This window comes from Rhizobacter sp. Root1238, assembly GCF_001425825.1.
Lineage (GTDB): Bacteria > Pseudomonadota > Gammaproteobacteria > Burkholderiales > Burkholderiaceae_C > Rhizobacter.
Map to the genome: position 1 here is coordinate 1 of NZ_LMDM01000028.1, position 49472 is coordinate 49472.

At 68.7% G+C, this 49472-nt stretch carries 46 protein-coding genes and 1 tRNA gene; 34 read left to right on the forward strand and 13 right to left on the reverse strand.

The window, feature by feature from the left end; translation table 11 throughout:
• Window positions 1-450: 450 nt before the first annotated feature.
• From ASC98_RS20240 to ASC98_RS20250, 5 genes are all read right to left on the reverse strand, one after another.
• Complete coding sequence (locus ASC98_RS20240) at window positions 451-885, reverse strand: hypothetical protein (RefSeq protein ID WP_056804874.1); 435 nt, start codon at window positions 883-885, stop codon at window positions 451-453.
• On the reverse strand, window positions 866-1366 hold the full coding sequence (locus ASC98_RS20245) for a hypothetical protein (RefSeq protein WP_157598037.1): 501 nt from the start codon (window positions 1364-1366) through the stop codon (window positions 866-868). The genes ASC98_RS20240 and ASC98_RS20245 overlap by 20 nt, the downstream gene beginning before the upstream one ends.
• A gap of 402 nt (window positions 1367-1768) precedes the next feature.
• Window positions 1769-2326, reverse strand: a complete 558-nt coding sequence (locus tag ASC98_RS29710) for a GNAT family N-acetyltransferase (protein ID WP_082542038.1) — start codon at window positions 2324-2326, stop codon at window positions 1769-1771.
• A 140-nt stretch (window positions 2327-2466) separates the two neighbouring features.
• Window positions 2467-2922: an NUDIX domain-containing protein gene (locus ASC98_RS29715; protein ID WP_082542037.1), complete on the reverse strand. Its 456-nt coding sequence runs from the start codon at window positions 2920-2922 to the stop codon at window positions 2467-2469.
• Window positions 2923-3880: 958 nt separating this feature from the next.
• Entirely contained in the window at window positions 3881-4177 is a 297-nt protein-coding gene (locus ASC98_RS20250) for a hypothetical protein (RefSeq protein WP_056812176.1), read from the reverse strand.
• 388 nt (window positions 4178-4565) lie between these two features.
• On the opposite strand from ASC98_RS20250, the gene ASC98_RS20255 reads away from it, so the two are divergent.
• The 19 genes from ASC98_RS20255 (at window position 4566) to ASC98_RS20350 (ending at window position 22724) form a co-directional block, all read left to right on the forward strand.
• Complete coding sequence (locus ASC98_RS20255; protein WP_157598036.1) at window positions 4566-4865, forward strand: hypothetical protein; 300 nt, start codon at window positions 4566-4568, stop codon at window positions 4863-4865.
• Window positions 4866-5238: 373 nt separating this feature from the next.
• The gene (locus tag ASC98_RS20260; protein ID WP_056812182.1) at window positions 5239-5649 is read left to right on the forward strand and encodes a hypothetical protein; all 411 of its coding nucleotides are present in this window, start codon (window positions 5239-5241) and stop codon (window positions 5647-5649) included.
• Between the two features lie 200 nt (window positions 5650-5849).
• Window positions 5850-6077 (forward strand): hypothetical protein, encoded by a 228-nt coding sequence (locus ASC98_RS20265; RefSeq protein WP_157598035.1) that lies wholly within the window; start codon window positions 5850-5852, stop codon window positions 6075-6077.
• Window positions 6078-6179: 102 nt separating this feature from the next.
• Window positions 6180-6905, forward strand: coding sequence for a hypothetical protein (locus ASC98_RS20270; protein ID WP_157598034.1), 726 nt, complete (start codon window positions 6180-6182; stop codon window positions 6903-6905).
• A 102-nt stretch (window positions 6906-7007) separates the two neighbouring features.
• On the forward strand, window positions 7008-7595 hold the full coding sequence (locus ASC98_RS20275; RefSeq protein ID WP_157598033.1) for a hypothetical protein: 588 nt from the start codon (window positions 7008-7010) through the stop codon (window positions 7593-7595).
• A 104-nt stretch (window positions 7596-7699) separates the two neighbouring features.
• Entirely contained in the window at window positions 7700-8011 is a 312-nt protein-coding gene (locus ASC98_RS20280; protein ID WP_056812195.1) for a hypothetical protein, read from the forward strand.
• A 133-nt stretch (window positions 8012-8144) separates the two neighbouring features.
• Window positions 8145-11234, forward strand: coding sequence for a formate dehydrogenase-N subunit alpha (gene fdnG, locus ASC98_RS20290; RefSeq protein ID WP_157598032.1), 3090 nt, complete (start codon window positions 8145-8147; stop codon window positions 11232-11234).
• 3 nt (window positions 11235-11237) lie between these two features.
• Window positions 11238-12149: a formate dehydrogenase subunit beta gene (fdxH, locus tag ASC98_RS20295; RefSeq protein ID WP_056812206.1), complete on the forward strand. Its 912-nt coding sequence runs from the start codon at window positions 11238-11240 to the stop codon at window positions 12147-12149.
• Window positions 12146-12769 (forward strand): formate dehydrogenase subunit gamma, encoded by a 624-nt coding sequence (locus ASC98_RS20300; RefSeq protein ID WP_056812209.1) that lies wholly within the window; start codon window positions 12146-12148, stop codon window positions 12767-12769. Before fdxH ends, ASC98_RS20300 begins: the two co-directional genes overlap by 4 nt.
• Window positions 12770-12782: 13 nt before the next feature.
• Window positions 12783-13802, forward strand: coding sequence for a formate dehydrogenase accessory protein FdhE (gene fdhE / locus ASC98_RS20305; protein WP_056812212.1), 1020 nt, complete (start codon window positions 12783-12785; stop codon window positions 13800-13802).
• Window positions 13802-15280 carry an L-seryl-tRNA(Sec) selenium transferase gene (gene selA, locus ASC98_RS20310; protein WP_056812215.1) on the forward strand — a complete coding sequence of 493 codons (1479 nt, stop codon included), beginning with the start codon at window positions 13802-13804 and terminating at the stop codon, window positions 15278-15280. Before fdhE ends, selA begins: the two co-directional genes overlap by 1 nt.
• Window positions 15281-15293: 13 nt before the next feature.
• Window positions 15294-16409 carry an acyl-CoA dehydrogenase family protein gene (locus tag ASC98_RS20315; protein ID WP_056812219.1) on the forward strand — a complete coding sequence of 372 codons (1116 nt, stop codon included), beginning with the start codon at window positions 15294-15296 and terminating at the stop codon, window positions 16407-16409.
• Between the two features lie 11 nt (window positions 16410-16420).
• Window positions 16421-17281, forward strand: a complete 861-nt coding sequence (locus ASC98_RS20320; RefSeq protein ID WP_056812221.1) for a phosphate/phosphite/phosphonate ABC transporter substrate-binding protein — start codon at window positions 16421-16423, stop codon at window positions 17279-17281.
• The gene (locus ASC98_RS20325; protein WP_235581337.1) at window positions 17259-18458 is read left to right on the forward strand and encodes a ferritin-like domain-containing protein; all 1200 of its coding nucleotides are present in this window, start codon (window positions 17259-17261) and stop codon (window positions 18456-18458) included. Before ASC98_RS20320 ends, ASC98_RS20325 begins: the two co-directional genes overlap by 23 nt.
• Before the next feature lie 16 nt (window positions 18459-18474).
• Window positions 18475-20394 carry a selenocysteine-specific translation elongation factor gene (gene selB, locus ASC98_RS20330; protein WP_056812227.1) on the forward strand — a complete coding sequence of 640 codons (1920 nt, stop codon included), beginning with the start codon at window positions 18475-18477 and terminating at the stop codon, window positions 20392-20394.
• Window positions 20395-20403: 9 nt separating this feature from the next.
• Window positions 20404-20496, forward strand: a tRNA-Sec gene (locus ASC98_RS20335).
• A gap of 87 nt (window positions 20497-20583) precedes the next feature.
• Window positions 20584-21702: a Fic family protein gene (locus ASC98_RS20340; RefSeq protein WP_056812229.1), complete on the forward strand. Its 1119-nt coding sequence runs from the start codon at window positions 20584-20586 to the stop codon at window positions 21700-21702.
• 51 nt (window positions 21703-21753) lie between these two features.
• Window positions 21754-22428 carry an ankyrin repeat domain-containing protein gene (locus ASC98_RS20345; protein WP_056812232.1) on the forward strand — a complete coding sequence of 225 codons (675 nt, stop codon included), beginning with the start codon at window positions 21754-21756 and terminating at the stop codon, window positions 22426-22428.
• Window positions 22428-22724 carry a hypothetical protein gene (locus ASC98_RS20350; protein WP_056812235.1) on the forward strand — a complete coding sequence of 99 codons (297 nt, stop codon included), beginning with the start codon at window positions 22428-22430 and terminating at the stop codon, window positions 22722-22724. The genes ASC98_RS20345 and ASC98_RS20350 overlap by 1 nt, the downstream gene beginning before the upstream one ends.
• Before the next feature lie 21 nt (window positions 22725-22745).
• Here ASC98_RS20350 and ASC98_RS20355 read toward each other — a convergent pair whose 3' ends face one another.
• Window positions 22746-25079, reverse strand: a complete 2334-nt coding sequence (locus tag ASC98_RS20355) for a winged helix-turn-helix domain-containing protein (protein WP_056820405.1) — start codon at window positions 25077-25079, stop codon at window positions 22746-22748.
• A gap of 238 nt (window positions 25080-25317) precedes the next feature.
• Between ASC98_RS20355 and ASC98_RS20360 the strand changes: the two genes are divergently transcribed.
• The 12 genes from ASC98_RS20360 to ASC98_RS20420 all read left to right on the forward strand — a co-directional run bounded on the left by ASC98_RS20360 (window position 25318) and on the right by ASC98_RS20420 (window position 41768).
• Window positions 25318-27138, forward strand: a complete 1821-nt coding sequence (locus ASC98_RS20360) for a DUF1592 domain-containing protein (RefSeq protein ID WP_056812242.1) — start codon at window positions 25318-25320, stop codon at window positions 27136-27138.
• The gene (locus ASC98_RS20365) at window positions 27135-28628 is read left to right on the forward strand and encodes a DUF1552 domain-containing protein (protein WP_157598030.1); all 1494 of its coding nucleotides are present in this window, start codon (window positions 27135-27137) and stop codon (window positions 28626-28628) included. Before ASC98_RS20360 ends, ASC98_RS20365 begins: the two co-directional genes overlap by 4 nt.
• Before the next feature lie 4 nt (window positions 28629-28632).
• On the forward strand, window positions 28633-31221 hold the full coding sequence (locus tag ASC98_RS20370) for a choice-of-anchor D domain-containing protein (RefSeq protein WP_056812248.1): 2589 nt from the start codon (window positions 28633-28635) through the stop codon (window positions 31219-31221).
• Entirely contained in the window at window positions 31221-31712 is a 492-nt protein-coding gene (locus ASC98_RS20375) for a TlpA disulfide reductase family protein (protein ID WP_056812251.1), read from the forward strand. The genes ASC98_RS20370 and ASC98_RS20375 overlap by 1 nt, the downstream gene beginning before the upstream one ends.
• A gap of 7 nt (window positions 31713-31719) precedes the next feature.
• The gene (locus ASC98_RS20380; RefSeq protein ID WP_056812254.1) at window positions 31720-31953 is read left to right on the forward strand and encodes a DUF4266 domain-containing protein; all 234 of its coding nucleotides are present in this window, start codon (window positions 31720-31722) and stop codon (window positions 31951-31953) included.
• Complete coding sequence (locus tag ASC98_RS20385) at window positions 31940-33109, forward strand: DUF3570 domain-containing protein (protein ID WP_082542035.1); 1170 nt, start codon at window positions 31940-31942, stop codon at window positions 33107-33109. The genes ASC98_RS20380 and ASC98_RS20385 overlap by 14 nt, the downstream gene beginning before the upstream one ends.
• 297 nt (window positions 33110-33406) lie before the next feature.
• The gene (locus tag ASC98_RS20395; protein ID WP_235581338.1) at window positions 33407-34753 is read left to right on the forward strand and encodes a glycoside hydrolase family 5 protein; all 1347 of its coding nucleotides are present in this window, start codon (window positions 33407-33409) and stop codon (window positions 34751-34753) included.
• Between the two features lie 37 nt (window positions 34754-34790).
• Entirely contained in the window at window positions 34791-36491 is a 1701-nt protein-coding gene (locus ASC98_RS20400; RefSeq protein ID WP_082542034.1) for a glycoside hydrolase family 6 protein, read from the forward strand.
• 43 nt (window positions 36492-36534) lie between these two features.
• Window positions 36535-38046, forward strand: a complete 1512-nt coding sequence (locus ASC98_RS20405; protein WP_082542033.1) for a polysaccharide lyase family 1 protein — start codon at window positions 36535-36537, stop codon at window positions 38044-38046.
• Window positions 38043-39218 carry a hypothetical protein gene (locus ASC98_RS31350; protein WP_200953052.1) on the forward strand — a complete coding sequence of 392 codons (1176 nt, stop codon included), beginning with the start codon at window positions 38043-38045 and terminating at the stop codon, window positions 39216-39218. The genes ASC98_RS20405 and ASC98_RS31350 overlap by 4 nt, the downstream gene beginning before the upstream one ends.
• Window positions 39215-41056, forward strand: coding sequence for a protein-disulfide reductase DsbD (gene dsbD, locus ASC98_RS20415; protein WP_056812273.1), 1842 nt, complete (start codon window positions 39215-39217; stop codon window positions 41054-41056). The genes ASC98_RS31350 and dsbD overlap by 4 nt, the downstream gene beginning before the upstream one ends.
• A gap of 67 nt (window positions 41057-41123) precedes the next feature.
• Window positions 41124-41768: a dihydrofolate reductase family protein gene (locus ASC98_RS20420; RefSeq protein WP_056812276.1), complete on the forward strand. Its 645-nt coding sequence runs from the start codon at window positions 41124-41126 to the stop codon at window positions 41766-41768.
• Window positions 41769-41904: 136 nt separating this feature from the next.
• Here the strand turns inward: ASC98_RS20420 and ASC98_RS20425 are convergent, their stop codons facing one another.
• Window positions 41905-42177: a hypothetical protein gene (locus ASC98_RS20425; RefSeq protein ID WP_157604835.1), complete on the reverse strand. Its 273-nt coding sequence runs from the start codon at window positions 42175-42177 to the stop codon at window positions 41905-41907.
• A gap of 11 nt (window positions 42178-42188) precedes the next feature.
• Between ASC98_RS20425 and ASC98_RS20430 the strand changes: the two genes are divergently transcribed.
• Window positions 42189-43349, forward strand: a complete 1161-nt coding sequence (locus ASC98_RS20430) for a hypothetical protein (protein WP_235581339.1) — start codon at window positions 42189-42191, stop codon at window positions 43347-43349.
• A gap of 239 nt (window positions 43350-43588) precedes the next feature.
• Here the strand turns inward: ASC98_RS20430 and ASC98_RS20435 are convergent, their stop codons facing one another.
• Window positions 43589-43918 (reverse strand): hypothetical protein, encoded by a 330-nt coding sequence (locus ASC98_RS20435; protein WP_056820414.1) that lies wholly within the window; start codon window positions 43916-43918, stop codon window positions 43589-43591.
• A 74-nt stretch (window positions 43919-43992) separates the two neighbouring features.
• On the opposite strand from ASC98_RS20435, the gene ASC98_RS20440 reads away from it, so the two are divergent.
• The gene (locus ASC98_RS20440) at window positions 43993-44670 is read left to right on the forward strand and encodes a PHB depolymerase family esterase (protein ID WP_056812288.1); all 678 of its coding nucleotides are present in this window, start codon (window positions 43993-43995) and stop codon (window positions 44668-44670) included.
• A 54-nt stretch (window positions 44671-44724) separates the two neighbouring features.
• Here ASC98_RS20440 and ASC98_RS20445 read toward each other — a convergent pair whose 3' ends face one another.
• From ASC98_RS20445 to ASC98_RS20455, 4 genes are all read right to left on the reverse strand, one after another.
• On the reverse strand, window positions 44725-45063 hold the full coding sequence (locus ASC98_RS20445; protein WP_056812291.1) for a PRC-barrel domain-containing protein: 339 nt from the start codon (window positions 45061-45063) through the stop codon (window positions 44725-44727).
• Window positions 45064-45196: 133 nt separating this feature from the next.
• On the reverse strand, window positions 45197-45472 hold the full coding sequence (locus ASC98_RS32395; RefSeq protein WP_369820460.1) for a LysE family translocator: 276 nt from the start codon (window positions 45470-45472) through the stop codon (window positions 45197-45199).
• Window positions 45463-45684, reverse strand: a complete 222-nt coding sequence (locus ASC98_RS32400) for a hypothetical protein (RefSeq protein ID WP_369820459.1) — start codon at window positions 45682-45684, stop codon at window positions 45463-45465. Before ASC98_RS32400 ends, ASC98_RS32395 begins: the two co-directional genes overlap by 10 nt.
• A 78-nt stretch (window positions 45685-45762) precedes the next feature.
• The gene (locus ASC98_RS20455) at window positions 45763-47817 is read right to left on the reverse strand and encodes a M14 family metallopeptidase (protein WP_056812293.1); all 2055 of its coding nucleotides are present in this window, start codon (window positions 47815-47817) and stop codon (window positions 45763-45765) included.
• 273 nt (window positions 47818-48090) lie between these two features.
• Here ASC98_RS20455 and ASC98_RS30680 point away from each other — a divergent pair, with 273 nt between their 5' ends.
• The gene (locus ASC98_RS30680; RefSeq protein WP_157598029.1) at window positions 48091-48591 is read left to right on the forward strand and encodes a hypothetical protein; all 501 of its coding nucleotides are present in this window, start codon (window positions 48091-48093) and stop codon (window positions 48589-48591) included.
• A gap of 7 nt (window positions 48592-48598) precedes the next feature.
• On the opposite strand, the gene ASC98_RS20465 is transcribed toward ASC98_RS30680, so the two are convergent.
• Window positions 48599-49243 (reverse strand): glutathione S-transferase family protein, encoded by a 645-nt coding sequence (locus ASC98_RS20465; protein ID WP_056812299.1) that lies wholly within the window; start codon window positions 49241-49243, stop codon window positions 48599-48601.
• Between the last annotated feature and the right edge of the window lie 229 nt (window positions 49244-49472).

Below are 49472 nucleotides of genomic sequence, written 5' to 3' on the forward strand. Positions count from 1 at the left end.
CCAGGCTCGCAAAGCTCGTCTGTTTCATGCCGCCATCCTCGCCGTCCGCAGCTCATTCGGCCATCGAGATCTGCCCGAATAAATCAGTGGTTCCTTAGGAGCGGAATGAGAATAATGTTGTCGATTCTCGTACGGCAGCCCAGGACCGCACCAACGCGGGAGGGTGTCATGCCGGGACAGCGCAAAACGGCGACGAAGCGGCGAGTTCCGGCGCTTTCATGGCGCAGGCAATGTTTGTCGACGTGGAGACGCCATGCCCGGACGCATACGCGCGACGAGCCGTGCGGCCAGTGGATCGGGGTCGGGTTGGGCGTCCGCTGTGCCCTGCGCGCACTGGCGCGAACGACCCGTTGCGGAACTCCGTTTGGCCGAACTCAGCGCTGCGAAGCGGTCATTCAGAAGACACATTGATGCAGCGCGCGAATCCCTGAAATATGAGAGTGCTTGCCTTCACGTGCGCGGCCCAGCCGGGTCAAACATTCTGATCAACCACGCACGAAGAGCATTCGGCAAAGAAATGATCATGAGTGCAAGCGCTCCGATGGTGAATACGATTGAGATGCCGCCGCCGACGTGGGAGCAAGTTGGCAAGCCATCAACGAATCGCAGCGAACCGCCGCAGTCCACCTCGACGAAAGCGAAGGAAATGGCCGCTGCTAGTGCAAACATCCCGAGCCATGCGCCTGGGGACAACACCATTCTGGCCTCAGCCGCCATATGCCTCCAGAAATACGCAGCGCATGCCGTGGCCGCGGCCGCGGCCGCGGCAAAAGGGATGATCTGTAGGTTTTCAGGGGCGAGCCAAATAAAAAGTGCAGCCACCTCCAACCAGAGGAAGACGAAGCTCAGGCACGCTGCGGTGACTTCAGCAGTCCTCTTGCTCATGTCGATAGGGGGATAGCGGCCATGCCTTGAGAACTTCTAAGCTCACCGGCGTTCGCGAAGCCCAGATCACCAGCCTGTACGAGTCCTCTCCGTCGAGCCCATTCTCGCTGAGGGAGTTCAGCCCCGAAAACAGTGCGAGAACCGTGTATGTGCCGGGCGGCACCGCTCGGGAGTAGACCTCGCCACCCGTGCATTCATGGACCTGCAAATTTCCCGTCGGCAGGTCCAGGGAGCACCGAATCACGTGATCGTATCCAGCGAGGTCAATCGTCGGAGCGGAGTCGAAAACTTCCAGCGTCACGGGTACGGTGGCGTTTCTAAGCGGGCAAATGACCAAGACGTTCGCGGCAGCCTTCGCCCTTCGTTCCACATCGACATCCGTCCAGTCGGTCGGCGCATCGGGGAAGATGCCACCGTCTTGAACATAGAACTGGTTGTAGTCGGCGAAAACCTCGAACACGACAGTTTGTCGAGCATTCATTGCGTTATCGGCCTCCGTCCGAGAAGAGCCCTATTGGCATCGACACTCGCTCGGCCCTTTGCCTCGCATGCCAGCGGTTTGTGCTGAGGAGAAGACGGGCGCCATTTCTCCGCGCCGATCGACCGCACTGCACCTCTTCATGCAATTTGCTTCCTCGCCGGGAAGGAGTCCGGCGAGAAGCGACACAGCGAGTGTGAAGGCGACGAACGAGGCAAAGCCGACAAACACAGTCATCCCCGTGTGGCGTCGATTTTGCGCGTGAGGCATGGCCTTGGTTACTCGCGTCCGATTCAATCGGCTTCGTCCGGGGGGCTTGAACAAGAAGTCTATCGGCTCGCTCGACAGCAGTCATCCGCGAGCGGCCGGAGGTGGCCGAACTGCGCCACTTGCGCGAGGAAAATCTCAACCAAGCGAGATGCGATAGCGCAGACCTTCGGTGCCGCCAAACTGTGTTGGTTTCACAAATCTCTCATGCAAGACCCCGCCATTGGACTCGATGACACGTTGAGACGCGAGGTTATCTGGATCCGTCGTGATTTCAACGTACGGCAGTCCTTCACCGCGCGCTTCGGGAAGCAGGCTCCGAAGGGCAAGCGTTGCGTAGCCCAGTCGTCGCTTCCAAGGGACGACGGCGTAGCCGATGTGCCCAAGACAATACGACGGCAGGTCCGAAGTTCCGCGCTGCCATCTGAAGCTTATGGTTCCCCAGAACTCGCCGTCCCATATCCAGCGTCGATATCCGGGCAGTCTCGCAACGGTTGAGCCATCGGGCAACGCGACCCGTGCACCGGTTGCTTCGCGGTCGACCATGCTCATCAGAAAGCCTTCGGGGTCCTGCGATATCGAGGCCAGCTCTTCCTCAGTGGCCACCTTTCCGCGAGCGTTGTCAGCAGACCATCCTCGCTTCAACGCGGTGACGTAGCTCGGCAAGAACTCACCAGATGGCCAAACAAGGCGCACGTTTTCTCCCTCGTCGGTTACAGGAAGCGCTGTGCATGCAGAATACCGGCACCAGCTGCCGCAGAGCGGCCGTCGCTGATCGGCCGCTTCTGGCCGCAAGCGTCGGCGGACGATGCCATGCCACCAGGTCCCAAACGGGGTTAGCCAGCCTCATCCTCGCCTGTCTTGTTCCGTTCGGTCGACCCGACGGCGTTCGCTACGAACCTTGCCGCTTCACTGAAGATGCGGTGCCACTGTTCGGTTCTGAACGGAGCAGAAAATGACTGCCAGAAGAATCGGAAATCATGGCCTTCGTCATCTGGCGCATGATGCACCCACTTCTCAGCAAGGACGCGATTCGGTGCGCATTCGACGAACGCCCAGACCTGACCATCACTTTGAGCCCAGATTCCCAAGTCGCGCCGGACTGAGGCTGAATGAATACCAGACTCCTCGCCGAGTTCACGCAGAGCAGCGCGGTGAATGGTTTCGCCGGGTTCGATGGTTCCCTTCACCAATTGGCAACCAGCGAGCGGGTGTTCGAACGCGAGAATCTGAAGGTCTCCGCCGATCGTCCGCAAAATGACCGGACACACCTTGTTTGGTACTGGATTCATGGATCGGTCGGACTACTTCAAAGCGGCCGCTCTGCGTAGGCCGCTTGTGGCCGGTCGGCTACCTCGGCTGGCCGCCCCTAGACGACCCTGAGCGGCCAGTCGACTACTGCCTGCGGCGCGCCGAAAAGCTGTCGCTAGACGCCTGACTGAGAGACGGTTCGGAGTTCGCGGAGCCAGCTGTACGGCGCCCTCTCGATGGAAGGGTTGGGCGTCATTGTTCCGGCGTGCACGTTGCAACGGTCCCGGGCTCGTGGGCGCAAAAGGCGAAGCGCTTCGCCTTTGCTTTGGGTGACGCGTTCGACGTGGCCTCCACGCCAATGACGACCCCGCCGGCTTTGCCTCGGCGCAATGAGGCATTCATGACCGCAGGCCCAATAGGCGACACGGTCCCCAACTCGAGCGACCTGACGACCTCTTGCGTGGACTCACGATCGCTCGGCTCGGAAACCCATTCAACGAACACCTTGGAGGAAATGTGCTCCCAGCCTTGATTGACCACGATGACACGGTAAGTACCCGACTTGCTTCCCGCTTGCCACCAGCCACCAGTGTGGACCTCCGTAACCGACGTTGGAACTTGCGGAGCTTGCGCCAAGGCGGGCCCGATGAAGCCGACAAGTAGGAACGCGATGGTTCTCATGATGCCTAACGTGTTGTGAGGAGACAGCCGCGGCGGGATCGCATCGCGCAATGCTAGCCGGGTATCCGATCAGGCCGACACCGTGCCGCACATCCAGAATGCGGTCGGTCACGACAGACCGCTCGTGGCCGACCGCGCCCTTTCGACGGTCGCCCTGCAAGCGGTCGCACAGCGGAGCCGGCCTGGCCAGCGACTGGCTGCTCGCAGGCGATGCGCCGAACATACACAACACATCCGCTTCGCCGACGCCTTTGCAGTCTCGCGCCCCCGAACTCTTCAACGGTCGTCATCACTGGGGGCGGCCCATCGGCTCTCTTTTTAGAAAGTCTCCGCTGTTGTCTTCTCGACGTTCGGAATGTTCGACTTCACGAAACTCTCGATCGTTGAGCACGGCAGGAAGAACGAACGTTGGGTAATGTGGATAGAGCAACTCTGGCCGGTGACCGCAAAGGTGCCTGCGACAGTGCCGAATACTGGCACAGGCACGGAGAACGCTCCTCCAGGCGGTCCGCCGGAGATCGTGCCGTCGTGTTGATGGATGAGAAGCGAGATCTTGTTGAAAAGGTCTTGGGCGCTGCCGGAGAACGGGACGGCGAACGGGGCGCATGAGGCCATATTGAACTTCTTCGAGGACTGTGTGGATGAAGGACTGCCGCGCGTGGACGTTTGGTTATCGTCATGCGCGGACCGACTGTGGTCCGCCGGCAGCCTCTTGTCCTTAAGCAGTTCTGAATCATCTTGAAAGACGAACGTAGGCAATGTCAGCTTTGGTCGACAGCTCTGATTCGCAATTCGTGAGAGTAGCGTTCGATCAAGGTCGGCACCGCGATGGCGGCCCCATCCGCTCGGGCGATGCTGAAGGAAGATCCGGCGCGTCGCGAACGCTCGACGCCAGGTGAGACGAAGGTCTCCTTTCGGCGAGAGCCGTCGCTCCGCCGATCGAAGCTGACGCCGCAATCAGTCTGAAGCGGTCTCCACTCGCTCGCACCTTCATACTCAGCCAATGCAGTACCTCACCCTGGACCTCAGCGACAACTCCGAAGGCATCTCGACATTGGAGGCCCTAGCCTCCACCACAGCCGAGCATCACGCCGCCGCGATGGCCGAGGCGCGGCAATTGCTCGACTGGGCATGGCGCCGCTTCCCCCACACGCACGGCCCTGCGGATGAAGGCATGGACTGGGATCACGACCTGCAGGTGAATGTCGAAGACGGCGGGTGGCATGCGATCACGCTGACGCTCACCGGATCGCAGCGCTTCATCGACGAATTCATCGAGACATTCGGCGACCCGCGCGACTGACAGGCACCCCCATCGCCAGTGCTACAGTCCCCCGGCCTGCCACATCGCAGGCCAGGTTTGACAGCCTGAACACACAGGCGCGCAGCCGCCACAGCGGCTTTTCTTTTGCGCGTCACACACCTATGCCTCTCCAGATTTGGGCGGCCCGGGTGGGGGAGCCTTCGGGCTCGCCGGTTCCTGTGTTCCGGTCTGTCAACCCTGCTTTGGGCCGCCACCCGTGTTTGACAGCGCTCGTGGCGGCTTTAACCGCAACACAGGAGCCCTTCACCATGGCTGGTACCCCCGTTGGCGCCCTACCCGCGCCGACCTTTCCCGCTTCTTCATCGCAGTCCGACCAAGCGGGTTCTCCCTCCACCGCGAGGAGGCCGTCAAGATGACCGCCACCGGTCCGATCGCCTCCCCCGCATCCAGCGAGCCCCTCGGCCCGCGCTTCAAGCCCCGGCTCCACGCCTGCCGCAGCTCCCCGATCGACAGCGCCGAGTTCACGCTCAAGGCCGGCCTGGTGCATCGCCTGCTGGAGCACGTCATCGATGTCAGTGACGGCGTCGCCGCGTGGCTCGAGGTGGATGAGCGCGAGCGCCCCAAGCCCCCGCCCGACGACGTGTCATCCACCGTCCACCACGCGCAGAACGCCGCGATGCGCGGCCTGTGCATCGCCTCACTCGAACTCATCGGCGACCAGGCCAAGCGCCTCACCGGCTGGGTCGCCGACCAGCAGTTCCACGTGCCCGAGTTCGGCGTGATGCAGCCGCGGCGGCGCAGCCCGCCGACTCAGCAGGGTTGATGCCCCCGGGTGCTGCCTGCGTTCAGGCAGCACCCTCTCCCGCACGGCGCGCAGTTGAAATCCATGTCTTGCGACAGCGGATCCGACACGCCCGATCAGGTCAATCGATTTCATTCGATGCAGATGACTTTCGGACAATCTGGCGCGGGCAGCCATCGCCCGCTCCGTTGACCTTGGACGCATGGGACGAGGAGTCAAGAATGGCTGATGTGGATGCGGTAACCGTGCGGATTGCGATCGAGGCTGTCGATGCCCAGATCACGAAGTTGTCGGCAGAGCTGGAGGCGCCGGGCGCCGATGCCGACGGTTCGCTCGAGATCGACTTGCTCCAGCACAGGAAGGCGGCGCACAAGCTGGAGGTCGCCTACAAGGAGGCGACCAAGAATTCCAGCAACATGCCGCCCTACGACAGCTTGGTGAAAAACTGAGCCTGAGCCCGCAACGGCTCCTGCGATCAGCAGTTCCACGTGCACGGCGCGCAGCCGGCGACTATCCTTGCGGATCGCACGAGCCTGAAGAGGAGATTCCCCGTGAACGTCGCCGCCAGCCGATCCCTCGCGAAACCCTTCGTCCACGAGCACGCGCCCGCCGCAGCCGGTAGCCACGGCACCCTCCAGCGGCATCCGCAGCGCGGCCCCGCCGCTTCGGCCCTCCACGGCAGCCCGCGAATGGTGGCGCAGCGCGAGCGCATCGCCGCCAGCTTCGGCCCCTCGCTGCATCCGAGTGTCGGCGTGGCCCAATTGACGAAGATCTACCTGCAAGGGCTCGATCACGCCAGCAACTACCTCGACTACGAGGGCAACGACACGATCCATCTGGATGACGGTTCAACGGTGACCGGCGTCATCCTCGAGATGGTCGCCATCGCGGCCGAGAACCGGCGGCTGGGCAACGGCCAGGTCCTGCTGGACCATTTCGTGAACAACATCGTGGGGCAGCAGGCGTGCTACCTCGAGGTCGATCCCCAGGGCGGGATGACCGAACAGCAGCTGACGGCCTGGTACGCCAGGGCCGGCTTCACGGTGGTCGGCACCTCGATGACCGGCCTCGTGGTGATGGGCATCAACGTCCCCGAACGAGGCGCCAAGAAGAAGGCCGCGAAGAAGGACAACTTCGACGACTTCATGGACTACTTCAACAAGACCAAGGACAACCGGCGCGATCCGGACAAGGGCGGCGGCGGAGGCGGCTTCGGCAAGGGCTTCGATGGCGGCTTTGCCAAGAGCGGCGACTGGTTGAACAAGATGATCAAGTAGCTCATAGGAAATATCGAAGCCCGATATCAGCTTGGTGCTGATGCACGGCACGCCGTCGGCAACCTACCCTTGCCTCTCCGCACCGCGCAACGGAGAGCGATCGTGAAGACCCATGCCGCCCGGGAGGAAAGCTCCGCCACGCAACACCAGCCGGCGGCGCAAGACGCGTCGGCACGCAGCTCGCACGACGCCGGCCAGGCTATGAACCAGTCACCTCGCGTGCTGGCCCAACGCCGGCAAATCGAAAGCATCTTCGGTCCGACCGCCCAGCGCCGCCCCATCCACATCGGCGCCGCCCCCGTCGGCGGGCAAGCCGACGTGGCCCAGCGTGCGCTGTGGATCAAGAGCGAGACAGGCACCTACGCCTACAACTACGGAACGGATTTCACGAACGATCACATCGGCAACCAGGCCCACGCCATCGCCGTCTTGCGACAGCGCTACAACACCGACGGGATCACCGCCCCCGTGACCGTCATCACCCAGCTCGATGGCAATCACGACGCGACGGAAGTCGCCACCCTGTCGGGCTACAACTTCTCGCTGAGCATCGACGTGGTGGGTTGGACGGCCAACTGGGACGCGCACAACCAGCCCGTGACCACGCAGATCGACTCGGCCGTGCTTTCCGGGTACTTCACCAGCAAGGGCAAGCGCGGCCTGATCACGCACATCAGCTCGTCCGGCTGAGGCATCACCACTCCCTCGATCGGCACACAAAACCCTCAACTTGCAGTCACCCCTCCCCTGTGGCTTACTTCGCTGCCCTTGGTCGTCGTCGTAGGGGGAATCGCATGAACCTGATGCGTGCTCGCGCGGTCCGCGTGGCCTGGCTTGCTGGCCTGCTGCTCGCCTTGTCAGCCTGCAACCGCAGTGAAGCGCCGCCCACTGCCGCAGGCGGCGCGGCCAGCGCCCCGCAGTCGGCCGTCACACCGCCACCCGGCGACAGCGCCGCCTCCGCCACAGGCAGCGGCCCGGCCGGCGGCACCGCCATCGGCGGCATGGAAGCCCATCCCACCGAGGCCAAGCCGGGCACCAGCGGCACCCCGGCCCCCACGGGCGGCGACGGCAGTGCCTCCGTGCCCGCAGCGGCGGCCTCCAAGTAGGTCTAAGCAAGCAGGTCGGGATAGTGAGACCGCCATTGCGGCCTCGACGATTCCGCGCCAAGATCCCCCACTCGCATCCGACATCGCCGTTCCCACGTTTCGCGCACCACGCGATCCCCGCAGGAGGCCCTTGATGGACATGAACCGAAGGCAGTTCTTCCGCGTCAGCGGCGCCGGACTCGCCGCCTCCAGCCTCGTCGCGCTGGGCTTCTCGCCCGCCACGGCCCTGGCCGAGACGCGCAACTTCAAGCTCGCGCGCACCACCGAAACCCGCAACACCTGCCCGTACTGCTCGGTGGGCTGCGGCATCATCATGTACAGCCTGGGCGACAAGGCGAAGAACGTCGTCGCCGACATCATCCACATCGAGGGCGACCCCGATCACCCGGTCAACCGCGGCACGCTGTGCCCCAAGGGCGCCGGCCTGCTCGACTTCGTGCACAGCCCCAACCGCCTCAAGTACCCCGAGGTGCGCGAGGCCGGCAGCACCGAATGGAAACGCGTCTCGTGGGACGACGCCATGTCGCGCATCGCCACCCTGATGAAGGCCGACCGCGACGCCAACTTCATGGCCACCAACGCCGCCGGCCAGGTCGTCAACCGCTGGACCTCCACCGGCATGCTGTGCGCCTCGGCATCGAGCAATGAATCGGGCTACATCACGCACAAGGTGATGCGCTCGATGGGGTTGCTGGTCTTCGACAACCAGGCGCGCGTCTGACACGGACCGACGGTGGCCAGTCTGGCCCCGACGTTCGGACGCGGCGCGATGACCAACCACTGGGTGGACATCAAGAACGCCGACCTCGTGCTGATCATGGGCGGCAATGCCGCCGAAGCCCACCCCTGCGGCTTCAAGTGGGTCATCGAGGCCAAGCACCACAACAAGGCCCGGCTGGTCGTCGTCGACCCGCGCTTCACGCGCTCGGCCGCGATGGCCGACTACTACGCCCCCATCCGCGCCGGCAGCGACATCGCCTTCCTGGCCGGCGTCATCAACTACCTGATCAGCAACGACAAGCTGCAGAAGGAGTACGTGAAGGCGTACACCAACGCCTCGTTCATCGTCGGCGAGGCCTACGGCTTCCAGGACGGCATCTTCAGCGGCTACGACGAAGCCAAGCGCAGCTACAGCAACGCGAGCTGGGGCTACGAGATGGACGACAAGGGCTTCGCCAAGGTCGACCCGACGCTCGAGCACCCGCGCTGCGTGCTGCAGGTGATGAAGCGCCACTACGCGCGCTACACGCCCGAGCTGGTCAGCCGCGTCACCGGCACGCCGAAGGACAAGTTCCTGAAGGTCTGCGAAATGATCGCCACCACCGCGGTGCCCAACCGCGCGATGACCATCATGTACGCGCTCGGCTGGACCCAGCACAGCCAGGGCTCGCAGATGATCCGCACCGCGGCCATCGTGCAGCTGCTGCTCGGCAACATCGGCATCGCCGGCGGCGGCATGAACGCGCTGCGCGGCCACAGCAACATCCAGGGGCTGACCGATCTCGGGTTGCTGTCGAACTCGCTGCCGGGCTACCTGTCGCTCGCGCGTGAGTCCGAGCAAGACCTCGAGACCTACTACAAGACCCGGGCACTGAAGCCGCTGCGTCCCAACCAGATGAGCTACTGGCAGAACTACCCGAAGTTCTTCGTCAGCCTGCAGAAGAGTTGGTGGGGCGCCGCGGCCACGGCCGAGAACTCGTGGGCCTACCATTACCTGCCGAAGATCGACAAGGTCTACGACGTGCTGCAGGCCTTCGAGCTGATGAGCCAGGGCAAGCTCAACGGCTACATCTGCCAGGGCTTCAACCCGGTCGGCTCCTTCCCCAACAAGAAGAAGATCATCGAGGGGCTGTCGAAGCTGAAGTTCCTCGTCACGATCGATCCGCTCAACACCGAGACCTCGGAGTTCTGGAAGAACTTCGGCGAGTTCAACGACGTGAAGAGCGAGGCCATCCAGACCACGGTGTTCCGGCTGCCGTCGACCTGCTTCGCCGAAGAAGACGGCTCGCTGACCAACTCGGGCCGCTGGCTGCAATGGCACTGGAAGGGCGCCGAGCCACCGGGCGAGGCGCGCGGCGATCCGGAAATCATCGCCGACCTGTTCAACCGCGTGCGCACCGCCTATGCGAAAGACGGCGGCGCCTTCCCCGACCCGATCGTCAAGCTGACCTGGCCTTACAGGATCCCGCACAGCCCGTCGGCCGAAGAGCTGGCGATGGAATACAACGGCAAGGCATTGGCCGACGTGCTGGCCCCGCCCGATCCGAAAGACCCGAAGGCGCCGCCGAAGGTGCTGGCCAAGGCGGGCGAGCAGCTCGCGGGCTTCGGCCTGCTGCGCGACGACGGCAGCACCGCGAGCGGCTGCTGGATCTACTGCGGCGCGTGGACGCAGGCCGGCAACCAGATGGCGCGGCGCGACAACAGCGACCCCTGGGGCATCGGCCAGACGCTGAGCTGGGCCTGGGCCTGGCCAGCGAACCGGCGCATCCTGTACAACGCCGCGTCGAGCGCGCCCGACGGCAAACCGTGGGATGCGCGGCGCAAGCTGGTGCAGTGGAACGGCACCGCGTGGAGCGGCTCCGACGTGCCCGACATCCGGCCCGATGCGAACCCCGGCGACGCCGAGCGCGTGCAGCCGTTCATCATGACGTCCGAAGGTGTCGCGCGGCTGTTCGCGCCGACCGGCATGGCCGAAGGGCCGCTGCCGGAGCACTACGAGCCCTTCGAATCGCCGCTGGCCACGAACCCGATGCACCCGAACAACCCGAAGGCCCGCGCCAACCCGGCGGCCCGCGTGTTCAAGGGCGACCTCGAGATGATGGGCTCGCCGAAGGACTTCCCGCTGGTCGCCACCAGCTACCGGCTGACCGAGCACTTCCACTACTGGACCAAGAACGTCGAGACCTCGGCCATCATCCAGCCGCAGCAGTTCGTCGAGATCGGCGAGGAGCTGGCCAAGGCGCGCGGCATCGCGAATGGCGACACGGTGAAGGTCTCGTCGAAGCGCGGCTCGATCAAGGCGGTGGCGCTGGTGACCAAGCGCATTCCGCAGCTCGATGTCGACGGGATCAAGGTCGACACGGTCGGCCTGCCGAACCACTGGGGCTTTGTCGGGCTGGCGAAGAAGGGCTACCTCGTGAACACGCTGACACCCTTCGTCGGCGACGCGAACACGCAGACGCCGGAATACAAGTCGTTCACCGTCAACATCGAGAAAGCCTGAGCCATGAGTTCACTGCAATCTCTCGACATCGCCGCGCGCTCGGCCACCACCACGCCGAGCCCGCGGGCGCGCACGACGCCTGAGGTCGCGAAGCTGATCGACGTCTCCAGCTGCATCGGCTGCAAGGCCTGCCAGGTGGCCTGCATGCAGTGGAACGACCTGCGCGACACGGTGGGCAACAACATCGGCGTGTACGACAACCCGGCCGACCTGAGCGCCGAGTCGTGGACGGTGATGCGCTTCTCCGAGGTCGAGGTCAAGCCGCAAGATCCAGCGCTGATCCAGGAGATGAAGCTCGAGTGGCTGATCCGCAAAGATGGCTGCATGCACTGTGACGACCCGGGCTGCCTGAAGGCCTGCCCGGCGCCGGGCGCGATCGTCAAGTACACGAACGGCATCGTCGACTTCATCGAAGAGAACTGCATCGGCTGCGGCAACTGCGTCACCGGTTGTCCGTTCGACGTGCCGCGCATCAGCAAGAAAGACAACAAGGCCTACAAGTGCACGCTGTGCTCCGACCGCGTCAGCGTCGGCCTGGAGCCGGCCTGCGTGAAGGCCTGCCCGACCGGCGCGATCCACTTCGGCAGCAAGGAAGACATGCTGGAGTACGGCAGCGAGCGCGTCGCCGACCTGAAGGAACGCGGCTACGCGCAGGCCGGCGTCTACGACCCGCCCGGCGTCGGCGGCACGCACGTGGTGTACGTGCTGCAGCACGCCGACCGGCCGCAGCTGTACCACGGTCTGCCGGCCGATCCTGCGATCAGTCCTTGGGTCTCGCTGTGGAAGGGCGCAGCCAAGCCGCTCGCGCTGGCCGCGATGATCGGCGCCGCGGTGGTCGGCTTCTTCCACTACACGAAGGTCGGGCCGATCGAGGAACCCGGCGAGGAACGAGAGAAAGAGGAGGAACGGCCATGAAGCGTTTCATCCAGCGCTATGCCGACGGCACCCGCATGAACCACTGGGCGGTGGCGATGCTGTTCTTCTGCGCCGCGTTGTCGGGGTTGGCGTTCTTCCACCCTGCCCTCTACTTCTTCACGATGCTGTTCGGCGGCGGGCCGTGGACGCGCATCCTGCACCCGTTCTTCGGCGTGCTGATGGTGCTGGGCTTCGTGCTGCTGTTCGCGAAGGTGTGGCGCGAGAACGCCTGGAAACCGCGCGACACCGAGTGGCTGAAGGCCGCTCCGCACCTGATGCAGACCGGCGACGAACACGGCATGCCGGCGGTGGGCAAGTACAACGGCGGGCAGAAACTGGTGTTCTGGCTGTTCGGCATCAGCCTGCTGCTGTTGTTCGTCACCGGCTTCGTGTTCTGGCAGCCGTGGTTCGCCGATTACTTCGCGATCCCGCTGCGGCGCATCGCGGTGGTGGTGCACGCGGCCTCGGCGGTGGTGCTGGTGCTCAGCGTGATCGTGCACGTGTATGCCGCGATCTGGGTCAAGGGAACGATGCGGGCGATGACGCGCGGCACCGTCACCGAGGCCTGGGCGCGGCAGAACCATCCGCTCTGGTACCAGGAAACCACGGGAAAGAAATGATGAACCCCGCGCGATGGCACTGAGCTCCACGACACGGCTGCTGTCGCCCGAAGAGATCGCGGTCCAGGCGGGCCAGCAGGTGCCCTACCTGCGGCTGCCGGAGCGCGGCACGCTGTTCGCCGAGCGCGAGATGCGGCTGCGCCAGCTGTCGGCCGGCGGGCATGCGATGCGCGACTTCCTGGTGTTCATGGCCGAGCTGGCGCATGTGCAGCACGAGTTGCTGCAGGCGTACCCCGCGGTCGCGCTGTCCGATGCGGCCGCGCTCGACGCCGCCTCGCGTGCCGGCCTGCCGCCGCTGCCGGCCGAGCACTGGCCGCGCGACCCGGCGTGGCGCGACGGCCTGCGCCGCCTGCTCGATGCGCTGCTGCCGCGGCTGGCCGGCAGCCCCGCGCTGGCGGCGGTGCGCGCGCTGAAGGATTCCAGCGGCCGCGACGACGCCTGGCTCGATCAACAGGCCGACCGCCTGCTGACCGGCGTGATGCTCGGGCTGGACCTGGCCGCCGCGCCGCTAATCGCCGCGGCGCTGCAGGTGCACTGGACCCACCTCGTGCTCGCGACGCAGCAGGCGCGCGGCGCCGACCGCCTGCCGCCCTTCGGCCGCACCGACGACGCGACGCTGTGCCCCTGCTGCGGCAGCCGGCCGACCGCCAGCATCTCGCGCATCGGCGGCGATGCGGGTTTCCGCTACCTGCACTGCGCGCTGTGCGCTGGACAGTGGCACATGGTGCGGATCAAATGCACGCACTGCCTGGGCACCCAGGGCATCCACTACCAATCGCCGCAGCGCGTGGGCACCGACAGCACCGACGCCAAGCCGGCGATCGAGGCCGAAACCTGCGACGCCTGCGGGCACTACCTGAAGATCGTCCACATGGAACGCGATGCCTTCGTCGAACCGGTCGCCGACGACCTCGGCTCGGTGACGCTCGACCTGCTGGTCAGCGAGGCCGGCTTCCAGCGCCACGGCGTCAACCTGATGCTGCTGTTCGGCGACCCTGACGACCCCAGCGGCGACGACGGCGGAGGCGGCTGATGAACCGACCCGAGACGTCCGTGGTTCACGGCGGCGGGTCGGGCGAAGACGGGCACCGCGGCGAGCGGGCCCGGCCGCAGGACCTGCCGTCGATCGACAAGCTGCTGCGCACCGATGCCACGCGCGCGCTGCTCGACGCGCACGGCCACACGCTGGTGGCCGGCGAGGCGCGTGCGTTGCTCGACGGCCTGCGCACGCAGGCGGTGGCCGGCGAGCTCGCCTCGCGCGAGCTGCAGCCTGCAGCGCTGGCAGCGGCGCTCGCCGCGCGCGTGCAGGCGAAGCTCGCGCCGCGGCTGCGCACGGTGATCAACCTCACCGGCACCGTGATCCACACCAACCTCGGCCGCGCGCTGCTGGCCGACAGCGCGTTGCAGCACCTGCTGGCGCTGATGACGGCGCCGAACAACCTCGAATTCGACCTCGCGTCCGGTGGCCGCGGCGACCGCGACTCGATCGTCGAGGACCTGCTGTGCACGATCACCGGCGCGGCGGCAGCGACGGTGGTCAACAACAACGCGGCCGCGGTGCTGCTGACGATCGCGGCGCTGGCGCGCGAGCGCGAGGTGATCGTCTCGCGCGGCGAGCTGGTCGAGATCGGCGGCGCGTTCCGCATGCCCGACGTGATGGCCAGCGCCGGCGCCGAGATGGTCGAGGTGGGCACCACCAACCGCACGCACGCGCAGGACTACGAGCGCGCAATCACGCTGCGCACCGGCCTGGTGATGAAGGTGCACACCAGCAACTACGCGGTGCAGGGCTTCACGCACGCGGTCGACGAGGCGACGCTCGCCGGCATCGCGCATGCGCACGGACTGCCGCTGGCCACCGATCTCGGCAGCGGCTCCCTGGTCGACCTGGCGCAGTACGGGTTGCCGCGCGAGCCCTTGCCGCAGGAGATGCTGGCGGCGGGCTGCGATGTCGTCACGTTCTCGGGCGACAAGCTGCTGGGTGGGCCGCAAGCGGGCCTGATCGTCGGTAGCCAGGGCGCGATCGCGCGCATCCGCAAGTTCCCGATGAAGCGCGCGCTGCGCATGAGCAAGCTGCCGCTGGCGGCGCTGGAGGCGACGCTGATGCTGTACCTGCGGCCCGAGAGGCTGGTGCACGACCTGCCGACGCTGCGGCTGCTGACGCGCCCGGCGGAGGCGATCCGTGCGATGGCCGTGGGGCTGTTGCCGGCGGTCGCGGCCGCGGTGGCGCCGCGTTTCGAGGTGCAGGTGGTCGAGCTGATGGGGCAGATCGGCTCGGGCTCGCTGCCGGTCGAGCGCTTGCCGTCGGCCGGGCTGGCGTTCGCGCCGGCCGGCAGCTCGAAGAAGGGCCTCGGCTCGGCGCTCGATGCGCTGGCCGCGGCGTTGCGCGCGCTGCCGCAACCGGTGATCGGCCGCATCGCGCAGGACCGGCTGCTGCTGGACCTGCGCTGCCTGGAAGACGCTTCCTCGTTCACCCGCCAACTGCCGACATTGCATGAGTTTCTGACATAGCCAAGGAGACCCGATGGACCCGATCGACACGCTCGCCCGCATCGTCACCGACACCGTGGAGCCGCTCGCGCTGCGTACGGACCGAGAGGGACGCTTCCCGCGAGAGACGATCACCGCGCTGGGCGAGGCCGGGCTGCTCGGCCTGGTGTCGGCCCCGTCGGTCGGCGGGCTCGGGCTGGGGCTGAAGGAGGCCAGCCAGGTCGTCTCGCGCCTCGCGCAGGCCTGCCCGTCGACCGCGATGATCGTCTGCATGCACTACTGCGCGGTCGCGGTGATCGAGTCCACCGACAAGCCCGCCGTCCGCGAGGCCATCGCGCGTGGCCGGCACCTGAGCACGCTCGCGTTCTCCGAGGCCGATTCGCGCAGCCACTTCTGGGCGCCGACCGGCACCGCGCGCACCGACGGCAACGCGGTGCTGCTCGACGCGCGCAAGAGCTGGGTCACCTCGGCCTTCGAGGCCGACAGCTACGTCTGGTCGAGCAAGCCGCTGACGGCCGAGGGCGCCAGCACGCTGTGGTTCGTGGATGCCAAGAGTGACGGCCTGAGCCAGCCCGGCGCGTTCGACGGGCTGGGCCTGCGCGGCAACGCATCGACGCCGATCACCGCGCAGGGCGTGCGCATCGGCCTGGGTGACCGGCTGGGCGAGGACGGCAAGGGCTTCGACACGATGATGGGCGTGGTACTGCCGTGGTTTTCGGTGCTGAGCGCGTCGTGCTCGGCCGGCCTGATGGAAGGCGCGTTGTCGCGCGCGATCGGCCACGTCGGCCAGACGCGCCACCTGCACCTCGGCAGCTCGCTGGCCGACCTGCCGACGATCCGCGCCTACCTGGCCCGCGCGCGCATCAAAGCCGACATGGTGCAGGCGCTGATCGACGACACGCTGGCGGCGATCGGCGGTGGCCGCGCCGACACGATGCTGCGCGTGCTGGAGGTGAAGGCCGCCGCGGCCGAAGCCGCGCTGGAGGTGACCGATACCGCGATGCGCGTGTGCGGCGGCGCGGCCTTCCGCAAGGAGGCCGGCATCGAGCGGCTGTTCCGCGATGCGCGCGCATCGAGCGTGATGGCGCCGACCTCGGACGTGCTGTACGACTTCATCGGCAAGGCCATCACCGGCCTGCCGCTGTTCTGAAGGACGCGACGATGAGCGACTCCACGCTGATCATGGGCGCCGTCGCCTACGCGCCCAAGGTCGTCACGATCTGGGAGGGCTTCAAGGCCTTCTTCGCGCGGCAGGGCCTGGCCTTCGACTACCTGCTGTACTCCAACTACGAGCGCCAGGTCGAGGCGCAGTTCGACGGCGCGATCCATCTGGCCTGGAACTCGCCGCTCGCGTGGGTGCGCGCCGACCGGCTCGCCCGCGCGCGCGGCCAGGCCGTGCAGGCGGTCGCGATGCGCGACACCGACTGCGACCTGCGTTCGGTGGTCGTCGTGCGTGCCGACAGCCCGCTGCAGGCGCTCGCCGACCTGCGCGGTGCGCGCGTGGGCACCGGCGCGATCGATTCGCCGCAGGCCACGCTGATCCCGCTCGGGCTGCTGCGCGCGCACGGACTGGTGGCCGGCCGCGACTTCACGCTGCGCCGTTTCGACGTGCTCGGCGGCAAGCACGGCGACCACATCGGCGGCGAGCGCGATGCGGCCGTCGCGCTGCTGGCCGGCGAGGTCGACGCCTGCTGCCTGATCGACGGCAACCACCTCGCGTTCGGGCTCGACGGCACGCTGCCGGCCGGCAGCACGCGCGTGATCGCGCGCACCGATCCCTACGACCATTGCAATTTCACGACCAGCCCGGGCGCGCCGGCGGCGTTGATCGACCGCTTCACGTCGCTGCTGCTTGCGATGCGCTGGGACGATCCGGACGTGCGCCCGCTGCTCGAGCTGGAGGGGTTGCGCGAATGGCGAATCGGCCGCACCAGCGGCTACGCGCTGCTCGAGCGGGCGGTCGACGACGAAGGGTTCTACAGCGATGACGGGCGCATCCTTGCCAGCGACTATCGATATTGAGTCGCTGGCGCTGGACCAGGGCGCGCTGCTGCTGGTCCGCCGCGCGCTGGCCGCCCTCGCTGATGGCGACGAGCTGCGCGTGCGCGGCCGTGCCGACGCGTGGGACCTGCACCTGGCCGCGTGGTGCCGGCAGCAGGGCCATGCACTGCGCTTCGAGACCGATGCACAAGGATGCCTGCAAGGCGTGCTGACGCGCGGCCCGTCGGCCGCGGGTCGCTGGCGCGGCGCGCAGCGCGCCGGCCCCGTGGCAGGAAGCGAAGCCACCGCCACCGAAGCGCGCGCCGACTGGGGCCTGGCCGCGCGCGGCGCGACGGTGGAGGCCGGCAGCCCGGCCTTCGCGTTCGGGCTGCGACAGCGCCACGAGCTGTGGGCCGCCACCGCCGGCGAGCTCTACGCGCAGGCGGCAGCCGCGCAGTGGGATCCGGCAACCGCGATCGACTGGACCGCGCCGTTCGAGCTCGCGCCGGAAATCGAGGCCGCCGTCGTGCAGGTGATGACCTACCTGGTCGAGAACGAGAACGCAGCGCTGCTGGTGCCGGCGCGGCACCTCGGGCAGATCCACCCGCACTACCGCGAGGTGCTGCAACTGCTCGCGCTGCAGTGCGCCGACGAGGCGCGGCATGTCGAGGTGTTCACGCGCCGCGCCGCGCTGCGTGGCCTGCCGCCGGCGCTGTCGACGGCCGGCGGGCAGGCCTCGCTGCGCACGCTGTTCGACGCGCCGGATTTCTCGACGGCGACCTTCCTGCTCTCGGTGCTCGGCGAGGGCAGCTTCGTGAACCTGCTGAACTTCCTGCACGAGCGCGGGCCCGATCCGGTCACGCGCCAGGTTGCGCGGCTCGCGGCGCGCGACGAGGGCCGGCACGTGGCCTTCGGGATGGCGCACCTGGAGTACCGGCTCGCGGTCGAGCCCGACTACCAGGTGCGGCTGCGCAATGCGATCGAGCAGCGCTTCGATGCGCTGGCGAACACCGCGGGGCTGAACGAGGAGGTGTTCGATGCGCTGGTGCTGCTGGCCGCGGGCGCGTTGACGCCGGACGCGGTGGCGCGGGGGCATGCGGCCGTGCAGCAGCTGAAGCGCGAGATGGCGGCCGGGCGGCGTGCCCGGCTGAGCCGGCTGGGCTTCGAACGCGCCGAGGCCGAGCGCCTGGCCGACCTGCACACGCGCAACTTCATGTAGCCCCCGGACGCCTGAAATGATCGTCGGCACCGCAGGCCACATCGACCACGGCAAGACCACGCTGGTGCGCGCGCTCACCGGCGTCGACACCGACCGCCTGCCGCAGGAGAAGGCGCGCGGCATCTCGATCGAGCTCGGCTACGCGTTCCTCGACGTGCCGGGCGACGACGCCGTGCCGCGCATCGGCTTCATCGACGTGCCCGGCCACGAGCGCCTGGTGCACACGATGCTCGCCGGCGCGACCGGCATCGACTTCGCGCTGCTGCTGGTCGCCGCCGACGACGGCGTGATGCCGCAGACGCGCGAGCACCTGGCCGTGCTGTCGCTGCTGGGGCTGTCGCGCGCGGCCGTCGTCATCACGAAATGCGACCGCGTCGATGCCACGCGCCTCGCGCAGGTGCGTGACGAAGTGGCTGCGCTGCTGGCCGGCACGCCGCTCGCCGAGGCGCCGGTGCTCGCCGTCGCGGCCCCCACCGGCGAGGGCCTGCCGGCCTTGCGCGAGCTGCTGTTCGCCGCGGCGCGCGAGACGCCGCCGCGCGATGGCGCGAGCGACGCCTTCCGCCTCGCGATCGACCGGGCCTTCACGCTCGACGGCGTCGGCACCGTGGTGACCGGCACGGTGCACGCGGGGCGCGTGCAGGTCGGCGACGAGCTGGCGCTGTGCCCCTCGCCCACCGGTCGCCACGCCCGCGTGCGCAGCCTGCACACGCAGAACCAGGCGGCCACGCAGGCGCATGCCGGCCAGCGCTGCGCGGTGGCGCTGGCCGGTGTCGACAAGCACGAGGTGGCGCGTGGGCAATGGCTGGTGTCGGCGGGGGCCGGCGTCGCGACCGACCGGCTCGATGCGCTGCTGACGCTGTGGAACGGCGAGCCGCGGCCGCTGCGCTCGGGCACGCCGGTGCATGTGCACCTCGGCGCGAGCGACACGATGGGCACGGTGGCCGTGCTCGCCGGTGTCGACGCCGCGGCCGACACCCTCGCCCCCGGTGGCCGCGCCTTCGTGCAGATCGTGCTGCACGCGCCCATCGGCGCCTGGCGGGGCGACCGCATCGTGCTGCGCGACAACTCGGCCACCCGCACGATCGCCGGCGGCACCGTGCTCGACCCGTTCGCGCCGGTGCGGTACCGGCGCACGCCGCAGCGCCTGGCCGAGCTGGCGGCATGGTCGCTGCCGACCGAGGCGCAACGCTTCGACGCGCTGCTCGACGCCGCGCCGCACGGCCTGTCGCGCCGCCGCTGGGCCAGCGCCGAAGGCCTGGCGCCGCAGGCCGAGGCCGATGCGCCGGACGGGGCGCTCGGCGGCGCGCAGCGCGCGGCGGTGCATTCCGCGGTGATCGACACGCTGCGCAGCTTCCACGCCCGCGACCCCGAGGTGCCCGGCCCCGACGCGGCCCGCCTGCGCCGCCTCGCGGCCCCGCGCCTGCCGCCGCCGCTGTGGAGCGCCGTGCTCGCCGAGCTGCAGGCCGACGGCGCGGTCACGGTGCGCGGCGCGTTCGTGCACCTGCCCGAGCATGCGCTGCGCCTGTCGGCCGCCGACGAGCGCATCGCGCAGAAGGTGGCCCCGTTGCTCGCGGCGGCCAGCTTCGACGGCAGCTGGGTGCGCGACCTGGCCCGAGACACGCGTGAGGGCGAGGTGCTGATGCGCACGACGCTCGCACGGTTGGCGCAACGCGGCGAGCTGCACCAGGTCGCGAAGGACCTGTACTACGCGCCCGCCGTGATGGCGCAGCTGGCAGCCCATGCACGCAGCGTCGCCGCCAACGCTCCCGACGGCGCCGTGACCGCCACCCGTTTCCGTGACGCGACCGCCCTCGGCCGCAAGCGCGCGATCCAGATCCTCGAGTACTTCGACCGCATCGGGCTGCTGCGCCGCGTCGGCGACGAGCACCGTTTGCGCAGCGACACTGAGCTGTTCAGGTCACCTGCGATGCGCTGAGCGACCCGAGGAGGGGGAACGTCCCTGGTGGGACGGCCGGGCTTCAAACCCGGTGGGTGGTGCCATGCGCCGCCGGGTGGGTTCGACTCCCATGCCCCTCCGCCCTCTTGCGGTGATTCCTCGCCTATTCACCGCAGTATTTGCGGTGAATGACTTGCGCATGCGGCAAATCCGCGGCCTAATCTCCGCATGTTCAGCGGCGAAAACACCTACATCTGGCAGGTCGATGACTGGCCCCAGTGGCGCTATGACCTGCCTGCGCTCGCGCAGGCCCTGGCCGACGTGAGCCGCGGCCAAGGCCTGCTGCTGGGTCGCCTGACCGACGTCGGGCTCGCGCTGCGGGACCAGGCCAGCTTGGCGGCGCTGACCGACGACGTGCTCAAGACCAGCGAGATCGAAGGCGACGTGCTGGACGTGGCCTCCGTCCGCTCGTCGATCGCGCGCCGGCTCGGCATGGACATCGGCGCACTCGCGCCGGCAGACCGGCACGTGGACGGCGTCGTCGAGATGGTGCTCGATGCCACCTCGCGCAGCGCCGAGCCTTTGACCGCCGAGCGGCTGTTCGGCTGGCATGCCGCGCTGTTCCCGACCGGCTACTCCGGCATGAGCAAGATCGCAGTCGGCCAGTGGCGCGATGACGCGAGCAGCCCGATGCAGGTCGTCTCCGGCCCGGTGAACCGCGGCAAGGTGCATTTCCAGGCGCCCCCGGCCGGCGCGCTCCCCACCGAGATGGCGAGCTTCCTCGCCTGGGCCAACCGCGACACCGGCGAGCCCGCGCTGATCAGGGCGGGTCTCGCCCACCTGTGGTTCGTGACGCTGCATCCGTTCGACGACGGCAACGGCCGCATCGCGCGCGCCGTGGGCGACCTGTTCCTGGTGCGTGCCGATGGCGCCGGGCAGCGCTTCTACAGCCTGTCGGCGCAGATCCAGCGCGAGCGCAAGGATTACTACGACATCCTCGAACGCACGCAGAAGGGCGCGCTGGACGTCACCGGCTGGCTGGCCTGGTTCCTCGGCACGCTGGGCCGGGCCGTCACCAGCGCACAGACCACGCTCGACGGCGTGCTGGCCAAGGCGCGGTTCTGGCAACGCTGGGCCGGCACGCCGATGAACGAACGCCAGGTGAAGCTGCTCAACCGCCTGCTCGACGGCTTCGACGGCAAGCTCACCAGCAGCAAGTGGGCGGCCATCGGCAAGTGCTCGCCGGACACGGCACTGCGCGACATCGCGCAGTTGCTCGCCCTCGGCGTGCTGCGCAAGTCGTCCGCAGGCGGGCGCAGCACGGCCTATGAACTGGCGGACTGCTGAAGGCAACGGCCGTCGGCAGCAATGCCCGGCGCGGCCTCGACAATCCATGCGATGAGACCCGACCTCCCCGACGCGCTGCGGCGCGCCCTCGCCGCCGGCGATCCCCATGAAGTGGCGGCGCTGGTCGCGCTCGGCGCCAACCTGCACTACCGCCACGCCAACGGCTACGACGCATTGATCAACGCGGTGCACAACCGCGACGTGTTTGCCGACCCGCGGCTGATCGAGCTGCTGCAGTTGCTGATCTCGCACGGCGTCGCGTTGAGCGGCGTCAGCAGCTACGGCGAATCCGGGTTGCGCGTGTTGTCGCGGCTCGGCCGCTTCGATGCGGTGCGCTTGCTGGTCGCGTTGCTCACCGGCGACATCGACAAGGCCACGCTGCTGCGCGAGCGCGGTGCCGATGTGGACGCCGTCGGCCGCTGCAGCCACCCGCCGTTGAGCTACGCGGTGAACAGCCGCCAGCTGCCGATGCTGCGCTGGCTGATCGACCAGCGCGATCACGAACGCACCGGCTTCGGCATCGACCAGCCCGACGAGTTCGGCGGCACCGCGTTGATCGAGGCCGCCCGGATCGATCATGTCGGCGCGATCGACCTGCTGCTGCAAGCCGGCGCGGCCATCGACCACGTGCACAACGGCAGCACCGCACTCAGCGAGGCCGCATCGAGATCTTCGGCTACCCGGAAGAGGCCTTCCCGCCGACCGATTTCCACACCGCGACGCTGATGGACGATTCGATCTGGCTGATCGGCTCGATTGGCTACCCGCCGGCGCGCCGACCCGGGCACACGCCGGTGTGGCGGCTGCGCCTGCGCGACTGGCGCATCGAGCCCGTCACCTTGCTCGGCCTCGACAACGGCCCCGGCTGGATCAACCGCCATCGCGCGACACGGTTGTCGCCGCACGAGATCCGGGTCACCGGCGGCAACGTTCTGACCGGCCACGGGGACGAGACGGCCAAATTTCCCAACACGACCGACTTCGTCTTCGACACGAAGCACCTGGCCTGGCGTGCGGCCTGACCCACGCTCAGGTCGCCTGCATCACATCCACGTCACCACGCACGGCGCGAACGGCAGTTCGGTCATCTGCTGCGCCTCGTAGCACTCGCCCAGCTCGGCCAGCCACGTCGGCAGCGCACCGTCGATGCCGGCCGCCAGCCGCGCATGCGCCGCGCGCGCCTCGCCGCTGCGGCCCTGCGCATGCGCCAGCCGCGCCGCCACCGCGAGCCCCGCCGGATGCTCGTCGAGCCAGGTCTCCAGCCCGCGCAGCAGCTCCACCGCCTCGACCGAGCGGCCCTGCTCGATGCACAGCCACGCGCCATCGAGCCGCGCATGCGCATTCCACCAGCCGAGCGGCGCCACGTCGCTCCCCTTGCGCAGCAGCGCAATCGCGCGCTCGCGGTCGCCGCGCGCCAGCGCCAGCTGCGCCTGGCTGTGCCACAGCGCGCCCTGCAGGTTGCGGTCGCGCGCCAGCTTGGTCAATGACGCAATGCGGCGGCACGCGTCGTCGGCCGCGTCGAGCTGGCCGTCGTGGATCAGCGCGCCGGCCAGCAGCGGCAGCACGAAATGCAGCTGCATCTCCTGCCCCTTCGCAGCCGCCTCGTCGGCCGCCTGCGACAGCTTCCACGCGGCGTCGCCGATCTGCCCGATGGCCAGCGCGTAATGCGCCCGGCCGACCAGCCGGAAGCCCTCGTTGCGCGGCCCGTCGCCGGTGTCCACCGACTCCAGGATCGACAGCACGCGCGCCAGGCTCGCCGGCTTGCGCAGTTGCCGGTACACGCCGCACAGCAGCATCGCCGACACCGCCGAATCGGTCGGCACCTGCAGGCTGCGCGAGATCGCGAGGCCGGCCTCGCCGTGCTCCTCGGCCATGCGGAAATGCCCCAGGCTCGCGCTCGCGTTGGCCACGTTGCATTCGGCACGCGCCTGGCCCACCAGCACGCCGTGGTCGCGGTACAGCGCAGCCGCGCGCCGAGCGTGGGTCCAGGCCTGCACCATGCTGCCGGTCTCGCCCTCGATCACCATGCGCAGCGACAGGATGCGCAACTGGTCGAACACGCTGCCGTTGCCGTTGCACAGCGTCTCGGCCCGGTCGGCCAGCGCCGAAGCCACGGTGAAGTCGAACTCGTTGATCGCGATGTTGGCGCGCAGCAGCGTGGTCGCGATCACCGATTCGCGCGCCGCCTTGCCCGGCGCGCTGTGCAGCGCTTCTTCAAGGTGGTGCTTGGCCTTGTCGTTGACGCGCCGGCGCACATGGGCCTGCGCCAGCTCGAAATGCACCGCGGCCTCGGCCGCCTGGTTCGGCTCTTCGCGCAGCCGCGCCAGCAGCGCATCGCCCAGCTCGAAGGCCGCGCTGTCGTCCAGCGCCACCAGCGCGCGCAGCCGCTCCACCTGCGCGCCGAGGTGCTGCGGCTCCAGGCGCAGCACCGCGGCCAGCAGCTCCAGCGCGAGCGTCCATTTCTGTTCGGCGATGGCCTGCAGCGCGCGGCCGAGCACGCTGTCGCCGGCATCGGCCTGGATCTCGGCGGCCGCCTCGCCGGGGAAGAAGCGCGCCTCCAGCCAGCGCACCAGGTTGCGGCCGAGGTTGGGCAGCCCGGTGGCGGCGAGCATCGTGCTGTCGGTGCGGCCTTCGCCGACCAGCGTGCAGCGCAGCTCGAAGCGCAGCGGTCCGCCATGCACCTCGACGCGCGCGACATGGCGCACGCCGAGCAGCCGCGTCAGGTCGTCGGCGCGGTCGGCGAAGGCCGCATCCTTCGGCACCGCCTGCAGCGCGTTCAGCAGCGACGGGATCGAGCTCACCTGCAGCCGCGGGTGCGCGCCGAGGTCGCGCACCACCAGCGACAGCAGCCCGAGCTCCAGCCAGTCGAGGTCGCCGCTGCCGGTGCGGTTCTCGAACGGCAGCAGCGCGAGCGTGGTCGGCACCGATGCGCTCGACGCCGCCGAAGACGGCCCCGTCGACGCTGACGGCAAAGAGGCCGAGGCCGGCGCCGCGGGCGGCGTGGCGACGGGCGCCGGCACCGCTTTCTCGCGCACCTCGCCCATGAAGCGGTAGCCGGTGCGGTGCACCGTCTTGATCAACTCGCCGGTGTCGCCGTCGTCGTCCAGCACCTTGCGGATCTTCATGATCGCGCGGGCGATCACGCTGGCGGTGACGAAATCGAAGGACCACAGCTTGTCGAGCAGCTCGTCCTTGCTGACGATGCGCCCGCGGTGCCGGATCAGGTAGACCAGCAGCTCGAACGGCCGCGGCTCCATCGCCCGCGGCGCGCCGGAAAGCAGCACCTCGCGCGTCGCGACGCGAACTTCGCACCGTCCGAAAACGAACACCTCGTTGTCCATCAACTCCCTCTGCGACTGGTGCGGGCCGCGGTACATGCCGCCGCCTTGATGCCTTCGCATTCTGCCGGCAAGCCACCGAACGGCTGTTTCAACTCGTCACCGTTACGCCTGTTGCGACCAGTTTCGTGCCGTTGTTCTCCTCGTACAGGCACACCTCAGTCATGTCTCCGTCAATTCTCCTGAGAGCGTTTTCAACAGAATCGCGCCCCGAAGCACGATCCGACGCCATCGAAGTTGATGGCCCAAGCAACCTAGCCACGCAACCGAGAGCACCATGCGATCGCACCTCCTAGCCCTCTGTGTCGCCGCGCTGGCCGCGGCCTGCAATGGCGACTCGAGTGAATCGACGCCCGCTGCCGGCGCGCCGCCGAACGGCAGCACCGGCAACCCCGTGGTCGTGCCTGCCGGCACCGACCCCCATGCGCAGATCGCCGCGGTGACGATCGCCGCGGCGACGCCCGGCGACGTCGCCGGCCCCGGCTGCAGCGCACCCGGCGTGCCGCGCCGGCTGACGCGCGACCAGGTCGTCAACGCGCTGACCGACGTGACCACCGCGCTGACCGCCGACGCGACGCTCGCCGCGAGCGTCGGACCGCTGGTGCGCGACACCACGCAGTTCCCGCCGGACGTCGCAGTCAACCCCGATACATCTCGGCACAAAGGTTACGAACGCTTGGATTCGGGCGTGAACCTGCGCCAGGTGACCGCGCTGCACGACACCGCCGAGGCGCTCGCGAAGTCGATGACCGCCGACGCGACGCGCTTGAACACGCTGCTCGGCAGCTGCACCGGCACCGCGGATGCATGCGTCACCGGCTTCATCCGCAAGGCCGGCCGGCTGCTCTTTCGCCAGCCGCTGACCGATGCCGAAGTCAACGTCTACCGCACCGCCGCCGGCAATGCCGCGAGTCAGGCCTCGGTGGCCAAGGTGCTGGGCACGATGATCGCGTCGCCGAAGTTCTACTTCGTCGTCGAGAAGGGCCAGGCGCCCACCGATGCGAACGCCACCTGCACCTCGCTGACGGCGCACGAACAGGCCACGCGGCTCGCGCTGCACTTCTGGAATTCGATTCCCGACGCGGCGCTGAACACGCTGGCCGACGACGGCTCGCTGCTGCAGCCCGCCGTCTACACCCAGCAGATCCAGCGCCTGATGGCCGACAGCCGCTCCGACCGCGCGATGCGCGACTTCTTCGGCGGCTGGTTCCGGCTGCAGGAGCTGGTGGCACTCGACGGCAAGGTCGGCGACCCGAAGTTCGACGCGTTCGCCGGCAGCTTCAAGCCGCTGCCGACCTCGCGCGACGCGGCGGTCAACGAGGTGCTGGACATGGTGTCGTACCTGGCGGCGCGCAATGCCTCGCTGCAGCAGGTGCTGACCGACCGCCACTCGTATGCGAAGACGGCCGACATCGCCTCGCTCTACAAGACCGCGGTGTGGGACGGCAAGTCCGCCCCGCCGCTGTTCACCGAAGCCTCGCGCGTGGGCCTGCTCACCCGCATCGGCTTCATCGCCCAGGGCTCGACCGACACGACGCTGCCGATCTCGCGCGGCAGCCGCGTGCTGTTCGGGCTGACCTGCGAAGCGATGCCGACCCCGGCGATGGACCAATCGAACTCGAAGGCGGACCTCACGGGCGTGCTGACCACTCGTCAGCGCGTCGAGCGTGTCACCGAAATGGAGGGCACCTCGTGCATCGGCTGCCACAAGACGCAGATGAACCCGTGGGGCTTCGCCTTCGAGGGCTTCGACTCGCTGGGCCGCGCGCGCAGCACCGAACGCGTGCTCGATGACAAGGGCGGGGTGCTCGGCGAGAAGCCGATCGACACCGCCGCGCTGGTGCGGCTGGCCGATGGCTCGTCGCGCGCCGTCAGCTCGCCGTCGGCCACGCAGCAGTACATCCTCGACAGCGGCCAGTTCGAGCGCTGCTTCGCACGCAACTACGTCCGCTACAGCTTCGGCCGTTCCGAGACCGCCGCCGACGGCGCCCTGATGGAAGCACTGCGCGTGCAGGCCGCCAACGGCGCCAACCTGCGCAGCCTGTTCGCTTCGATCGCGCTGCGCACCGAGTTCACCACGATCCAGAGGGCGAAATGAAACCCGCATTCAACCCCTTGTCACGCCGGCAGTTCCTGCTCGGCGCCGGCGGCACCGCGCTCGCCCTGCCGCTGCTGCCTTCGCTGCTGCCGCGCGAGGCGCGCGCCGCCACCGAAGCGGCGGCCTCGGCCGAGCGCTTCTTCGTGCACACCACCACCTGGCACGGCGTGTTCCAGAGCCAGTTCTTCGGGCCGCTGCTCGACCAGGCGCCTGCGGCCTCGCAAAGCTATGGCGGCATCACGATCCGCCAGGCGCAGCTCGCCGCAGCGGCGAAGGCCTCGGGCGACCTGACGGTGATCAGCGACATCCTGCGCGCCAAGAGCTCGAAGCTGAGCGCGCGCATGGTGTCGCGCATGAACGTGATCAACGGGCTGGACTTCGCGGTCGGCAGCGGCCACAACCGCGGCGGCACGCTGGGCGGCGACGCCACCAACCCGACCATCGACCAGGTGCTGGCCGCCGCAAAGAGCTTCTACCCGACGGCAGTGCTGCAGCCGGCGATCGTGCGCAACCTGGTCTCGCTGTCGAAGTCCGGCACGGCCACCGTGCAGACGACGCCGACCGCCGAAAGCAACGTCAAGCTGTTCGACCGCCTCTTCAAGAACACGGCCGGCGGCGGCGGCGGCACCACGCCGACGCCGACCGACAAGACGGTGCTGGTCGACCGCGTGAAGGAGCATGCCGACCTGGTGATGGCCGATGCCGCGTGCTCGGCCGACTGCAAGGCGCGGCTGGGCAACTACCTCGACCTGCTGAACGAAGTGGAAGGCAAGCTGGCGCAGACGCCGGTCACCAGCACCTTCCAGCGCCCGACCAGCGACACCTCGTCGCTGGAGGCGGCGGCCGGCTTCTACGGCCAGCCGGCCAGCCAGGCCCAGGTCGAATCGCTGTGGAACGACATCGTCGTCGCCGCGTTCTCGGCCGGCATCAGCCGCGTCTACGTGAACGGCGCCACGTCGTACACCTTCGGCCCGGAGCCGGAACACGCCTGGCACAACGACTACGCGCACGCGCTGGACGACACCGCCAAGCGCGCCGGCTTCAACGCCGCGGTGCAGCTGCAGTTCGAGACCTGCATGCTCGACATGGCCGCCAAGATGGACCAGGTGAAGACGGCCGACGGCAAGACGCTGTTCGACAAGGCGCTGATCGCGAGCGGTTTCGAGCTCGGCTCGGGCGGCAACCCGGGCCACCACCACAACCGCTGCATCCCGATCATTGCGCTGGGCGATGCCGGCGGCTACTTCAAGACCGGCCAGTCGCTCGACTACCGCGACCTGAATTCGTTCAACTGGTCGTCGGACCCGCACTGGTATTCGGGCCTGCTGTACACGCAGTGGATGGGCATGGTGCTGCGCGCGATGGGCGTCAGCACCAGCGACGTGAACACCACCGCGTGGGGCTACCCGAACGTGCGTGGCGCCAACGGCGACCACACCGACGCGATCTGGTCGGTGGCCGGGCAGGACCTGCCGTGGATGAAGGCCTGATGCGATGAAGCGCACCTTCTTCCACCTCCTCGCTGCCGCGGTGCTGGGCCTGGCCGCGGCCGGCCCGGCGCTCGCGCAGAGCGCCACCAACGGCCAGATGCTGTTCACGACCACGCTGGTCGCCGGCAAGCAGAGCTGCAACAACGGCGCCTGCCACGGCTCGATCCCGGCGAACCCGCTGAACCGCATCGCCAACGGCACGAGCGCGTCCAACATCAAGGGCATCATCCCGAAGAACACGCAGATGAGCTTCCTGTCGGGCAAGCTCACCGATGCGCAGCTGAACGACCTGGCGGCCTACATCGGCCAGCAGCTCGGCCGCACGCCGAGCTACCTGCCGACCACGTCGGAACCGGCGCCGTCGATCAGCCCGGGCAGCCTCAGCTTCACCAGCCAGTCGCTCGGCACCACCAGCGCGGCGCAGACCTTCTCGGTCAACAACTCGGTGGGAGCGGGTGCGGCGCTGGTGCTGAAGAGCATTGCGCTGACCACCGGCAGCGACTTCGCCGTGAGCGGCGGCACCTGCGCGGTGGGCACCTCGCTCGCCGCCGGCACCGCCTGCTCGGTCACCGTGACCTTCAAGCCGACGCTGGCCGGCACGCGCTCGGCCACGCTGACGGTGGGCCACAACGGCGCCACCGGCAGCAGCACCGCGTCGCTGTCGGGCACCGGGGCCGACAACTCGCCGGCGGTGACGCTGTCGCCGACCACGCTGACGTTCTCGCAGACGGTGGGCGCGGCCAGCGACCCGCTGCGCGTGACGCTGGGCAACAGCGGCACCGCGGCGCTGACGGTCAACACGCTGACGGTGAGCGGCGCGCAGGCGTCGGAGTTCACGATCGCCTCGAGCTCGACCTGCAAGGCCGCCGGCAGCGTCGCCGCGGGCAGCAACTGCTTCATCGACATCAGCTTCAAGCCGACCGCCACCGGCGCGCGCGCCGCGAGCCTGGTGATCGGCCACAGCGCAAGCAGCAGCGGCTCGACGGTGACGCTGAGCGGCACCGGCACCGCGAACGCCCAGCCGGGGCTGGCGCTGGACGCGATCGTGCTGGACCTGGGCGCGCAAGGCCTCGCGACGACCGGTGCCGCGCGCACCGCGACCGTCACGAACAACGGCCAGGCCGACCTGAAGATCAGCAAGGTCAGCGCGAGCGGCACCAACGCCGCCGACATCGTGCTCGGCGGCACCTGTGCCGCCGCGACGGTGGCACCGGCCGCGACCTGCACGGTGACGGTGGCGCTGAAACCGAGCGCGCTCGGCCCGCGCTCGGCCAGCGTCGACATCGCCAGCAACGCACCCGGCGGCACGGCCTCGCTGTCGGTCGGCGGGGTCGGCATCGCGATCGCGTCGCCGGAGCTGACGCTGTCGCAACCGGCGATCGGCTTCGGCCAGGTGTCGATGGGCACCACGTCGATCCCACGCTCGGTCACGCTGACCAACACCGGCAGCGCGGCGCTGCAGATCGCCAGCATCGTCAGCAGCTCGACCGAGTTCAAGGCGACGCACGACTGCGCGACCAGCCTCGTGCCCGGCGCCGGCTGCAAGCTGACGGTGACCTACGCACCGGTCGCAGACAACGCGGCAGAGACGGTGACGATCACGTCGAACGCGTTCAGCTCGCCGAACAGCGTGGTGCTGACCGGCCTGGGCACGACGGCGGTGCTGCCGGTGCTGGCCTGGTCGGGCAACACCAACACGCTGCAGTTCGCGTCGACCGAGGTCGGCAAGACGGCGACCGGCGCGCCGCTGACGCTGGTCAACAACGGGCCGGGCCCGGTGACGGTGTCGTCGATCGGCACCTCGGGCGCGCAGGCCGAGAACTTCTCGGTCGGCGGCGGCACCTGCCTGGGCGGCGTGACGCTGGCGGCGAACGCGAGCTGCACGGTGATCGTCAGCTTCGTGCCCGACGTGGCCGGCGTGCGCAGCGCGGTGCTGCTGGTCGCCTCCAGCGGCAGCAACCCGCCGGAGGTCGCGCTGAGCGGCAGCGGCGTGGCGGGCTCGACCGGCGGCGGTGGCGGCACGACCCCCGACCCGGGCGGTGGTGGCGGCACCACGCCGCCCGGCGGCGGCGGCGGCACGACGCCGCCGGACACCGGAGGAGGCACCCCGGCCACCGGCACGCTCGCCGTCACGCCGACCGCGCTCGACTACCGGTCGATCGCGATCCGCACCGGCGACCGCAGCGAGCCGCTGACGGTGCGCATCGCCAACAGCTCGGCGACGACCGCGACCATCTCGTCCGTCACGACGAGCGCCGGCTTCATCGTCTCGTCCGGCTCGGCCGCGGACGCCTGCCCGGGCGTGCCGTGGACGCTGGCGGCCGGCAAGTCGTGCACCGTGACGGTGGTGTTCGCGCCCGGCACCGGCGGCGCGATGCACGGCACGCTGAAGGTGACCTCGGCCGCCGGCCAGACCACCGAGGTGCCGCTGTCGGCGCAGGCCGAGACGCCGTCGACCAACGAAGGCGCCGGCGCGCTCGACGCCCGCTGGCTCGCGCTGCTGCTGCTAGCCATCGCGGCGCTGCAGCTGCGCCGCCGCTCTGCGCCCGCGGACTCCGCTTCCCTGATCCCTGTCTCGAAGGAACTGCCCTGATGAACCGCTTGTCCGCCCTCACGCTGGCCCTGTGCGCCAGCCTCTTCGCCGCACTGCCCGCGGCCGCCATCGACGCCGGCACCGCGGCGCCGGAATTCCAGCTGAACGGCTCGCGCGGCGCGGTGAACCTGGGTGCCCTGAAGGGCAAGGTGGTGTACCTCGACTTCTGGGCCTCGTGGTGCGGCCCGTGCAAGCAGTCGTTCCCGTGGATGAACGAGATGCAGGCGAAGTACGGCGCGAAGGGGCTGCAGATCGTCGGCATCAACCTCGACGCGAAGCGCGCCGACGCCGACAAGTTCCTGGCCGAGGTGCCCGCGACCTTCGTGCTGGCCTTCGATGCGCAGGGCGACACGCCGAAGCGCTACGGCATCAAGGGCATGCCGACCTCGGTGCTGATCGGTGCCGACGGCAAGGTGGTGCAGATGCATTCCGGCTTCCGCGACGAAGAGCGCAAGGCGCTCGAAGACGCGATCGTCGCGGCCCTGAAGTGATCGGCCGATGACCATGAAGACGACTCTCGCCACCGCCCTCGTGCTCGCGCTCGCCGCCGGGCTCGGCGGCTGCTCCGCGCTGCAACCGCCGCAACCGTGGGAGAAGGGCCTGCTCGCGAAACCGGAAATGACCCTCGGCGGCGACGCGCTCGAAGGGCGCTTCGACGTGCACATCCTGAACAGCAAGGAAGCGGCCTCGGGCGGCTCGGGCGTCGGTGGAGGCGGTTGTGGCTGCAACTAAGCTTTCCGGCAACCTCGTCGCCGCCGCGCTGGCGCTGCCGGGCGTGCTGCTCGCGGGCGCCGCTCGCGCCGAAGACCCGCCGGAGCACGGGCTGATCGCGTTCAAGTACCTGCAGTACAAGGACAGCCAGGCCGTCAACGTCCGCTACCCGTACTACGACGGCAGCGAAGGCAGCCGGATGAACCGCATCACCGTGAAGGCGCCGTCGCTGTACGTGCTGGCGCCGATCGGCCGCTGGTCGGTCGAAGGCTCGGGCGTGATCGACGACGTGTCGGGCGCGACGCCGCGCTACTACAGCGACGTGTCGGGCGCGTCGCGCTCGCCGGGCATGGAAGACAAGCGCAAGGCCGGCGACCTGAAGGTGACGCGCTACTTCGAGCGCGGCGCGCTCGCGCTCGGCACCGCGCACTCGAGCGAGAACGACTACAAGTCGAGCGCGCTGTCGCTCGAAGGCCGCATCGCGACCGCCGACAACAACACCACCTTCAACCTCGGCATCGCCGGCACGCGCGACCGCATCGATCCGGTCAACGGCATCGTGGTCGACGAACGCAAGACCACGTCGGAGCTGACGCTGGGCGTGACGCAGGCGCTGTCGCCGCGCGACATCGCGCAGCTGAGCCTGACCTACTCGGTGGGCCGCGGCTATTTCGACGACCCGTACAAGCTGTACGACCACCGACCGCGCGAGCGCGACGCCAGCATCGGCATGCTGCGCTGGAACCACCATTTCGAATCGGTGTCGGGCACGCTGCGCGCGAGCTACCGCTACTACAGCGACACCTTCGGGATCCGCGCGAACACGCTGGAGACGGCGTGGGTGCAGCCGGTGTCGGACCTGTTCTCGGTGACGCCGTCGTTCCGCTACTACACGCAGAACGCCGCGTCGTTCTACTACGACCCGGTGCAGGACACCGCGGTGTACCCGGGGCCGGTCGGCACGCCGGCGTTCTCGTCGGCCGACCAGCGGCTGTCGGCCTTCGGCGGCATCACGCTCGGGCTGAAGCTGGAACTGCATTGGGGCAACTGGACCACCGACCTGAAGCTCGAGCGCTACCAGCAGCGCTCGGACTGGCGCCTCGGCGGCAAGGGCTCGCCCGGCATCGACACCTTCGACGCGACGATCGTGCAATGGGGTCTCGCGACCCGCTTCTGAGTGTCACCAGCATGAATGCACGCGGCGTCCGCCCAGAAACCCCGTTCACCCTGAGCCTGTCGAAGGGTCGGAGCGGGCTGGGTCAGGCGTTTGCGCACACACCGTTCGCACTGGGCCTGTCCTTCGGCGAACTCGGGATGAGCGGGGGCATGCCCCCGTTCGGACTGAGCTTGTCGAAGGCCCGCGTGCTCCGGCCACGACCCTTCGACACGGGCCTTCGACAAGCTCAGTCCCTGCTCAGGGCGAACGGGCGTGGCGATGCGCCGCTTCCTTCTTGATTGCCACGAGACCCTGTCCATGAACGACACCCTCTTCCGTTCCCGCCGCATCGCGCTCAGCGCCTTGCTGGTGCTGGCCGCATGCGGCGGCGGCAATGACGACGCGCCCGCACCGTCGCCAGTGGGTGGGGGGACGCCTGCTCCGGCACCCGCTCCTGCACCGTCGCCGTCGCCCGCTCCTGCGCCGGCTCCTTCGCCTTCGCCGGCACCTGCTCCTGCCCCCGCGCCGACGCCTTCACCGGCACCGGCGCCCGCTCCCGCTCCCGCCCCTGCGCCTGCACCTGCACCTGCACCTGCACCTGCACCTGCACCTGCACCTGCTCCTGCACCTGCTCCGGCGCCCGCGCCCGCGCCGGCACCGGCTCCTTCGCCGGCTCCTGCTCCTGCTCCCGCGCCGGCACCCGCCCCGGCCCCGGCCCCTTCGGCCGCCACGCTGTCCTGGCGCGCCGTCAGCCTGGCCAGCGCCGAGTTCGCGCCCGGCAACCTGCCCGGCACCTACAACACCGACTACGTCTACCCGACCGCCGCCAGCGTCAGCTACTTCAAGGCCAAGGGCATGAACGCGGTGCGCCTGCCCTTCCTGTGGGAGCGGCTGCAGCCGTCGCTGAACCAGGCCTTCGACGCGACCGAGCTGTCGCGCCTGACCACGTTCGTGCAGCAGGTCACCGCGACCGGCGTCACGGTGCTGATCGATCCGCACAACTACGCGCGCTACCGCGGCAACCTGGTCGGCTCGGCGCAGGTGCCGAACGCCGCGTTCGCCGATTTCTGGTCGCGCCTGGCGACGCAGTTCAAGGGCAACCCGAACGTCGCGTTCGGGCTGATGAACGAACCGCACGACATCGCGACCGAGCAGTGGCTGGCCGCCGCCAACGCCGCGCTGGCCGCGATCCGCAACACCGGCGCGACCAACGTCGTCACCGTGCCGGGCAACGCCTGGACCGGCGCGCACAGCTGGCTCGAGAACTGGTACGGCACCGCGAACGGCACCGTGATGAAGGGCATCGTCGACCCGGGCAAGAACATGGTGTTCGAGGTGCACCAGTACCTCGACGGCGATTCGTCCGGCACCAGCCCGAATTGCCCGAGCGCCACCATCGGCGCCGAGCGCCTGCAGGCCTTCACCACCTGGGCGCGCAGCAACGGCTACCGCGCCGTGCTCGGCGAGGTGGGCGCCGCGTCGAACGCCACCTGCGACCAGGCGGTGGCCGGCGCGCTCGACCACCTGAAGTCCAACACCGACGTCTGGGCCGGCTGGGTCTGGTGGGCCGCCGGCCCCTGGTGGGGCAGCTACATGTATTCGATCGAACCCGCAGGCAGCACCGACAAGCCGCAGATGGCCGTGCTGAAGCCGTACCTGCAGTGACCTCTGCATCCGCTTTCAACACATCGAGGGAATCCCCATGAAGAACCAAAAACGCCAGCGCGGACGCGCCGGTGTGAGCCTGCTGTTCTCGCTCGTTCTCGCCGCCTGCGGTGGCAACGACAGCAACGACAACCCGGCGCCGTCGCCTTCGCCCGCGCCGTCGCCGGCACCGGCCCCTTCTCCGTCGCCTTCTCCGGCGCCGTCACCGTCGCCCTCCCCGGCGCCCGCGCCCTCTCCTTCGCCCGCACCGGCGCCTGCACCGACTCCGTCGCCTGCCCCCGCCCCTGCGCCGACGCCTTCTCCGGCTCCGGCTCCGTCCCCGGCTCCCGCGCCGTCGCCCGCCCCGGCGCCGTCACCCGCGCCTGCGCCGTCACCCGCGCCTGCGCCGTCACCCGCTCCTGCGCCTTCGCCGGCTCCTGCGCCCGCACCAGCGCCGGCCCCCGCGACCGGCCTGATCACCACCGGCAATCCGTTCGCCGATGCGCTGTTGTACGTCGACCCCGACTACGGTACGCAGGTCGCGCAATCGCTGACCCGCGTGACCGCATCGGCCACCGACACCGCGCTGGTGAAGGCCGCCGCCAAGTTCCCGACCGCCGTGTGGCTGGACCGCATCGCCGCGATCGATGGCGCCAAGAGCACAGGCGGTGCCATGGGCCTGGTCGACCACCTCGATGCAGCCGTCGCGCAGCAGAAGGCGCTGAGCGGCAGCACGCTGAAGCCGATGGCAATCCAGCTCGTCGTGTACGACCTGCCCGACCGCGACTGCGCGGCGCTGGCGTCGAACGGCGAGCTGAGCTCGGCCAACGACGGCATGACGAAGTACAAGACCCTGTACATCGACCGCATCGCCGAGATCCTCGCGCGCCCGGCCTATGCCGGCCTGCGCATCGTCACGGTGATCGAGCCCGACTCGTTCCCGAACATGCTGACCAACGTCGGCATCGGCAAGACGGTGTGCGATTCGGTGAACAGCAAGGGCGTGTACGTGCAGGGCATCCAGTACACGCTGAACAAGCTGTCGACGCTGAAGAACGTGTACATGTACCTCGACATCGCGCACTCCGGCTGGCTCGGCTGGGACAACAACCGCGCGAAGGCGATCGACGGCTTCAAGACCCTGGTGAAGGGCGCGACGACTAGCGGCAACCTCGGCATCATCCGCGGCTTCGCGAGCAACACCGCAAACTACACACCGCTGGACGAGCCGTACTTCGACGGCACCGACAACAACGTGAAGTCGGGCGGCACCACCGAGTTCTACGAGTGGAACCGGATGATCGACGAGCTCAGCTACACCGACAAGCTGCGCAGCGAGTTCGTCGCGGCCGGCTTCCCGGACACGCTGTCGTTCATCATCGACACCTCGCGCAACGGCTGGGGCAGCGCGAAACGGCCCACCGGCCCGGCCGCCGACGTCGACGACATGCGCATCGACCGCCGCACCGCGCGGGGCAACTGGTGCAACGTGAAGGACACCGGCATCGGCGAGCGCCCGCGCGCCAACCCGGATGCGGCGCGCCCCCACCTCGACGCGTTCGTGTTCGTGAAGCCGCCCGGCGCTTCCGACGGCACCAGCGACAGCACGGCCAACACGCCGAATGCCGAAGGCAAGCGCTTCGACGCGATGTGCGGCTCGGGCAACGTCGACGCGCTGAGCGGCGCGCCGCATGCCGGCCAGTGGTTCCACGACCAGTTCCTGATGCTGCTGCGCAACGCCAGCCCGGCGATCAAGTGACATCCAACGCACCTGCTTCGACATTCCTCCTGGAACCACTCCAATGAATCAATTCCACCGCCCCCGCGCCGCGGCCCTGGCCGTCGCTGCGCTGTTCGCCAGCGTCGCCTCGCCCGCCTTCGCGAAGGACTGGCCGTCCGGCTACTCGAAGTGCGCCGATGAAGGCGAGACCTGCAGGATCGGCACGACCAAGCGCTCGGTCTCGTTCGGCATCAAGGACAAGTTCGTCACGAAGACGCTGTCGGGCAACATCGCCTGCACCACCGCGACCTTCGGCTCGGACCCGTACCCGGGCAAGGCAAAGAAGTGCGCGGTCGGCGCGGCTGCTGCGCCTGCACCGGCGCCGGCACCTTCGCCTGCCCCGGCGCCTGCCCCCGCACCGGCTCCGACGCCTGCTCCCGCCCCTGCGCCGGCTCCCGCGCCTGCCCCGGCTCCGGCCCCCGCGCCGTCGGCCGATGCCAGCACCGAGGTCGCTCCGTCCACCGGCTGGGCCAGCCAGGCCGGCGGCACGCGCGGCGGCTCGACCGCAGCAGCGGCGGCGATCTACAAGGTCGATACCGCGACCGAACTGCTGGCCGCGATCAAGGCGGGCGGCGACACCGCGAAGATCATCAAGGTGACCGGTCGCATCGACATGGCCGCTGCCGACAACGGCGGTGCGTTCAAGAGCACCTCGGACCAGGCCAATCGCGGCGAGCTGAAGCTCGGCAGCAACACGACGCTGATCGGCGTCGGCGCGACCGCCGGCTTCGTCAACGCCAACATCAAGATCAACGGCGTCGACAACGTGATCGTGCGCAACCTGACCATCGTCGACCCGTGCGACGTGTCGCCGCTGTGGGACCCGAACGACGGCTCCAGCGGCAACTGGAATTCGGAGTTCGACGGCATCACGGTGGACGACTCGACCCACGTCTGGATCGACCACAACAAGTTCACCGACACCCCGGTCACCGACGACCTGCTGCCGGTCGTCAACGGCAAGCGCAAGCAATGCCATGACGGCTCGCTGGACGTGAAGAACGGTTCGGACTACGTGACGATCTCGAACAACGTCTTCGACCAGCACGACAAGAACAACCTGATCGGCTCGTCGGACAGCAAGACCACCGACAACGGCCACCTGACGGTGACCTTCCACAACAACCTGTTCACCAACATCACCGAGCGCGCACCGCGCGTTCGCTTCGGCAAGGTGCACGTCTACAACAACCTGTACCAGGGCAGCACAGCCAACGCCGCCTACCCGTACGGCTACAGCATCGGCGTGGCCTACCTGGCGAAGATCATCTCGGAGAACAACGTGTTCGAGATCCAGGGCGCCAACAGCTGCGCGAGCGTGATGAAGAACCCGGGTTCGTCGAGCAAGACCGGCGCGATCACCGAAGCCGGCTCGCTGCTGAACGGCGCGGCGCTGAACATGTCGCAGTGCAGCTTCGCGAGCGACGTGGGCTGGACGGTGCCGTACAGCCGCAGCGCACTGCTGCCGGCGGCGTCGGTGAAGGCCTCGGTGCTGGCGCAAGCCGGCGTCGGCAAGCTGACGGTGAAGCCATGAGATCCGGCGCGGGCCTGGGCCCGTTGTTCATCGCGGTGTCGGCGGTGCTGCTGAGCGGTTGCGGTGGTGGGACCGACGACACGAAATGGAGCGGCGGCAACGACAACGGTTCGGCGCTCGGGCCGGTGACTGGCACGCCAGCGCCGTCTCCCTCGCCCGCGCCGTCCCCGGCTCCGGCGCCTTCACCGGCGCCTGCACCGTCACCGGCCCCCGCGCCCGCGCCTTCTCCGTCACCGGCGCCGGCGCCTTCCCCTGCGCCCGCACCGGCACCGGCACCTGCACCAGCGCCGGCCCCCACGCCTGCGCCAGCGCCTGCTCCCACGCCGGCACCTGCCCCGGCGCCGGCACCGACGCCCGCTCCGGCACCTGCGCCCTCCCCTGCGCCCTCCCCTGCGCCTGCGCCTGCGCCTGCGCCTGCGCCCGCACCTGCACCGGCACCGGCCCCCGCCACGCTGGCCTGCACCGACCTGGCGCTGTGCGACGACTTCGAGTCGACCACCGCCGGCGCGGTGCCGAACCCGGCGCTGTGGAGCGTGGGCGGCCCGAACTGCTTCGACAACAGCGGCAAGGCGACCATCGACAGCGCCGTCTCGCACGGCGGCAAGCAATCGGTGCGCATCGACCCGGGCAGCAGCTACTGCGGCCACGCCTTCATCATCAACAACAAGGTCGCGACGATGGGGCCGGTGGTCTACGGCCGCTTCTACATCCGGCTCGCGACCGCGCTGGGCGATCCGCACGTGACTTTCATGTCGATGCACGACGCGATCGAATCGGTGGACGGCAGCATGCAGGACCTGCGCATGGGCGGCCAGAGCGGCATCCTGATGTGGAACCGCTCGAAGGACGACGCGACGCTGCCGTCGCTGAGCCCGACCGGCATCTCGCTGAGCGCGAAGCTGCCGGCCGCCACCTGGACGTGCATCGAGTTCGGGCTGAACTCGGCGATGGGCACGCTGCAGACCTGGGTCAACGGCACGTCGGTGGCCGCACTGCAGCTGGACTCGATGCAGACCGCCGACATCGACCAGGCCTGGCTCGCGAGCCGGCCTTCGTGGAAGCCGCAGGTCACCGACCTGAAGCTGGGCTGGGAAGCCTATGGCGGCAACGGCAACACCGTGTGGCTCGACGACGTCGCGCTGCACACCAGCCGCATCGGGTGCGGATCATGACGACGTGGCGTTGGGCGGTTTCCGCGCTGGCGCTGCTGGCCGCGCCGGCCTTCGCGGCGGACGAGTTCCTCGACCCTGCGCAGGCCTTCCGCAGCAGCGTGCAGTTGCGCGATGCGAAGACCATCGAGGTGCGCCTGGACGTGGCACCGGGCTACCACCTGTACCGCGACCGGATCACGGTCGGGGCGCCGGTCGGGTCCGCGACGCTGGCCGAGCCGGTGCTGCCGCACGGCCCGCAGGAGTACGACGAAGGCTTCGGCAAGTACGTCGAGACGCTGCGCGGTGCGGTGACGGTGGCGCTGCCGGTGCGCAGCGCGAGCGGCGACTTCGCGGTCGCGATCAGCTACCAGGGGTGTGCCGACAAGGGGCTGTGCTACCCGCCGCAGAACGCCGGCCTCTCGGCACGGGTGAAGGATGGCGTGCTGCAGCAGGTGTCGTGGCTGCCGGAGGGTCTGCCGGAACCGACGGCGACCGCGGCCGCCGTGGTGGCCGCACCCGCTGCGCCGACCCCGGCCGCTCCCGCGGCGGCCGAATCGGCCAGCGGCCGTGTCGAATCGGCGCTGCGTTCGGGCAGCCTGCTGACGGTCGCCGGCGTGTTCCTGGTCGCCGGCCTGCTGCTGTCGTTCACGCCTTGCGTGCTGCCGATGGTGCCGATCCTGTCGTCGATCATCGTCGGCACCAGCGGCCCGGTGTCGCGTGCGCGCGGCTTCGGGCTGGCGCTCGCGTACTCGCTCGGCATGGCGATGGTCTACACCGCGCTCGGCGTCGCGGCCGGGCTGGCCGGCGAAGGGCTGGCCGCCGCGCTGCAGAACGCGTGGGTGCTCGGTGCGTTTGCGCTGCTGCTGGCGCTGCTGTCGCTGTCGATGTTCGGCGTGTACGAGCTGCAGATGCCGGGCGCGATCCAGGAGAAGCTGAACGCCGGCGCGGGCAAGCTGCGCGGCGGGCAGCACGTGGGCGTGTTCGCGATGGGCGGGCTGTCGGCGCTGATCGTCGGGCCTTGCGTCGCGGCGCCGCTGGCTGGCGCGCTGGTCTTCATCAGCCAGTCGCGCGACGTGCTGATCGGCGGGCTCGCGCTGTTCAGCCTGGCCGCTGGCATGAGCGTGCCGCTGCTGCTGGTGGGTGTGTCGGCCGGCTCGCTGCTGCCGCGCACCGGTGCGTGGATGGAAGGCGTGAAGCACCTGTTCGGCGTGCTGCTGCTCGGCGTCGCGCTGTGGATCGTGTCGCCGGTGCTGCCGTCAGCGGTGGTGATGGGCATCGTCGGCGCCGGGCTGCTGGTCGGCGCGGCGTGGCTGTTCGACGGGCGCGGCGCGCAGCCTTCGGGCAAGCACCGCCTGCTGCGCGGCGTGGCGCTGGTGCTGGGCCTGGTCGGCGTGGCGCAGGTGGCGGGGGCGTTGTCGGGCGGTGGCGACCTGCTGCAGCCGCTGGCGGGTTTCAGCGGCGGCGGTGCACGCGCCGGCGCGGCGCAGGCAGCGGTCGAAGGCCCCGCCTTCAAGCGCGTGCGCAACGTGGCCGAGCTCGATGCTGCGCTGGGCAGCGCGGGCGGCAAGACGGCGATGCTGGACTTCTATGCCGACTGGTGCGTCTCGTGCAAGGAGATGGAGCACCTGACCTTCAACAAGCCGCCGGTGCAGGCACGCATGAACAACGCGCTGCTGCTGCAGGTGGACGTGACGGCGAACAGCGCCGACGACAAGGCGCTGCTGAAGCGCTTCGGCCTGTTCGGACCGCCGGGCATCGTGTTCTTCGACGGCACGGGCCGCGAGAAGGCGGGCACGCGGGTGGTGGGGTTCCAGGCGCCGGCGGAGTTCGGCGAGGCGCTCACCGCAGCCGGGCTTTGAGAAGGGGGGTGTCGATCTTGATCGCAGTGGTTCGTCGTATAAGGACAACCGCTTTCAGGAGACCCCCATGTCCAGACTCAAGGTAGCTGCCTTCTCGATATCTCTCGACGGCTTCGGTGCCGGCCCCGACCAGAGCTTGCAGAACCCGCTCGGTATCGGCGGCGAGACGCTGCACGAATGGTTCTTCGGCACCACGACCTTCCAGGCGATGCTCGGCCAGCCCGGCGGCGAGACCAACGTCGACGACGGCTTCGCGAAGCGCAGCTTCGACAACATGGGCGCGTGGATCCTCGGCCGCAACATGTTCGGCCCGGTGCGCGGCCCGTGGCCCGATGATCAGTGGAAGGGCTGGTGGGGCGACAACCCGCCGTACCACGTGCCGGTGTTCGTGCTGACGCACCATGCGCGCGCGCCGCTCGAGATGAAAGGCGGCACGACCTTTCACTTCGTCACCGGCGGCATCCAAGAGGCGCTGGAGCGGGCTCGCGACGCGGCGCAAGGCAAGGACGTGCGCGTCGGCGGAGGCGTGTCGACGATTCGTCAGTACCTGCAGGCCGGGTTGATTGACGAGATGCACCTGGCAATCTCGCCGACGCTGCTGGGGCGCGGCGAACAGCTGCTCGCCGGCATCGACCTGACGGCGCAAGGCTTCCGGTGCACCGAGCATGTGGGGACGCCGAAGGCGCAGCACGTGGTGTTGGCGAAGGGCTGACGTCGTCGTCGATAGCGCCGAGAGGCTCGGCTGCATCCTGTTGCAACAACGCTCGCGATGCGAAGCCAATCGTCAATGGGCCGTCAATTCTGCTGAATTGTCGGCTCGCACAATGACGGCATGACACGCGGCCCCCTCACCTCCGCCAACACGGCCAGCGCATTGCTGTGCGCGCTGGTTCTCTCTGCTTGCGGAAGCGGCGATGACTCGGGCACCGCCGCGCCAGTGGCCAACGCACCGTCACCGTCACCGTCACCGTCACCTGCACCTGCACCTGCACCTGCACCTGCACCTGCACCTGCACCTGCACCTGCACCTGCACCTGCACCTGCACCTGCACCTGCACCTGCACCCGCTCCTGCTCCGGCTCCCGCGGCGTGCGATCCGTTGGCGCAGCGGCTGCGCGCAAGCGCTGTGACGGTGGGCGGCAACGCGGCTGCCAACGACGAGTACACCCCCGCAGTGATCGCGCCGCGCAGCGATGGCAGCGCGTGGCTGGCCTGGACCGACAAGGGCGCAGCGTCCATCCGCATGGCCTCGCTGACGGCCGCGGATGCCCTCGACCGCGCGCTGCCCGGCGTGCCCGGCCTGGAGGTGCACGCCATGCTCTCGACACCCGGTGGCGCGGCACTGGCGGTCGTCGCCGACGATCCCGACATCTACTCGCCCAAGTACTGCCGCGGCAGCAGCACACCCGACAAGAATGTCTGCGGCAAGATGGAGCTGGTGCGCCTCAGCGCCGATGGCACGTCGCTGTCGCGCACCACGCTGACGAAGAAGGGCAACGTCGACAGCGTCGGCGCGCAGTTCATCTGGTGGTACGGCCACACCGCGCGGCTCGCCACCGACGGCGCCACCATCGGCATCTACTACCGCTCGGCGATGTCCACCGCCCGCCCTGGCGTGGCGGGCGAGGTCGACATCCATGCCGGCGACACGCTGAAGTTCGTCGATGCCAACGGCAAGGCGGTCGCGGGCGGCTGGGACTGGGGCTGCAGCCACAGCTGGTCGGTGCGCACCGCCTACAACGGCAGCCAATGGGGCGCGACCTGCCACGGCGATGCCTACCCGAACGCGATGCAGCACGCCCGCCTGTCCACGCTGACCGCCGCGGCAGACTCGCTGCAGTGGCTGGCCGCCACCGACCCGACGCAGCGCGCGCTGGGTGGCCTGGTCGGCGCAAGCGACGGCTTCTGGATGAACTTCATCCAGCCCGCGGCCAATGGCGGCCTGTCCCTGCAACTCGCCAAGCTGCCGAACCGCGGCACCGCACCGGTCCAGCAGATCGGCATCGGCGCCGCCACCGGCCTCGACACCGGCTACCCCTTCCGCCCGTACATGGCGGCCCTCGGCAGCGACCGGCTGCTGCTCGGGTGGAAGTCTGGCGGCGCGCTGATGTTGGCGGTGGCCCAGGCGACAGATGGAAAGATCGTCGAAGGGCCGGTCGCATCCGGCCTCTCGATCGACTCATTCCAGGACATGGTCACGGCCCCCAACGGCGATGTCGTCTGGGCCTACGGCAGCGGCGGCTCGCAGATCAAGGTCAACCGCGTGGCGGCATGCCGACTGCCCACTCAGTGAGTTGAAACGCTGTGCCGCCGGCTCACGCTGGCAAAAGCGAGTGGCTTGCATCCTGTTGCAACAACCCATGCCACGACCCATCAATCGTCAATGGGTCGTCAATTCTCCTGAAGCTCCGCCTCGCACAATGGCGCCGCAAATGGCGAGAGAGCACATCGGATGACCGGTGCACCGTTGTTTGACGCACAGGAGTTTCACGATGAGCACGACGCGCCGACACCTCACACACGCCAAAGCGGTCAGCACATTGCTGTTTGCGCTGGTTCTCTCCGCTTGCGGCAGCGGCGACGACTCGGACGCGCCGGCGCCACCATCTGCTGCGCCTGCTCCAGCGCCCGTACCGGCACCTGCGCCTGCGCCTGCGCCTGCACCAGCACCAGCACCAGCACCAGCGCCTGCACCAGCACCAGCACCAGCACCAGCGCCAGCACCAGCACCAGCACCAGCACCAGCACCAGCACCAGCACCAGCGCCAGCGCCCGCACCCGCACCCGCACCCGCACCCGCACCCGCACCCGCACCTGCACCTGCACCTGCACCAGCACCGGCACCGGCACCGGCACCCGCACCTTCGAACTTCAGCGCCGGGTGCGGCAAGGCCGCCCAGTTTGCGAGCGGCAAGTACACGCTGTCTTCAGATGGCGTGACGCGCGAGTTCTGGGTTCGCCTTCCGTCGGGCTACAAGAGCGACAAGGCCTATCCGTTGATCGTCGGACTCCACTGGCGCGACGGCAGTGCGACGGATGTCTACAACGGCAACAGCTGGGCCAGCGGCAAGCCCTTCTATGGCTTGAAGGAGCTGTACGGCGAGAGCGCGATCTTCGTCGCGCCGGCCGGCCTGGACGCCGGCTGGGCCAATCCGAATGACCGCGACATCCGCTTCATCGGCGCGATGGTCACCCAGCTGAAGCAGGGGCTTTGCACCGACACCAGCCGCACGTTCGCGACCGGGTTCAGCTTTGGCGGAATGATGTCGAACGCGATCGGTTGCCAGATGGGCGACGTGTTCCGCGCCGTGGCACCGATGTCGGGATCCGTCTGGAGCGGTTGCGCCACGTCCTCGAACAAGACCGCGGCGATCCTGTTGCATGCCAAGGAAGATGCCGTCGTCGGCTATCAGTTCGGCGAAGAGGCGCGAGACAAGTACGTCGCCAAGAACAGCTGCACGCCGACCACCGCCGCGATCGGCGCCAATGGCTGCGTGATCTACCAGGGCTGCACCGACAACAAGCCGGTGGCTTGGTGCGGGTACAGCAACGGCGGGCACTGGCCGCCGGGGTTCGCCGCGACGGAGATCAAGTCGTTCTTCGACCGCTTCTGAAACGCCGAGGGCACGGCAAGGGGCCGTGCCCTCGGTGAGACTGGAGAGGGCCGCTTACCAGCCCACGCCGTAGTAGTCGTACACCTTGCGGCCGTAAGTGTCGTCATACGACGGCTCGTCGTTCTCGGCATAGCGCGGCGCGCCTTCGAGCTGCCTTTCCGACAGCGGCACGACATAGCCGTCGAGGTTGGTGTCGTACTTCAACATGGCCCACGGCACCGGGTAGCGGTCGGTGCCGACGCCGAGGAAGCCGCCGAACTCCAGCGCTGCGTAGCGCACCTGGCCGGAGCGCTTGTCGATGATCAGGTCATCGATCGAGCCGAGCTTGTCGCCGTTGCTCGCGTAGACGGTGGTGCCTTCGACCTTGTCGGAAGAGATGACGGGATTGCTCATGAGGGTCTCCTTCACTGCGCTGCCGCCTGCGACATGCCGGCGGCGTGACCCTCATTGGTCCATTGCAAGAGGCCGCACACCATCGGAGCACGCGCGGCGCGCCTGTAGGAATCTGCCGTCGGGACTTGTGCGATCAGGCGGCCTTGCTGCGCAGGCCCAGAAGACTCACACCGAGCAGCACGAAGCTACCGCCGAACACGCGGTTCAACCACCGGGCGCGGCGCGGGGCGGCGAGCTGGCCTTTGACGCTGCGCGCGAGCAGCACGTAGACCGCATGCGCGAAGACCGCGCAGCCCGCGAAGGTGACGGTGAGCACGACGAACTGCTGCGCAGCGCCGGCGCCGGCCTTCATGAACTGCGGGAACAGCGCGGTGAAGAAGAGGATCGCCTTCGGGTTGGTCAGCGCCACGGTGAGCCCGAGGTCTGCAGCACCACGCCGAGCCCGGCGGTGGCGGCGGTGGACACCAGCAGCAACCCGACCGCATTGCCGAGCGAGCTGATCATCGCGCGGGCCGGCCCGACACCGATCGAGTTGGAGACCGCCAGCAGCACGGCCGGACCGGGCGTGAAGGTGACGAACAACGAGACGAAGAGGAAGGCGAGCCAGTCGGAGAAGGCCATGGAACGGGGCGGAGGAATGAAGCGGGTCCGCCGATGTAGCGGCGGACCCTGGCCCTCACGTCGCTGGCCGAGCGGCTCTTACCAGTTGAAGCCCAGCGTGTACTTTCCGCTCGTGGCCCCGGTGCCGCCGCTGTAGAACTTCACGCGCACGTAGCGTGCCGACGCGGCGGTGCCGGTGTTGCTGACGCTGGCCGCATCGACGACGCCCACGCTCTTCTCGCTCGCGGCCAGCTGGGTGCCGGACGAGTTGTAGATGTAGAGGTCGTAGTCACTCGTTGCGTTGGGCGTCAGCGTGGCGGTCAGCGTCTTGCCGGCCGGCAGGTTCACCAGGAAGTAGTCACCGTCGGTCGACGAACCCATCGCGCCGTTCCATGTGCCGACCGCAGCCACCGTGTTGGCGGTGCCGATGTTGTCGTTCGGCTCGGTCTCGTTGTTGGGCGGCGTGACCACGCTCGCGATCTTCAGGAACTGCGCCGTCACCGGCCCCCATTGGCCCGACGACACCTTGGCGCGCACGAACACCAGGTGCTTGCCCAGCGACAGGCCGGCGGTGGCCAGCGTGCCGCTCAACGACTCGGTGGTCTGGTTGAAGCTGCCGTCGGTGGCCGCCAGCGGAATGGCCGTGGCACCGGCCACCCACGGCGGGGTGTCGATGTAGGCCTCGCCGGCGGTCACGTTGAGCGTGGGCTCGGTGCCGTTGCTCTGGTTGAAGCGGGTGTCGGTGGCCGATGCCGTCAGCGACACCGGCGTGCCGGCGAGCACGCCGCCGCCGCTCGCGTCGCTGCCGAGCGTCACCGTGGTCACGTCTGCCCCCGCAGGGATCTGGTACGGCGCGCGCACCACCTTGGCGGCGTAGATCAGCGCCGGCAGGTTCGCCGGCTTCGTCGTGTTGTTGTAGGTGGTGCAGCTCTCGAAGAAGCTGGAGCCCAGTTCGATCGTGTAGGCCGCCACGCCGAGCTCGCCATAGCTCGGGCCGTCGCTGGTGCCGTCGGTGGCGTAGAGGCCGATCGACTGCTCCGGCGTGTAGCCATTGAAGTACGCGAGGCGGCGGCCCAGCGTCTGCAGCGCGGTGGCGTTGGCCGTCGGCGTCGACGTGGTGCCCCACGGCCACAGCACCAGCTGGCTGTAGCTGTGCACGTCGATGTGGATGCCCATCGTGTCGACCGGCGCGCCGTCACCCGGGTTCGGGCCGCGGCGGTCCGGGAAGATGCTGCGGATGTAGTTCTGCACCGCCTGCGTCTCGGGCTCGGAGCCGGCCGTCGGGCCACGGTAGGTGAGGTCGCACTGGCTGCCGCTGGAGCCCGAGCCGCCGGTGCTGTTCCAGCCGAACGTGAAGTTGCGGTTCAGGTCGGCGCCGCGGGTGTTGCTGGTGGCGCCGCAGTAGGCGGTGTTGGTGTTCTTGCGCCACGAGAGCCCGCCTTCGGCCTTCTTGCGGCCGTCGGGGTTGGTCTGCAGCAGCAGGTGCACCTCGTGGTGGTCGACGATCCAGGTGGCGTCGGGGTTGGTGCCGTAGCCGTTGAGCAGCCAGCGCGCGAACTCCAGGTTCAGCGGCGCGGTGGTGTATTCGCGGGCGTGGATGGCGCTGTTGACGAACAGCTTGGGCTTGGTGCCGCCGATCGCGCTGTTGGTGATCTTCAGCACCCGCATGTCGTAGCCGCCGGAGCCGACGGTCTTCTGCCAGGAGTCGCCGATGTCGATCCAGCTCGCGAGCGTCGGATAGGTGGTGGTGAAGGCCGATGCGGCGGTGAAGGTTTCTTCGACCGTTTCGTAGCAGCTGTAGCCGGGGATGGACTGGATGGTGGCGTCGCCGGCGGCGGCGCCGGTGATGCCGGTGGCGCCATCGGTGCCGGCGCCGGTGGTGCGGCTCCTGGCGTCGGCGGCGGCCTGGATGGCGGCCAGGAAGTCGTTGCGGCGCTGGATGAACTCGGGGGCGTTCTCGATGCGGAAGCCGAAGCTGCGCAGCGCGGCGATGTCGGCCGCTTCGAGTTCGAGCACGAGGAAGCCCTGTTCGTAGTTGGATTCGAGCAGGTTGGCGTGGAAGGTGACGGCGGCCTTGCGCAGCATGGCTGCGTCGGGGTAGAAGGCCTTGTAGATGTTGGTGCGCTGCTTTTCCTGCTGTCGCAGCAGGCGCATTTCGGAGGCGGGGTCTTGAGGGGTGGCCACCTGGCCGGGCAGGCGTGTGGCGGAGGTCGACGGTGTGGACTGCTGGGACTGCTGGGACTGCTGGGACTGCGAGAAGGCTGACGGTACTGCGGAAACTGCAAGGAACAACGCGGCAAGTGCCGCCCGCGATTGCGGACGTACGTTGGTCATGGAACGCTCCCTTGTGGTTTACGGTACCAGCCCAGCTGCGTGGGCTGGATCGGCTCGCGCTCTCGAACGGGGATCGACCCATCGGAGCGCCGAATGATTCTGGGGGACTTCCCCTTGCGCGGCGATGGGGGTAACAAGATGAACAGGGTTATTTATTGGGTGTTGGCAATTGCCGCGTGTTGCGGTAATTCGCGTGCATGTGAAGGCGATGCCGCGCAATGGAGCCGCGAATTTGCTGCATTGCGAACAGTGCGCGGGCACTTTGATGGTGGAACCTGGACAGCGGATGTGGACCGCTGGCAGGGGCGCAAGCACCGGCTGATGCAATGCCTGGCTGCTGGATTGTCAGCAGCGGGGACGCCGGTGGAGCGGGTGCGGGAGCGGATGGGAGAGCCGGATGCGCGGGTGGCGTGTCCGTCGGCGGAGTGCGACGGGGTGGTGAGGCTGATGGAGGCGCGGGCGGACGGCGAGCGCTCAGTGGCCAGCGGCACTCAGCTGTGGGTCTACCAGTGGCGCGGGCAGCACGATCGATTGGTGTTCGCCGTCCTCGCCGGCAAGGTGTCTGAGGTGGGGTGGGCTTTCGCGCTGGAGTGACCCGGCGCTAGGCTGGCTCGACGCGCGCGCGGTACGACTCGATGGTCCGCTGCCACGCGGGGCGGGCCAGGCATCGATCGCGGTATGACGCCAGCTTCGGATACGGCGCGATCAATGACGCGTCCTTGATGCCCGACGAGAGCACGTGCGCCATCAGGATGTCGGCGACGGTGAAGCTGTCGGTCGCGACGAACTCGCGGTTGGCGAGCCAGCGCTCCAGGTTGCCCAGCATCCGGTGCGCCCAGCCGACGAGGAACTGGCGGTGCTTGCCGCAGCTGCCATCGGCAGACCAGTCGAGCACCATCAGGCTGAGCAGCGGCATCTCGACCGAGTTCATCGCGGCAAAGCACCAACGCATCACCTGCGCCTCGCCGGCGCGGTCGGCGGGCATCAGGCGGCCGGACTTCTTCGCCAAGTGGACGACGATGGCGGCGGATTCGGACAGCAGCAAGCCGTCATCGTCGATCGACGGGATCTGCTCGAACGGGCTGAGCCGGCGATAGGCCTCGGTGTTCAGGTCGTGCGCGGGATGGTCCATGCCGGCGATCTCGAACGGGATCTGCATCTCTTCGAGGGCCCACAGCACACGCAGGTCGCGGGTGTGGCCGCGGGCGCCGGCGTTGACTTTGGAGAAGCCGTAGAGCTTGAGCATGGGGGTCTCCTTCGCTGGGTGTTGCTTGCTGCGAAGGGTAGCGGCGTCTCAACGCAGGATGCGCAAACCCTAGCCGAGATAGATGTTGCTGCGGTGGTAATCCAAGTACATCTTCTGGGGAGCCTGTCAGTAATTTTGTGTGCGAGGCATAGCATGACGACCAGGAGCATGTATGCCAAGCAAGACGAAGACGAAGAACGAGGCGATCGCTGCGAGGACGGCGGTGCTG

Coding starts and splice junctions, on each gene's coding strand:
- ASC98_RS31350 (WP_200953052.1), top strand. CDS start 38,043: ATGAGATCCGGCGCGGGCCTGGGCCCGTTGTTCATCGCGGTGTCGGCG.
- ASC98_RS20355 (WP_056820405.1), bottom strand. CDS start 25,079: ATGTACCGCGGCCCGCACCAGTCGCAGAGGGAGTTGATGGACAACGAG.
- ASC98_RS20265 (WP_157598035.1), top strand. CDS start 5,850: ATGGCTGATGTGGATGCGGTAACCGTGCGGATTGCGATCGAGGCTGTC.
- ASC98_RS20245 (WP_157598037.1), bottom strand. CDS start 1,366: ATGAATGCTCGACAAACTGTCGTGTTCGAGGTTTTCGCCGACTACAAC.
- ASC98_RS20395 (WP_235581338.1), top strand. CDS start 33,407: ATGAACGACACCCTCTTCCGTTCCCGCCGCATCGCGCTCAGCGCCTTG.
- ASC98_RS20360 (WP_056812242.1), top strand. CDS start 25,318: ATGCGATCGCACCTCCTAGCCCTCTGTGTCGCCGCGCTGGCCGCGGCC.
- selA (WP_056812215.1), top strand. CDS start 13,802: ATGAACCGACCCGAGACGTCCGTGGTTCACGGCGGCGGGTCGGGCGAA.
- ASC98_RS20365 (WP_157598030.1), top strand. CDS start 27,135: ATGAAACCCGCATTCAACCCCTTGTCACGCCGGCAGTTCCTGCTCGGC.
- ASC98_RS20445 (WP_056812291.1), bottom strand. CDS start 45,063: ATGAGCAATCCCGTCATCTCTTCCGACAAGGTCGAAGGCACCACCGTC.
- ASC98_RS20405 (WP_082542033.1), top strand. CDS start 36,535: ATGAATCAATTCCACCGCCCCCGCGCCGCGGCCCTGGCCGTCGCTGCG.
- dsbD (WP_056812273.1), top strand. CDS start 39,215: ATGACGACGTGGCGTTGGGCGGTTTCCGCGCTGGCGCTGCTGGCCGCG.
- ASC98_RS20260 (WP_056812182.1), top strand. CDS start 5,239: ATGACCGCCACCGGTCCGATCGCCTCCCCCGCATCCAGCGAGCCCCTC.
- ASC98_RS20340 (WP_056812229.1), top strand. CDS start 20,584: ATGTTCAGCGGCGAAAACACCTACATCTGGCAGGTCGATGACTGGCCC.
- ASC98_RS20350 (WP_056812235.1), top strand. CDS start 22,428: ATGGACGATTCGATCTGGCTGATCGGCTCGATTGGCTACCCGCCGGCG.
- selB (WP_056812227.1), top strand. CDS start 18,475: ATGATCGTCGGCACCGCAGGCCACATCGACCACGGCAAGACCACGCTG.
- fdxH (WP_056812206.1), top strand. CDS start 11,238: ATGAGTTCACTGCAATCTCTCGACATCGCCGCGCGCTCGGCCACCACC.
- ASC98_RS29715 (WP_082542037.1), bottom strand. CDS start 2,922: ATGAATCCAGTACCAAACAAGGTGTGTCCGGTCATTTTGCGGACGATC.
- ASC98_RS20320 (WP_056812221.1), top strand. CDS start 16,421: ATGAGCGACTCCACGCTGATCATGGGCGCCGTCGCCTACGCGCCCAAG.
- ASC98_RS20280 (WP_056812195.1), top strand. CDS start 7,700: ATGAACCTGATGCGTGCTCGCGCGGTCCGCGTGGCCTGGCTTGCTGGC.
- ASC98_RS20345 (WP_056812232.1), top strand. CDS start 21,754: ATGAGACCCGACCTCCCCGACGCGCTGCGGCGCGCCCTCGCCGCCGGC.
- ASC98_RS20465 (WP_056812299.1), bottom strand. CDS start 49,243: ATGCTCAAGCTCTACGGCTTCTCCAAAGTCAACGCCGGCGCCCGCGGC.
- ASC98_RS30680 (WP_157598029.1), top strand. CDS start 48,091: ATGATTCTGGGGGACTTCCCCTTGCGCGGCGATGGGGGTAACAAGATG.
- ASC98_RS20240 (WP_056804874.1), bottom strand. CDS start 885: ATGAGCAAGAGGACTGCTGAAGTCACCGCAGCGTGCCTGAGCTTCGTC.
- ASC98_RS20455 (WP_056812293.1), bottom strand. CDS start 47,817: ATGCGCCTGCTGCGACAGCAGGAAAAGCAGCGCACCAACATCTACAAG.
- fdhE (WP_056812212.1), top strand. CDS start 12,783: ATGGCACTGAGCTCCACGACACGGCTGCTGTCGCCCGAAGAGATCGCG.
- ASC98_RS20380 (WP_056812254.1), top strand. CDS start 31,720: ATGACCATGAAGACGACTCTCGCCACCGCCCTCGTGCTCGCGCTCGCC.
- ASC98_RS32400 (WP_369820459.1), bottom strand. CDS start 45,684: ATGGCCTTCTCCGACTGGCTCGCCTTCCTCTTCGTCTCGTTGTTCGTC.
- ASC98_RS20255 (WP_157598036.1), top strand. CDS start 4,566: ATGCAGTACCTCACCCTGGACCTCAGCGACAACTCCGAAGGCATCTCG.
- ASC98_RS20420 (WP_056812276.1), top strand. CDS start 41,124: ATGTCCAGACTCAAGGTAGCTGCCTTCTCGATATCTCTCGACGGCTTC.
- ASC98_RS20400 (WP_082542034.1), top strand. CDS start 34,791: ATGAAGAACCAAAAACGCCAGCGCGGACGCGCCGGTGTGAGCCTGCTG.
- ASC98_RS20370 (WP_056812248.1), top strand. CDS start 28,633: ATGAAGCGCACCTTCTTCCACCTCCTCGCTGCCGCGGTGCTGGGCCTG.
- ASC98_RS20375 (WP_056812251.1), top strand. CDS start 31,221: ATGAACCGCTTGTCCGCCCTCACGCTGGCCCTGTGCGCCAGCCTCTTC.
- ASC98_RS20315 (WP_056812219.1), top strand. CDS start 15,294: ATGGACCCGATCGACACGCTCGCCCGCATCGTCACCGACACCGTGGAG.
- ASC98_RS20250 (WP_056812176.1), bottom strand. CDS start 4,177: ATGGCCTCATGCGCCCCGTTCGCCGTCCCGTTCTCCGGCAGCGCCCAA.
- ASC98_RS20300 (WP_056812209.1), top strand. CDS start 12,146: ATGAAGCGTTTCATCCAGCGCTATGCCGACGGCACCCGCATGAACCAC.